Origin of the sequence: Methanoculleus sediminis (assembly GCF_001017125.1) — an archaeon.
Taxonomy (GTDB): domain Archaea; phylum Halobacteriota; class Methanomicrobia; order Methanomicrobiales; family Methanoculleaceae; genus Methanoculleus; species Methanoculleus sediminis.
Map to the genome: position 1 here is coordinate 328670 of NZ_JXOJ01000002.1, position 55294 is coordinate 383963.

The window sequence follows — 55294 nt, forward strand, 5'->3', positions numbered from 1 at the left end:
AAGTCGCGAAGGGAGACAGTCAATACCCATCCAGACTTCGCGTTCTTCGCGCCTTCGCGTGCGTCGGTGAGACATGGATTATCCGGAGATAATTCATCCTCCGGGAGAGGGTTTCAACAAAACCCAAAAAAGGGACCTTATCGGGCAGGCACCGCTGCCATGCCCTTCTCCACCCGGCGGGCCATCTCCTGCTTGACCTGCCTGATATTCCCCACCTGGTCGCGCTCCGCAAGGGTCGGGCCCGCTTTGCCGACGACCTCCTCGCTCGGGACGCCCTTTGCGTTCATGACGCGCTGGTAGCCGAACGTTGCCCAGTCGTCCGGAAGATCGCGCATCCGCACGTATTCCATGTTGTTCGGCGCAAGATCGAGCTGGGCATCGAGGACGCTGTTGACGTAGTCCTTGTTCTGCTCGAAGACGACCAGGGGCTCGACGACGTCGGCCTTCACGAGATCCTGGATGTCGCGGCCCTCGTACTGCTTGATGAGCCTTGCACATTCGTTGAAGTGCGTGACCTCCATCTTCATGAAGTTCTCCCAGATCCCTTTGATCCTCGGGTCGCTCTCCTGCTGTGCAAAGGAGTAGTAGAGGTACGCCTCGTTGAGCTCAATCATCGCCATCTTCTCAAGCATCGTCTCGTTCGGGTCGCCGAGCAGGCCGTACTGGGTGACGTGCTGCTCCTCGATCTCCGCGATCTCGGCATACAGCTGCCGCGCGATATCGTCGGGATACATGAACCCGTGCGCCCGGTAGTAGAGCATCGTCTGCTGCTCTCCGGCGGTGATCGTGATGTAGTTCATCTTCGTCTTGATGTCGGCCGTATCCTTGTCGTAGTGCTTGCGCATCGAGTCGAAGGGATGGCGGTGCTCGATGCTCGTCGGCCGGCCGGGTTTCACTTCGGTGTTGCCCTGGACGATCGCCTCCGGGTCGCCGCCCTCGATGTAGTCGTAGAGGCAGCTGTAGCGGTAGAGGTGGTCGAAGTCCTCGAGCAGGGCAAAGTCCAGCGTCTGCTTCACGTAAGGATCGGGCTCGTTCTGCGCCAGGTTCGCGGTGAGGTCGACCGCTACCTGCTCGTAACCGAGGGTGGTCTCGATGACCGACTGGTCCGCCGGGTTGAGCCAGTTGATCGTCTCCTGCTGCTGGGAGTCGATCCGCCGCATCAGGGCCATCGACTTCTTCACCTGGGGATCGGGATGCATCCGCTCGATCGCGTGCGACATCAGGACGGCGTTGTTCTCGATACCGTTCATGAGGATGATCCGGGTCCGGGTGTAGGCGTCGACCGCCTTTTTGTCGTACGGGGCCGGAACCATATCCTTCCAGTTCATGGGCTGCTCTTCGATAGGCATGCCTTCCATCTCGAATGGTTTGAATTGCGCCATCTCGTCTTCCTCCATAACCCCCGCATATCCATCGGCACGGGCATCTCCGGCATAACGGCGGCACGGGCGGTGAACCCTGCGGTCCCTCCGTACCCCAAAAACCGGGGGTTGCTCCCCATGCCGGTCACGCCACAAAAACCTAACGGCCGGCAAACGAGGGCATAAAGATCGTTTTTTTAGGGCGTATCGGCAGCCGCCCGGGGTACACCCCGGGATTATCCGGCCCGCCACGTCCCGTGCCGCCGGGAAGACCGCAACGTATACATCGCCGGAGGCGTGGCTGCAAGAGAAGGCGACCCCGGTACCCGGGTACAAAATGTTAAGTATGCGGGCTCAAGAGGGGGCGGCGGATGGCGACCGGTCATCCGACGGCAACCGGACTGCAGGAGGCATGGACCATGACAGGGAGAGAAGACGACCCCGCCGGCCCCGGGCGGCGGCAGGATAGGGATCAGAGAGCGGGCAACCGGGAGGCCGGGGAGAGGGGCGGGCTGCCGCCGGTCTCACGTGGCGGCAGCCGCGACTTCCCGGGCCTCACCGCAGACTTTCGGGTCGACATTCTCGACCACGGCGACGAAGTGATCGTCGTTGCGGAACTGCCCGGCGCGGAAGAGGACGAGATCCGGATCAACCTGCTGAACCCCCAGACCCTGCGAATAACGGCTAGGCGCGCCGGGCCGGTCGAGGAGGGGCCGGAGACTTACTACATCCACGAACGCGGAGACGGCACCCTGAGCCGGATGATACGCCTGCCCGCGAGCGTGGTCGAAGAGGGCGCCGGGGCCGGATTCAAGAACGGCGTCCTCGAGGTGCGCCTGAAGAAGATGGGGGCACCGTCCGGACCCGGCGGCAAAAAGATCCCCATCGAGTGACGGGAGGCGGTGCGGGCACGCATCAGTGCCGGGCCGCGCACCCGGCCATCCGGGTCGTCACCACCTGCGGGTGGTAGCAGATGACGCTGTCCCGGGCGGTGATCCTTCCGTTGACCACCTGATCGATGACGGTGAGGTGATCCTGCACGCCCCGGGTGAGAAGATAGTACTCCCGCACGAACTCCTTGCCCCGGGCGCCCATCTCGTGGGCGAGCTCAGGGTTCCGGAGGAGATGGAGGATCCGGTCGGCGGTCTCCCGGATCGTCGAGACCAGGTAGCCGTTCCAGCCGTCGCGGACCTGGAGCGGTATTCCGCCGACGCTCCCGGCGACCACGGGCTTCTCCTTCCAGAGCCCTTCGGTCACCGTCAGCCCGAATCCCTCTTTGATGGACTTCTGGACGATCACGTCCGACGCCCGCTGGAGCGCGTTGATCTCGCGGTGACTGTCCGGCGGGAGGTCGAGGATATGGATATCGGGATCGTCCTCGGCCGTCTCGCGAACCTCACGCAGGACGATGAAACATTCCGGGTCGTCGCACGCCCGCCCGCCGACGAGGACGAGCTGGCAGGGCATCTTCTGGCGGACCATTTTGAACGACTGGATGACGCCGACCGGGTCTTTGAAGGTGTCGTACCGGGAGACCTGGGTGACGATCGGCTTCTCCGGGTCGATACCGTACTTCGCGAGGGTTGCGTCGATCTCGGATGAGGGGAGGTCGCGGTTCTTCTCGGATAAGGGGTCGATGAACGGTGGGATGATGAAACTCGGCACGTTCCAGAGAGGAAGATACTGGAAACTGGAGAATACCCCGGCATGATACTTCTCGACCAGCCTGCGCAGGATGTTGCCGATGCTCCCGACGGTCGTGGTGGGTACCGTCTCCAGCTGGACGTGGCACCGCCAGAGCAGCCTCTTTCGCTCGAGTTCCCGGTTCGTCAGGAACTCGACGAGGCCGAGCGGCTGGGGGTCGTGGATGGTCACGACATCGGAATCGTCCTCGATCAACCCGTCGTTCTGCCGCTGGGCCTCCCAGTAGGTCTCGATCATCGCCGGTGAGAAACCACCCCCCCGGCCCTGGAGGAAGTTATGGAGCGTCTTTGTCACGTCGAAGAACGCCGGTTCGGCCTCCATGATGCTCCAGGTCGTCTCGAGGCCGAGCGCGTTGAGGAACGGAACGTACGAGATCAGGATCTCCGAGACGCCGCCACCGTAGCGGGTCGAGTTGATCTCCTGGAGCCTGACGCCGGAGAGACGCCCGGCAAGTTCCTCGATCGCCGAAAATTGCTTTGTGCCCACGATTCGCTGGTATTCCCTGAATGAGGGATACCCGGGGAGATCCGTAACGATCATGAGAGGAACACTACCCGGTAATACACACCCAACCGATAAAATGCCTTTCGGTGAGAGATGTGCAAACCCACGAGGATGCCGCGGGGATGCGTGCTAAAAGAGGTCACCCGCTTTTCATCGGCAGGGTACGGCGAGCGTCGTCGTCCGTGCGAGAAGAGGCGTCCCGGGGGAGAGCCCTCTCCAGGGCAGCCTTCAACTCGGCAAGAGAGATAGGCTTTTCCAGGACACCGACGATGTCGTCCGCGTATCTCGAATACTCCTCCGGCCAGACGTGTTTTGCGGTGAAGAGCAGGACCGGGATATCCTTGTATTCATCATTCCGTTTTAGTTCTTCCAGAAACTGCCATCCGTCTATAGGAGACATCATCACGTCGAGAATGATGAGCGCGGGCTTCTCTTTCTTGATTGCCCGGAGGGCATCCCATCCGTTGTGAACCAGGAGCGGTTCACGGTTGATCTTTTTGAGCAGCAGCTCCATTACTTCCAGCGTCGGCAGGTCGTCGTCGACGACCATAATCTTGTTTCCCAAAACTCATACCTCCCTTGGTATCCTGATGGTGAAGGTGCTCCCTTCGCCCACCTCACTCGTCACCGTTATATCCCCTCCATGCAGCAGGACATACTTCTTTGCGATCGAGAGCCCAAGGCCGGTACTGCCGCCTTTGCGATCCTGTCTGGCGTCTCCGATGTAGAACGGCTCAAAGATCGATTCGATAATATCCTCGGGGATACCGATGCCATTATCACACACCATAATATAATGGTTCTCATTTGATCTCGTATACCGGATCCATACTTTCTCTGGCGGTTCATTATACTTAACGGCATTCGATACCAGTCCTGCCACCGCCATGGAAAGTCTGTCGGGATCTCCCAGGATATGGACATTATCGGGTATTTCGTTACAAATCCGGGCACTGCGTTCGTACTCGCCTTCCGAGACGACGGCGTCGACGAGGTCGCGGAGCGGTACGTCCTGAACGGTCAGATCGACGTAGTCCATCGTGAGCAGACTGAGCTCGACCACCCTCTCGACCACCGCCTGCTCCTGATCGGCGCACTCAAGGCAGGTCTTGAGGGCCGCCTCCGTATCCTTCGTGAGGCCGTAATAACCGGGATCTTCGACGATCATCCGGAGATAACCGACGAGCGGCTGCAACGGGGTGCGTAATTCGTGGGCAAGCCTGGTGACGAGTTCTTTCCACTGTTCAACCTCCCAGGAGAGCTGCCTGCACGCAAGCCTCTGCCGCCGCGCCTCGGTGGTATCCCGTGCCGACCCCACGATGCCGGTGAACGTGCCGTCCACCCCGTTATACGGGGCGATTGTAATGGAGAAGGTATGCCGGGCGCCCGCTATCTCCAGGTCGAGGTCATAACAGGCGTTCTTCTGTTCTTCGATCACCTTCCGGATCAGTTCCATGTTCTGCGCGGCAAGGTCGGCGGGCAGGAGGGCGTCCACACCCTTCCCGATGATCTCTTCGGGAGAGATCCCGTACTCGGGCGCACGAACCCAGGAGAAGTGCAGGATGCAGCCCACGGCATCCTGCATGAAGAAGATGTCGTTTGTCTGCCGGATGAGTTCCATCAGCCGTCCGTTCGACCGGATGAGTTCGTTGTTCTCACCGAGAAGCCTGCCGGCGTCCACAACCGTGCATTCGAAGAGATTCTCGGGGGCAAGGGCCCTGCAGGAGAGAAGAACTCTCCTTGCATCGCCGTTGTGCGCATAGAAAGTCATCTCCACGTTTCCGACGTAGCCTTCCAGCTTCATCTCCTCGATGAACCGGGCCTTGCCGGAATCGTCCGCCCAGAACGCTTCTGCCGGGATACCGACGAGTTCCCGGGGCGCATAACCGAGCATATCGGCACACTTTCTGCTGACGCAGACAACACGGAGAGTCTCAGGGTCGCAGAGGAACCTTGCATCCCGGGTATCCTCGACGATCCGCCTGCACCGGGAGGCGGCCAGGTGTGATTCCTGCGAAAAGAGAGTCGTGGCCCCGAAGACCCAGAAGAAGAGCATCGTGTGCAGCCCCGTCATCACGGGGTCGACGGCAAAGCCGAGTGCCAACAGGTGCGCCCGGATGATCACGAACCCGGCAACAAGGAGCGCCGTCGCCCTGAATGCCTGCCGGGGGAACCAGAGAGCGGCAAAGATTATCGGGATGCAGTAAATAAGGGGGCAGAAGAACTGGGTGTTCACCGGTGTGGCCGCCGTGAGCATGAGCGACACCGCCGAGAACGATACCACCACAATCATCTTGACGACGTCCGTCCCGGTAAAAAGATCCTGTCGAAAACAGCTCAGAGGGCTCCGGTTCAGGGGCATAGGCAATAGAGAGAATATCCTGGGAAATGTATATAAGCAATTCGGATTCATTCGACCGGTAAACATTGATGTTTCAGAAAAAGAAGTGCAGTTTTTTGATTTCTCAGGGCAGACCTCGAATATTCTTCAATCCGGGTAGAGGGGGCGGCGGAACTTCCGTGAGCTCGATACCTCCCGAAAAGAGAGCATATATGAAGATCGGTGTGTAACCCTAGATTATGCGCCCGTTTGTCTTCGTCAACATCGCCATGAGCGCTGACGGGAAGATCTCAACGAGAGAGCGGCGACAGGTGAGGATCTCGGGTAACGAGGATTACTTGCGGGTCGATCGGATCAAGGCGGAGAGCGATGCCATCATGGTCGGCATCGGTACGGTGCTTGCCGACAACCCTTCCCTCACCGTCAAGTCCCCGGAACTCCGCGAGCAGCGGAGGGCGGCCGGAAAGGATGAGAACCCCATCCGTATCGTGGTGGACGGCAGGGGAAGGACACCCCCGGATGCGGACATTCTCCACAAGGGAAGCGGGAAGCGTATCGTCGCGGTTTCGAAGGAAGCACCCAAAAAAGCCGTGGAGGCCCTCCGGCAGCATGCCGCCGTCGTCGTCGGCGGCGAAGAGACCGTCGACCTTCGCGGCCTGCTCGAAGAACTGCATCGTCAGGGCGTCCGGCGCCTGATGGTCGAGGGAGGGGGGACGCTGATCTGGACACTCTTTGAGCAGGGGCTCGTCGACGAACTCCAGGCGTTCGTCGGCAGCATCGTCATCGGCGGAAAGGACGCTCCCACACCGACCGACGGCGCCGGTTTTCTCCGGGAGAAAGACTTTCCGCGGTTGCGGATCATCGAGGCCGTCCGGCTCGACGACGGCCTGCTCGTGCGGTGGGAAGTGGAGAGAACGTGAGGCGGGAGAAAACCGCTCGATAACTTTTTTAAAATAGAAAAACGAAGCCCGATCGCCTTTCCGAACACGCTTCAGGCCGGGCGATCGGAAAAAAGGTTGTTTTGATCAGGGTACTTCCACGATCTGGTCCTTGACCTTGAAGGTGCCTCCCGTGACGAAGGATACGGTTATCTCGACACGGTTCTCGCCTTTCGCTTGCTGGATGACAATCTCGTCGCCGCGGATCGGCTCCAGGGTGTCGGTGATGACTTCCCCGGTCGACTTGGTCACGCGCACGTCGATATGCGTCACGTAATCCTGCCCCTTACCGCCGCCGAAGGTGATGGTAAGGTCATGCGTGAACCGGGAGGGGTATCCGGGCTCGATTCCGAACGCAACCTCCTTTCCCGGCGGCGCCGTCTGTGTCGGGCCGGGCGCAAGGGAGACCGCGGTCGTCGTGGCCACGGGCGTCTCCCCGACCGTCGCCGTCGCCCTCGGGGTTGTGGGGTCGGCGGGGTCGCCCGAGCCGGTGCAGGCGGCAGAGAGCGAAAATGCGAGCAGGAGCACAATCAGAGTTGACAGCAACCTGAAGTTCATAAAGCATTCATGCACATCAAGGTATTTCACCCTTTCGTCACGCTCGCGGCATGTTGTGGATACGAGGGCATAAATAACCCATGGTGCTGCAGGCCCGGCCGCCTGACCAGGGGAAATCGCATCAGGCCGGACGGAAACGAAGCAGAGGACGACGAGATTTCGATCGGGTTTTGGAACAACAGGTTCGCAAATCAGAAAGTTTTATATCTGTTGGAAGGAACCTTCTATCCACATTTGAGAAGGTGCAAACGATGAATCTGCGAAGACCAAACGCTAACGATGCGACGGGAACGACAAACCGCTCCCGTGACGTCGTTCCGATGTCCGGCATCTGCAGCCGGTGCGTCGACGGGTGCAAAGGATCCTGCGAGATCTGGCTCTCCTCGTTCCGGGGCAGAGAAGTGCTCTACCCCGGCCCGTTCGGCGAGATCACGGCCGGCGCGGATAAAGACTACCCGATCGACTACTCGCACCTGAACATCCAGGGCTACGCCCGGGGCGCAAAAGGAATGGCGGAAGGCGTCGAGGCCAATCCCGACACCGCCGTCTTCCAGGACGTCGATACCCGGACAGAATACGGCTGGAGCATCAAGGTACCGATGCGGGTTCCGATCTTCACCGGGGCGCTCGGGTCGACCGAGATCGCCCGGGCGAACTGGGAGCACTTCGCCATCGGAGCGGCAATATCCGGTATTACGCTCGTCTGCGGGGAGAATGTCTGCGGCGTCGATCCGGAACTGGTGCTCGATCACGACGGCAAGGTCACCAGATCGCCCGAGATGGATCGCCGGATCGAGTCCTACAGGGAGTTCAAAGACCGGTACGGCGAGCTCCTGGTGCAGCTGAACGTGGAGGACACAAGGCTCGGAACCGCGGAGTACGTCTCCTCGAAGCACAACCTGGAGACGATCGAACTGAAGTGGGGCCAGGGAGCAAAGTGCATCGGCGGCGAGATCAAGGTCGGCAGCCTCGACCGGGCGAACCAGCTCAAAGACCGCGGGTATATCGTCCTCCCCGACCCGGGGGTTCACGAGGTGCGGGCGGCCTTCCAGGACGGCGCCATTAAAGAGTTCGAGCGGCACTCCCGCCTCGGCTTCGTCACCCGGGAAGAGTTCCTCGAGGAGGTCGACCGGCTTCGCGACATCGGTTTCAAGCGGGTCACCCTCAAGACCGGCGCCTACTCGGCCGTCGAACTCGCGATGGCAATCCGCTACGGCGCCGAGGCGAAGATCGACCTCCTCACCATCGACGGCGCACCCGGCGGTACGGGGATGAGCCCCTGGCCGATGATGAACGAGTGGGGCATTCCGACCTTCTACATCGAGTCGCTTGCCTACCAGTTCGCCGAGAGGCTCCGGGAACGGGGCATCCGGGTCCCGGACATCGCTATAGCCGGCGGGTTCGCGGACGAGGCCAACGTCTTCAAGGGGATCGCCATGGGAAGCCCCTACGTCAAGGCGGTCTGCATGGGCCGCGCTCTCATGATCCCCGGCATGGTCGGGAAGAACATCGCAAAGTGGCTTGAGACCGGCGAGATCCCCAGGACCGTCTCGAAGTACGGCAGCACCGTCGAGGAGATCTTCGTCTGCTACGAGGAACTCAAAGAGAGATATCCCGGCCGGATAGGCGAGATCCCGCTCGGAGCAATCGGGATCTACACCTACGCCCAGAAGTTCAGAACGGGGCTCCAGCAGATCATGGCCGGAAGTCGGAACTTCAGCCTCAAGACGGTCGGCCGGAGCGATCTGATGGCACTGACCGAGGAGGCGGAAGCGGTCTCCGGCATCCCGTACGTGATGCGGGCTTACCGCGACGCTGCCGAGGCGATCCTCGACTCGTAAGACAGAGCGTATCGATTGCCGAACAGCCTCCCCCGCTGGCCGCACACCATGTCCCTGACGTTGGACCGGGGGAGGTAAACAACCTCGGGGGATACAGATACCCCGAATAACCAATTTTTATTAATATTTTCCATTCACGATAATATTTAATGCGAAGAGTGCATCAGGGATGCCTGATACACCATGCATACGGATACCAGTCCGGCCATTCTCATCACCGGGGGAGCGGGGTTCATCGGGTCGCACCTCGCAACTGAACTGTTGCAGCACGGCTATCAGGTTCGCATTCTCGATAACCTGATGCCACGGGTGCACGGCCCGGAGCGGTGCCGGCCCGACCACCTCGACCGGCGGGCGAAGGTCGTCGTCGGGGATATCCGGGACACGCACCAGCTCGAGGAGGCTCTCGACGGGATCGACGCCGTCATCCACCTGGCGGCGGTCGTCGGGGAGCGGTCGAGCATGTACCGGCTTGAAAAGTACATGAGCGTCAACACCGCCGGAACCGCCGTTCTTCTCGAGGCGCTGCTCGATCAGCCGGTCGAACGGCTGATCGTCGCCTCGAGCAGCGCCGTCTACGGGGAAGGCCTGTACTGCTCCTACAACGGAACCGTCTATCCGAAGGTCCGGCGCTCCCCGGGAGAGACGGCAAGGGGCGGCTGGGAGCCCCGGAGCCCGGACGGAGAGGTGATCTACCCCCTCCCGACCCCGGAGACGAAGGAGGCGTCGCCGCTCTCGGTCTACGCCATCTCCAAGCACGACCAGGAAGAGATGTGCAGACTGATCGGGGAGACCTACGGGATTCCGACGACCATTCTCCGGCTATTTCCCGTCTACGGCCCTCACCAGGGGCATGCAAACCCGTATTCCGGCATGCTGGTCGAGTACGCGTCCCGCCTGCTCCAGGATCTCCCCGTGCACCTCTTCGAAGACGGTTACCAGCAGCGCGACTTCGTGAGCGTCCACGACGCGGTGCGCGCCTTCCGCCTTGCCCTCGAGTCGCCCGGTGCCGCGGGCGGGACGTTCAACATCGCAAGCGGCCGCCCCTGTACGTTTAGAACCGTCGCCGGCCTTCTTGCAACGATGACCGGGCGGCAAAACCTTTCCCCGGAGATCATGGGGATCAGCCGGGTCGGCGATATCCGCCACTGCTTTGCAGATATCGGCCGTGCACGGGAAGTCCTCGGCTACGAGCCGGAAGTCACCCTCGAAGCGGGCCTGCTTGATCTGGCCGCCTGGGTCGAGGCCGAGATCGCAGAGCGGCGAAAGGTTCCTGCACCCGTCAGGACGCCCGGATCGTCACGCCTGCGGGTCTGAGGGGCACCCGGTGCCCAACCTTTATTTCTCCGCCGGAAGTACGTGATCGTATCATGCGCATCAGCCTCCGGACCTGGGAAGTACGGCTCGGGATTGTCCTCGTTGCTTCATCGATCGCCATCTACAGCGTGAAACACCTCCTGCTCGGCGACGCCGAGAACACCTACCAGTACATCTTCAACGCTCTCGGGTTCCTCCCGATAAACGTCCTCCTGGTGACCCTCATCTTAAACCAGCTTCTGAGCGTCCGGGCAAAGCGCGACCGGCTGGACAAACTGAACATGGTCATCGGCACCTTCTTCTCGGAGGTCGGCACCGAACTCCTCACCATCCTCTCGGACCGCGACCCGAGCCTTCCGGAGATCCGGCACGATCTCGTCGTGACGAACGCCTGGACACCGGAGAAGTTCTCGGAGGTGCGCGACCGTCTCCGGCACCACACCTGCCGGGTCACCGCCGGTGCCGCGGACCTGCAGGAACTCTGCCGGTACCTGAAGGAGCAGCGGGGATTCCTCCTCCGCCTGCTCGAAAACCCCGTCCTCCTGGAGCACGAATCGTTCACCGACCTTCTGCGGGCGGTCTTCCACCTGACCGAGGAACTCGAGCGGCGGGGGGACTTCGCCGGACTCCCGGCAAGCGACGTCGAACACCTCGCGGGGGACGTCGAGCGGGTATACGGCCGGCTCATCGGGGAATGGCTCGCCTACATGGAGTACCTCCAGAGGAACTACCCCTACCTCTTCTCGCTTGCGATGCGGAGCAACCCCTTCGACGAGACGGCGTCGCCGGTGGTACGGTGAGGGGTTCGGGCAAGACTGTAGCGTAATCTATCCGCTACTTTGACTCACGCGAAGCCGCGAAGAACGCGAAGATCGGTTATCCGAGAGCAACTCCCCTTCGCGGCTTCGCGCTCTTCGCGTGGGGCCATATCATCGCATATAAACCGTTAACTCAAGCGAAGCCGCGAAGAACGCGAAGATCGGTTATCCGAGAGCAACTCCCCTTCGCGGCTTCGCGTTCTTCGCGTGAGACCGTAATCATGACCTTCCAGGAATGTGCATTCTCCACGCCCCCTTCCAGCACAACCTATATACCGCCACGCAATCTACGCCACGCCCGATCACCATGGCCGAATACTCCGTACTGATCGGCGGGAAGGCCGGCGAGGGCATCAACACGGCGGGTCTCTCCATCGCCGGCCTCTTCTCCCGCCTCGGCTACCGCACCTACATGTACTTCGACTACCCCTCGCTCATCCGCGGCGGGCACAACTTCGCAATCGTCAGGGCTGCCGACAGGACGGTCGGGGCGCACCGTACCCCGGTCGACGTCCTCCTCGCCTTCGACCGGAACAGCATCGAGAACCACCGCCGGAGGATCCAAGACGGCACGACGGTCATCCACGACGCTTCAACGGTGGTGAGGGGCGAGGGGTACGGCCTCCCGCTCGATGTGATCGTCAAGGAGGAGAAGGCCCCCCCGATCACCAAAAATTCAGCGATGCTCGGGGCGCTTGCCCGGGTGGCGGGCATCGGGCGGGAGGTGCTCGAGGATGTCCTCCGTGCAACCGTCCCGGAAAAGCACCTGGAGGCGAACCTCCGGGTCGCCGGCCGGGGCTACGACGCCGTGGAGGAGGTCTTCACCGTCGAACCCCTCGATGCTCCGGCGCTCCCGGTCCTGACCGGAAACGAAGCAGCAGGGCTCGGGCTCGTTTACGGCGGGCTGGACTCCTACGTCGCCTACCCGATGACGCCGTCATCGAGCCTCCTTCACTTCCTCGCGAATCGCGCCGAAGACCTCGCAATCAGGGTCACTCACCCCGAAAACGAGATCGGCGTCATCCTGATGGCGCTCGGGCATGCCTACGCCGGGGAGAAGACGGCAGTCGGCACCTCGGGCGGCGGATTCTGCCTGATGACCGAAGGCCTCTCGCTTGCCGGGATGTCGGAGATCCCCGTGACGATCGTGATGGGGCAGCGGCCCGGTCCGAGCACCGGCATGCCGACCTACACCTCCCAGACCGACCTTCACTTCGTCCTGAACGCAGGCCAGGGCGAATTCCCCCGGCTCGTCGTCGCCCCGGGCGACCTCGAGGAGACCTACGCCTGGTCGGCGGCCGCGCTGATGCTCTCCTGGCGGTACCAGGTTCCCGCGATCGTCCTGACCGACAAGACGCTCGCGGAAGGGGCGTATTCCTTCGACATCGGGGCGGTCATCCCGCCCCCGGATCGCGAACCGGTGCTCTGGGACGGGGCGGGGGAGTACCGCCGCTACGTCCGGACAGAGGACGGGGTATCGCCGCTCGCCTTCCCGGGGAGGGAGGGGGCGATAGTCAAGGCAACCAGCTACGCCCACGACGAGGCCGGGTTCACGACGGAAGATCCGGTTGAGGCAAGGGAACTGCAGGAGAAGATGATCCGGAAAGGGGAGAGCCTGAAGGCGGAACTGGCCACCTACCCGGCGGTGAAGACCTACGGCGCACGGGATGCCGGGACGACGATCGTCTGCTGGGGTTCGCAGAAGTGGGCGTGCATCGAGGCCGCCGAACAACTCGGAGCACGGGTCGTCCAGCCGCTCGTCCTTTCGCCGTTTCCCACCCGCGCCTGGAAGGAGGCGATGATCGGGGCGGGGAAGGTTGCCTGCGTCGAGAACAACGCCACCGGGCAACTTGCCCGCCTCCTCCGGCAGCACGGCTTCGATCCGGGCCGCCCGGTCCTGAAGTACGACGGGCGGCCGTTCGCGGTCGACGAACTCGCGGCACGGCTCGCGGAGGTCCTCGCATGACCCCGGATCAATCTCCCGGCCGGCCGGCCGGCGATCTCATCAGCCCGGCAGAGAACACCTGGTGTCCCGGCTGCGGCAACTTCTCGATCCAGCACATGATGAAGTCGGCCGTCGCCGAGCTCTCGGAGGAGGAGGGGATACCTCTTCGAAACTTCGTCTTCCTCGGCGGGATCGGGTGCCACGGGAAACTGGCCGATTACCTGAACGTCAACAGCCTCTACGCCATCCACGGCCGTTCGGTTCCGGCGGCCACCGGGATCCGGCTCGCAAATCCGGACCTGAAGGTGATCTGCCACGTCGGGGACGGGGACATCTACGCCGAGGGGCTCGACCACCTCATCTTCGCGGCCAAGCGCAACAGCGACATCACCGTCATCGTTCACGACAACCGGGTCTACGGGCTGACGACGGGGCAGTACACCCCGACGTCGCCCACCGGGTTTCGCGGCCGCTCCACCCCGGGCGGGATAACGGAGCATCCCCTAAACCCGCTCGAAGTCATGCTCGCCGCCGGGGCCACGCATATTGCGCGGGGCTACACGAAGAAGATCCGGCACTTAAAAGACCTCTTCAAGGAGGCGATCATGCACCGGGGGTTCTCGTTCGTCGATGTCCTCCAGATCTGCGCGACCTACTTCAACCTGACCGACTACTACAACGAGCACGCCTACGAGATGAAGGAGGGCGAGACCGATACCGGCCGGTACGAGAGCGCTCTAGGAAAGATCCGGGAGTGGGACTACGACCGGGAGGCGCCGATCCCGCTCGGGACGTTCTACTCGGTCGAGAAACCGATATACGAGGAGAAGTTCCGGGCGCTCACGGCAGGGAGGCCGGAGAGGCGGGCGCTTGTCCGGAAGGTTATCGAGGAGTGGCGGTAGACTCTCACGGCGACGCCATCCGGTGGTGCTTGCGGAGATACTCCCGGATCGACGTCGACTCGAGGGCCCCGAGATCGAGCTGCCGGACAGTCTCGTCGATCATCTCCACCTGGAGCAGGATCTTCTCGCGGACGTCGTCGTCCATGAATCCGGCCAGTGCGGCGATCACCTGGAGCGGGTTGCGGATCCGGTCGTTGAGGGTCATGAGTTGCTCGACATTCTCCTCGAGCTGCCGTAGCATTCTGTTCCGGGAATCGATGTCCGGGAGGAGCGCTCCGTTTTCTTCGGTGCCGAAACAGATCCAGCCGGCACAACGCTCCCCGGGGCCCTGTGCCGGGTGGCAGGTCCACCGGACGGGCACCCGGCATCCGCCGGCAGAGATGCGGTCAACGATAAATTCAACTTCCCGTCTCTCTTCGAATCGTTTCCGGAGGCAGCCGCCGTCCCGATCGGACTGCGGCAGAATCGTCCCGATGGCGTCCTGTCCGGTGAGTGCCGCGCGGGAACGTCCGGCAAGGATCGCCCCGGAGAGGTTGACGAACCGGATGCGGCGATCGGCATCCAGGATCATGACGAAACAGGAGATACAATCGGCAGCGCGCCTGAATGCCTCGTCCCATGTCCCGCCCGGGCACCCGGACAGGTGGCGTGCGGCCACGGCTTCCATCGCGGCGGCGCGATCTTCCGCCATGCCGGTCAGGCGGTGCATGCATCCTCCTCCGGCCCGCCGGCACCGTCGGAGACGATGAGCTCAACGACCGTCCCGGCCACCCCCGGCCGGAACGTGATGGTCCCTTCGAGTTGTGCCGCGAGGATCCGGACGAGTTGCAGCCCCAGGGTCGCCGGTGGCCGGTTAATAACGTCCGGGGGCATCCCGACACCGTCGTCCCGGTATTCGATGGCGAGCCGGTCATCCGGCAGCCGGGAAATCCGGATCACGATCGCTCCGTTATCCCTGCCGGCAAACCCGTGCCTGAGAGAGTTGGAGATGAGTTCGTTAAGGATGAGCCCGAGCGGGATCGCTGCATCCCCGGAGAAGGTGATCATCTCCGCCGTCTCGACGGTGACGGATACGTAGGCCTGCAGGGCGTAGGACTGGACCAGGTCGTCTGCGAGCCTGTGCGCGTAGGCACCGATGTCAACGGCGGCGAGTGACTCCGATCGGTAGAGGCTCTCGTGGACGAGCGCGAGCGACTTCACCCGGTTCACGCTCTCCCGGATGCTCTCTCGTGCTTCGGGATTATCTATCAGGCGGCCCTGCAGGGAGAGAAGACTCGAGATAACCTGCATATTGTTCTTCACCCTGTGATGAACCTCCTTTAAGAGCGCCGTCTTCTCATCAAGCGACATCTGCAGCCGGCGCTCGTACGCCTTCCTCTCCTCGAAGTGCCGGGCGTTGACGATGGCAAGCGCGGCCTGGTCAGCGATCCCTTTCAGGAACGCGAGATCTCCCGGGGAGAACGTGCGCGGCGCATCAAACATCACCACGTCCAGAGCCCCGATCAGGACACCTTCGTAGAGAATTGCCGCGGACGCAACCGCCCGGGGAGGCCGCTCCGGGATGCTCTTCCGGGACATCTCATCCACCCGGAGCATCAGGTCGGGAACGGTGATGATCGGACCCTGTTTGTGCAGTTCACGCTCGTAAATCGAGAGTGGGATGCACGGCAGGCAACCCTGTGCTCCCTCAGGCACCCCGAACGACCGGGCGGGCACGAGCATACCCCGGTGGCGATCCGAGAGGAAGACGACCGCTGCCGGAACCTGGAGCGCCCGGGCTGTCTCCTCACAGAGCGCATCGAGCACGGCATCCTGTGCGATGCTGCAGTTCAGTCGCGCAGCAATCCGCAGAAGCGTATCAGTCCGATCTCTCTCCTCACGGAGCGCCTGCTCCCGTGTTCTCTGCACGGTAGTATCGCGGACGATCCCGACGCAGTACCATCCGCCCCCGACCCGCACGGCGGCTATCGAGAGCTCCCCCAGGAAGACCGAACCCCCTTTCCGGGCGAACGTGACGTCTGGAAACCTCAGGCGGACGGCACCCTGCAGCGCGCCCGCAACGGCATGCCTGATGTCCTTAACATACGGAAGATGGGAATACCCGGGCGGAAAGAGCTGGCCGGGGTCATCCCCGATGATCTCGCCCGCTGCGTATCCGAAGAGGTCTTCGGCGCTGTGGTTCCAGTAAGTGATCCTGGCGGAACCGTCCATGACGACGATCGCGTCGGATGCGGCATCGGCCAGAAGAGCCAGTTTCTGATCGTTCATCCAGGTGTTCCGGGCCTCCCGACGCTTGCGTTCGGTGATGTCATGGCCGACCACCTGGTATTCGCAGACGGCACCCCCGGTGTCGAAGATCGCCCGGCATACGCTGCGGTACCAGCGTTCCTCGCCGTCCGCCCCGCCGACCCTGAACTCCCGGGTGAGGGTAGGGGTGAAGGCGTCTGGTGGGCCCGCCCTGACGGGCAGTTCTCCTGCGATCTCAGCCGGGAGGATCTCGTGAGCGCGCATACCGAGCACGTCTTTGCGCTCACGCCGGCAGAAGGCACAGAACGCCTCATTTGCGTAGATTATCGTCCCGTCCGGCAGGAGTCTGCAGAGGGGATCGGTCAGGTCTTCGACGATGGCGTGGTAGTAGGCCTCGGCGGCATGCAGCGCTTCGCACGAACAGGGGCATATCGCGACCGACCCGAGAGTCGCCGCGACCGCCTCCAGGGCACCGGTCTCGAGCCGCCGCCACCTCCTTCGCCCCGTGTGACCCTTTAATCCCAGGATGCCCTGGAGTTCCGGCCCGCAGAAGATGGGGATCACGATGACCGGCGTAGAGATACCCCGGACAGGCTGACCCGCCCGGAGCTGATCCTCCCACCCGGGCGGCAGATCCCGGCAGGAGAGACACCCCACTTTACCCTTCGGAACGGCCGCGCCATCGGCCCATTCGTAACGAAGACGCAGACAGATCCCACCCGTGCCCGGCTTACGGGCGACCTCGGCAAGGCAGACCCGGTTCGCCCGCACCGTCCTCCCGAGGCGCCGGAGAAAGGCGTACATCCGGGCGTCCCGGGTGACGCTCCCGGAGGAGAGAGACCCCGCACGGTCCAGGGCCGCCACCTGCCTCCGGAGGAGGGGCGCGGTTCTTCTCCGCCCATTTCTATTACGCATCTCTTCTGGTCACCAGATCCTTGACGGCCTTCTGGATATCGATCCAGATGATGAGATCTTTGTCACCCTTCTTCTCCCTGTCAAGTCCGTCGCTGCCGTGTAACTTGATGATTCCCTTCATGTAGGCCTGGTTTGAGATGGCCTCGTCCATCCGCTCGACATCGGTCTCCGCGACCTGGATGACGCTATGAACATCGTCGACGACGATCCCGATATTCGACCCGCCGGAGGCTTCGGGGGCCAGCACGATGATCTTCTGGCTCTCGGTGTCTTCCTGTCCGGAGAGACCCAGCATCTGGTAGAGGTTGATGATGTTGGTGATCTCCCCCCGGAGGTTCATGATCCCTTCGAGGTAGGGCGGTGCTCTCGGCACCGGCGTGATCGGCATCATCTCGACGATCTCCTGCGCAAGGTGGATGTCGAGGGCATACAGCGATCCCCCGACCTGGAACTCAACAACGCCTATGGTTGCCATACTCCACACCCCGCTCTAGAACGAGAACCGCTGCATGGTCGCCTTGAGGTCGCCTGCCATGTTGTTGAGTTCGTGCGCGGCGCTGCCGATCTCTTCGGTCGACGCGCTCGTCTCCTCGGAGAGCGACGCCAGGTTCTCCACCTCCGCCTGGGTATCCTTGGTCAGACGGGTTCCTTCGCCCATCGCCTCGACCACGCGGTTCGCGACGTTGGCCTGGCCCTCGATTGCCCGTGCGATCTCGCCCATGTCGCCGCTGACCAGCTCTGCCCCGGAGACGATCTTCTTCAGTTCGGCGATGGTGCGGTTGACGCTCTCGACACCCTCCTCGATCTCCGCATAGACCTGTTCCATATTCGTCGCGGTCTTGTTGCTGTTTGCGACGATCGAAGCGATGAGATCCTCGATGTTGTGGCTTGCCTTCTTGGATTCTCCGGCAAGGTTCCTGATCTCGCCCGCGACAACCGCGAACCCGCGGCCGTGCTCTCCGGCGCGGGCGGCCTCGATCGCGGCGTTGAGCGCGAGGAGGTTGGTCTGGTTGGCGATGTCGTTGATGAGCTTCACGATCTTTCCGATCTCGTCCATCTGCTCGTTGAGCTGGATGATCTCGTTCATGCTCTGTTGCGAGATCTTCTCGACGACCGCCATCTTCTGCTTGGCGGCTTCACCGAGTTCCAGACTCTCCCTTCCGGTTCGAACCGCCTCGTTGGTGGTGCCGAGCACTTCCTGCGCCGTGCCGGCGATCTCTTCGTTGGAGGCGGAGAGATCCGCCATCTGGCCCTCGACACTCTCGATCTGATCGAGAACCCTCTTTGCCAGGTCGGCGCACTTCTGGCTCGTCACCGCCACCTGTTCGGTTGCCTTCGCGATCTCGTCGGAACTCTTGCTCGTATCCTGGGTGCTGCTCTCGAGCTGGACGATGGCATCCTGCATCTTCTTGAAGGGAACGACGATGGTATCCAGGGTCTCGTTGATGCCTTCCATGATCGTGCGGTACTCTCCTTCGTGCTTCGCTGCGTCGGCGCGCACGCCGAGCTGTCCCTTCCGGGCCGCCCGGGTCAGCGTATCGGTATCTTTGACCAGAGCCTGGAGTGTCTCCAGGGTGCGGATGAACGCCGGGACAAGCCGGTCCTGTTCGGAACGACCACCGAGCTGACGGTAGTGGTCGAGCCGGGAGAGGTCGCCGTGGCTGATCATCTCGACGGTATCTGCGACGTAATTGACCCGATCCTGGACATCATTGACGGCTGTCGCGACTTCAGCGAAGACGCCCCGGTACTGTCCGGTCACCCGCACCGTGTGGTCGTTGACGGCCATCCGCTGCAGGGCATGGTTTGCCTCGACAAGCCCGGCGAGGCCGTCGATGCACTGGTTCAGGCTCTCCTTGATCTTGTTGAAGTCGCCCCGGTACTCGGCCGTGATCTTTTCCGGGATCTCTCCGCGGCCGATCTGGTTGATGTAGTTCGCCGTGACCTCTATCGGGTCCATGAACGCATCGAGGACTTCGTTCACGCCCTCGAGGATCGAGCGGTAGTCCCCCTGGTGTTTGGCGAGGTCGGCACGGGCGTCAAGTTTCCCGGCGGCGGCGCCCCGGGTGAGCCGCTCCGTATCGGCGATCACGAGCCCGATGGCCTCTTTCACCCTTCCCAGGTTCCCGGTAATCTTGGTGAAGTCCCTGCGCAGATCCTCGGTATACTCGTCGGCGTCGGCGACCGCGAGATCGAAGTTAAGGTCACCCCGGGCGAGCAGTTCCAGGTTTCCGGCAAGCCGGTCGACCTCGTGTTCCATGTATTCCGAGACTCTGGCCCTATCGGTGATCTCTTCGATAATCTCGACGTGGCCCATCGGCTCGCCGTCCGCGTCCTTCACGTAGAAGGTGTCGACCTGGAATTTGCCGCCGTTCATCTCGAAGAGTGTCTGGGTCTCGCCCTGCCGCAGACGGGCTATGGCGCACTGGCCGGTGCTGCAGATCCCGGTATTCCAGGTGCTGCACGGTTTCCCGATGATGTCGGCGCGCTTCCTGCCGATCAGCTTCTCCGCCGCTGCATTGACGAGCGTCCAGTTCATATCGAGGTCGGTGACCGCGATCGGGAACTGTACTGCATCGAGGATCGACTCGTACCAGGCGGCGACGTTTGCGGCCGCCTTCTTCTCCCGGGTGACGTCCACTAATTCCATATGCGCCCCCCTGACGTTGCCGACGGCGTCAAGCAGCGGCGCCGCCCATTCCTTGAGGAGGAGGACGCCCTTCGGGCACCGGATCTTCACCTCGGCAGCGGTGAGGCGTCTCTCGCTCATGGAGATAGCAATGCTGTCGCCTTTCAATTCCAGGATATCGAGGGCCTTGACGTTCAGGCGCAGGCCCTCTTCACGACTCCATCCAAAGAGCTCAAGCGCCGCGTCGTTGAGGTCGATGAAGTTGAGGTCGCTGTCCACGGTGATCATGGGCAGGGGGTTCCTGTCAATCGCCGTCCGGGTATCGGCAATCTTTGTGAGAGTTTCTGCCAGACCGCTCTCTTTAAGGCTGGCAGGGAGGTTTTGAGGATCAAACTTTCCGTCAGCGGCATTTTTGAGGAGCGTTATGAATTCAGCGTTTATTCCACAATTGTTACCGGCATTGAAGGCATCGCTACCTGATGATGGTTCCAGTGTACTCTCCACGTAGATCATCCCCTTTTATCGGTTTCTCCCGGAGACGATGCTTCCGCCTTACGGCGGAACGGGTCAGGAAGATCTCGTGCGGCAACGGGAAAGGGGCTCTCTGCCCCCGGTGTGTATGGTGATTCGGATGTGCTCTGCCGTCGGTGGGTCTTGGCTGGTATGTAGAGAACCTGGCCTGTCCTCACGGGATGTCGGGGAGAAACTCCGGGTGAGAGATCTGCCCCGCGCATATGCACACTCATATGCATGCATATACTAAATGCAGATTTCACCGATGTAACAATAAAGGTTGTGAAACGATATTCGAATTATAGAAACGAATTTCAATTATTTGAAAAAAAATTCACAATTTTTTATCCCCAGCCCGGTTTTCCAGTGAGTTGGGAATATCAACTATTATGCTGGGTGGCTGGCATAAATAACTCCCATGGCTGCGGAGAAGGTACAGAGGAGACGAGATCTGTATGGCTGACGGGACACCGGAACTCAAAGAGATCAAGGAACTCCTCCGCCAGGAGCCTCACGGGCTCAGCATCCTTGATATATCCCGGAAACTCGGCATCGGCAGAAACGTGGCGGCAAAGTACATGAGCATGCTCCATGCCGCAGGCCAGGTCGAGGTGCGCAGGGTTGCAGCGGCGAAACTCTACACCCTCGCGCACCGGGTGCCGGTCTCCGCGCTCCTCGGGCTGACATCCGACCTGATCGTCGTCATCGACCGGAACCTGTGCATTGTATTCGCCAACGCCACATTCAGGACCGAGCTCTGTCCCGACAGAGACGAGATCACCGGCTGTTCGTTCGAGATGTTCTTCCCGGAGCGTTCCATACCATTTAAGCTCGCCGAGATGACGCGCGCCGCGCTCCGGGGGCAGGAGGGGAGGTGCGAACACCCCTGGGAGATGGGTGACCGCACGGTGCAGTTCCGCGCAACGTTCATCCCGATAGTCTTCGAGGACGGCGCACCGGGCGTGACCGTCATCCTGGAAGACGTCACCCGCGAGGTCGAAGCGGTGCGGGACCTTGAGAAGGCGCTCGAGGAGAAGGAGGCGCTGATCCATGCCATCCACTACCGGATGCGCAACGCGCTCCAGGTTGTATCGAGCATCATGTACCTGCAGACCTCACGCCTCACCGAACCCGCTGCACGAAGAGCCGTCCGGGCAACCGAGCAGCAGATCCTCTCGCTCGCCCTCGCCCACGAAGAACTCCACCTCTCGCAGAATTTCGACCGTGTCTGCATGGCGGATTACCTTGCCCGCCTTGCCGGCACCCTCTTCGGAACCTACGGCGTGCCCCCGGAAAAGATCACCTGGGAAGTGCATGCCGCGGGGATCGAGATGCCGCTCGAACTCGCCCAGTTTACCGGGTTCATCCTCATCGAGCTGATCATCAACGTCATCCAGCACGCGTTCCCCGACGGAATGACCGGATCGATGGAACTTGCGGTCGATCGCGACCATACAGGCAGATACACCATCGTCGTCCGGGATACCGGAGTGGGCATCCCGGAGGGGATGAAGATTGTCGCGGGCACCACTCCCGGCCTCCCCACGGTCCGGTACTTCGTCGAGCGGTACCTGTGCGGCGAGGTTTCGATACGAGGAGACGGCGGCACGACGGTGACGGTCATCTTCGAAGGAGAGGAACCGTTCGTGCTCCCTCCCGGGGCTACTCCGGCCGGAGAGCGCGCCTGATTGCGCAGACCAGGTCCGCAGTTGTATACGGTTTCAGGATATACCCGGCAGGCGACGTTGCCATCGCCCGGTTCCTGACGGACGGGTCGGAGTGCGCGGTGACGTAAACGATGCGGCTGCCGAAGCGATCACGGATGATCTCCGCCGCTTCGACACCGTCTATGTCCCCTTTGAGCGTGATATCCATGAAGACCAGATGCGGCCGCATACGCTCCGCCTGGCGAATCGCATCCGCCCCCGTCACCGCCACCGAAACATCCCCGTAACCGAACTCCTCTAGCCGGGTCACCATATCGAACGCAATAAGACCGTCGTCCTCGACGACAAGTATCCGCGTATTCCCATCACCGGTTCCGATCATCATGTGCATCTCCTGCCCCCTGCCTGCCACCGATAACGGTTCGGGTGTATGAACAGAAGGTTCCAGTTGTAGTGATATCACGCAGAGGGTATTTACGGTTTTTCGGTCGTCAGCCGGGTTTTGTACCCCCGCCCGAGACCTTCATAACCCACCCGCTCCATCGTGGGCCGGGACGGGCGTAGTGCCCGGACCACCCGGAAGGTGAGGCGATATGAAACGGCTGGAAGGAAAGAACGCTCTCGTCACCGGCGGCTCGACCGGAATCGGGCGGGCAACGGCGATCCGGTTCGCAGACGAGGGCGCAAACGTCGCCATAAACTATCACTCGAGCGAGACGGAGGCGGAGATAACGCTCGAGGAGATCCAGACGACCTGCAGCAGCATCCGCGAGAAAGGGTGCCGGGAGATGCTGGTCCAGGGGGACATCGCGAACGAAGAGGACGTCGAGCGTATATTCCGGGAGATCCTCAAGGCATGGAGAAGGCTCGATGTCCTGATCAACAACGCGGGCATCCAGACCGCGAGCCCGACCCACGAGATGGCCATGGACGCCTACGACCGGGTTCTCGCGGTGAACCTCCGGGGCGCGTTCCTCTGCTCCCGCGAGGCGGTGCGGCACTTCCTCGATCGCGGGGGAGGGGGCGTCATCCTCAACAACACCTCGGTTCACGAAACCGTCCCGAAACCGCAGTACGCTCCCTACGCCGCGAGCAAAGCGGGACTCGGGGCTCTTGCGAGGACGCTCGCACTCGAGTATGCCGGGCAGGGCATCCGGGTCAACACGGTCGCCCCCGGCGCTATCGCAACCCCGATCAACCGGGAGTGGACGGACGACCCCGAGAAGAGGGCGGCCGTAGAAGATCACATACCGATGGGGCGCGCCGGAGAGCCCGAGGAGATCGCCGCGGTCTTTGCCTTCCTCGCCTCCGACGAGGCCGCCTACATCACCGGGCAGACCATCTACGTGGACGGCGGGCTGACCCTCTACCCCGACTTCAGGACACCGTGGTCGTCGGGAAGTTGAGGGGCGGCAGGCCCCCACAACGGGCATACCCACCGTGCCGCTGCCGGAAAGCCATGCGATTCATTCAAGCAGATTAATATAATCCCATTTTTATAAGATCAGGCTCGAAAAATTGCCCGCCGCAGGATCTGCTACGGCGGCCCCGGCACCGGGCCCCCACCTGCCGCCGGGCGATCCATCGAGGTGAACGGTGTCGTGAACATACGAAGAGGACGCAGGCGACGCACGGTTTTCGAGACAAAAGAGAACCTGACGACCGAAGAGGTCGACCACGGCTTAAAACTCGTCATCCGGGACGGGCTTGCCACCCAGGCGATGGTGACGCTGACCGGCGGCATCTTCCTCGTGGCCTTCGCCCTGCAGCTCGGGGCGTCCAACACCGTCATCGGTCTGCTCGCCGCAATCCCGCCGCTCGCAGAACTCCTGCAGATACCGGCGATCTACATCGTCGACCGGGTGCAGAAACGGAGACTCGTAGTCGTGGCGGCATCGTTCGCCGCACGCCTCTGCTGGATACCCATCATCCTGATACCGTTCCTCTTCTCGCCGGGGCAGGGAATAATCGCGCTCATCGTCTCGATTGCCCTTTACGCGTCGTTTTCGGCGATCTCCCACTGCGGCTGGAACTCCTGGATGCGCGACCTGATACCGCAGGACCGGCTCGGGGACTTCTTCTCCCGCCGGCTGACCCTCTCTACAGGGATCGCGCTCGTCATCAGCCTCGTCGCCGGGTTCTTCATCGACTCATGGGAGATCGCCTTCCCCGACCTTGCCGCCTACGGCTACTCCGTCCTCTTCCTTCTCGGGCTCATCGCCGGGCTCGTCGGGATCACGTTCCTCGCCCGCACCCCCGAGCCCCGGATGATCGCTGAAAACGGTGAGGACGGCCTGTTTGCCGCGATCAAGAAACCTTTTGCGGACCTCAACTTCAAGAACCTCATCGTCTTCCTCGGATCGTGGAACTTCGCCGTCAACCTCGCATCGCCGTTCTTCACGGTCTATATGCTGCAGAGGATAGGCCTCGACATCTCGGTCGTCGTTGCCCTCAGTGTCGGGAGCCAGGTCATGAACATCGTCTTCTACCGGTCGTGGGGCCGTGTCTCCGACCGCTACTCCAACAAATCGGTGCTCGCGGTGAGCGGCCCGCTTTTCATGCTCGCGATCTTCGCCTGGATGTTCGTCACGCTCCCGGACGTCTACATCCTGACCTACCCGCTGCTCGTTCTCATCCACATCCTGATGGGGATCTCCCTTGCCGGGGTTTCGCTCGCTTCGGGAAACATCAGCCTGAAGATGGCGCCGCAGGGCCAGGCGACCAGTTACCTTGCGGCGAGCACCTTCGCCAACTCCGTCGCCGCCGGCGTCGCCCCGATCCTCGGCGGGCTCCTGGTTGACTTCTTCGCCGAACGGGAGCTGATCTGGACTCTTATCTGGAAGGATCCGGTGCAGGAACTCGTCTTCGTCACCCTTGACATCCAGCAGTGGGAGTTCTTCTTCCTCTTCGCCTTCATCCTCGGGCTCTACTCTCTCCACCGCCTGTCGGTGGTGCAGGAGGAAGGGGAGGCGAAGGAGCAGGAAGTCGTCGACGAACTCATCGCGGGGGTCAGGCGGGATATGCGCAACTTCTCTCCCGCAGGCGGCCTCAGGGACTTCGTGAAGTTCCCCTTCTCGGCCGCCGGGAGCCGCCGCGGCAAGAAGAAGCGATAGGCCGGAAGTGCTCCGATACCATCATGAACCCGGAGACGAAGTCCGGTCTATGAACCGGAGGAACTCCTGCTTTGTCCTCGCCATCGCCGCAACGCTTGCGGCGGTGCTCGCCGCCGGATGCGCGGGCATCCCCACGGCGCCGGACGGCAACAGCACGCCGGAACCGCCGGAAGACGCGATCACCCTCCCGGAACCGCGCGAGAAGGGGAATGTCTCCGTTGAAGAGGCGCTATGGGGACGGCGATCGGTCAGGGTCTACGCCGACGTGCCGTTCGCACTCGCCGACGCCGGGCAGGTCCTCTGGGCGGCGCAGGGGATCACGGACGACCGGGGCTACCGGACCGCTCCCTCCGCCGGGGGCCTCTATCCACTGGAGGTCTACCTCGTCGCGGGCGGCGTCATGGGCCTTGAGCCGGGGGTCTACCACTACCGGCCGGGAGAACACCTGCTCGTCCGGGTCGGCGCAGGCGACCGACGGGCGGTGCTGCAGGCGGCGGCCGTCAACCAGACCTCCGTCGGCGACGCCCCGGCAACCATCGTCATCGCCGCGATCCCGGAACGGACGACCGCGAAATACGGTGAACGCGGGACGCGCTACGTGTACATGGAGGCCGGGCACGCCGCAGAGAACGTCTACCTCCAGGCAGAGGCACTCGATCATGCCACCGTCGTCATCGGGGCGTTCGATGAGGACAGGGTCCGGGAGACCCTCGCACTCCCGGAGAACACGACACCGCTCTACCTCATGCCGGTGGGGAGACCGGTTCCGGGGGGTGATTGAGGGGACGGGGGCCGAAGAGGCGGCTTCGCGTTAGCCGGCGGCACGATGGAGATTTCCGGAGCCGTCACGACACGGCGGAGCATGCGGGAGTGCGCCGCCTTCCCGGATGCAAATGCTCATTCCTTATCAGGCCGGCACTCCAAACAGAGATTGTTAACAATGGAGCAGAGAGACGACGCCAGAGAGGCGGGAGTACCCCCGGGTTATCCGAAGAACAGGGCGGAGGCGCTCACCGACGGCATATTCGCCTTCGCCATGACCCTCCTGGTACTCAGCCTCGACGTCCCGGAAGGCCTGCGCGACCCCTCCGACGCCGCCATCGCCGCGACGCTTGTCGGCCAGGTCCCCGCTCTCTTCCATTATTTCCTCGCGTTCTTCATCCTCGCTTCCTTCTGGATAGCGCATCACGCCCAGGTCGACCGGCTCCGGCAGATCGACCGCACATTCCTCTGGATCAACATCGCGGCGCTCATGTTCGTTGCACTCGTTCCGTTCTCCGTCTCCCTCGTCGGGGACTATCCGGGCGGAACCTTCGCGGTAGTCACCTTCGAGGCGAACCTGCTGGTCATCGGCCTGCTCTTTGCCGCGCAGTGGGGGTATGCCGCACATAACCGCCGGCTCGTCCGCCCCGGCACCGATATCCGCCGCGGAAACCAGCGGGTGTTGGTGGTTCCGGCCGTTTCTGCTATCGCGATCCTGCTCGCCCTCGCCGGCTGGACCTGGAGCACGGCGATCTACGCCGTCATTCCTCTCGTGATGCGCGCCCTTCCCCCGGGCAGGTGACCTCCGGCAGAGCGGACGGCTGCTGCTGGCTGATGCAGTGAATCGCGCCGAAGCCCGCGACCATCGCCGTGCAGTCGATTCCGACGACCTCCCGGTCGGGGAAGGCCTGCTGGATCCGGGCTACGGCGATCCTGTCGTTCGGGTGCTTAAAAACCGGCACCAGCACGACGGTGTTTCCTATGTAGAAGTTCGCGTAACTTGCCGGCAGCCTCTCCGCGCCGCCGACCCTCCCCGGCATCGGAAGGGGGATGACCGTCAGGGGGTTGCCGTTCTGGCCGGTCGATGACCGGAGGATCTCGTAGTTCTCCTGCAGGATAGCGTAGTTCTCGTCGTCCTCGTTCTCCTCGAGCACACAGAGGACCGTCGTCGGATTCACGAACCGGGCAATATCGTCGACATGGCCGTCGGTGTCGTCGCCGGCGATCCCCTGTTTTAGCCAGATGACATGGCCGGCGCCGAGATAAGCCTCCAGGTACGCCTCGACCTCCTCCCGGGAGAGGTGCGGGTTCCGGTTGGGGTTCAAGAGGCACGCCTCCGTCGTGATCACCGTGCCGCACCCGTTCACCTCGATCGAACCGCCCTCGAGGACGATCCCAGGGGTGAAGAGGGGAAGTTCCATCTCGCGGTTCATGGCGAGCGGGATCCGGGTATCTCCCATGAGCTCCGTGTACTTCTCCCCCCAGGCGTTGAACGTCCAGTTCACCATCGCGAGGTTCCCGGTCCTGCGGTTGACCAGAAACGTCGGTCCGTAGTCCCGGAACCAGACGTCGGCGTAATCGGCGAGATGGAACCTGATTCCAGCCGTATCGACGCCTTCCTCCTCGAGCATCGCCTTCACCCGGACACGCATCTTCTCATCGGTGACGAGCAGGTCGACGGTCTCGGATCCAAGGAGCGCCGCGATGATCTCGACGTAGATCCCTTCCACCGCCGCAAGGTCGGGGAACGTCTCGCGATCGTGGGGCCAGGAGAGCCAGACGGCGTCGTGCGGCTCCCACTCCGCAGGCATCCGGTAGCCGGACACCGCAGGGGCCATGCCCGGCGGGAGCCTCCGGGCGAGCAGACCGTAGGTCTCCGGCCGCCGGTTCCGGAAGAATCCCCAGCCTTCCCGGACGGCCTCGTTCTCCGCGAGGTCGACCTCCACGACGAGGACCTCTTCGTCGGTCTCGCTCGCACGGGCAACGACGTTCCCGAACGCGTCGGCGACGAACGAGCTCCCGAAGAACCGGATCTCGCCCTCGTCACCCACCCGGTTGACGGCGGCGACGTGGACGCTGTTTGCGATCGCGTGTCCCCGCTGCACCGTCTCCCATGCCTCACGCCAGTCGCCCTCGGGCGGCTCTTCCCCGGCAATCCGGCCGATGGCGGTCGGGTAGAAGATGATCTCCGCACCCGCGAGCGCAACCGCCCTCGCGGCTTCCGGGAACCACTGGTCGTAGCAGATGAGCACGGCGATCCGGCCGTACCGGGTATCGTAGACGCGGTAGCGGCCTCCGGGCAGAAAATAGGTCTTCTCGTAAAAGAGCGGGTCGTAAGGGACGTGCACCTTCCGGTAGACGGGGAGCAGCCGGCCGTCGGCGTCGATCACCACGGCGGTGTTGTAGTGCTCGCCCGATTCGGTCCGCTCGTAGACCGGCACGACGATCACGACACCGTGTTCCCGGGCAAGCGCCGAGAACGCTTCGGTCGACGGTCCGGGGATCGTCTCGGCGTAACGGGAAGCGTCCGTATCCTCGTACTGCGGGAAGTAGGGGACACGGTAGAGTTCCTGCAGGCAGAGAACCCGCGCACCTTTCGCGATCGCCGTTCTCGCCATACCGAGGATGCGTTCCAGGTTGCGGTCGGGATCCTCGCTCACCGCCGCCTGGATGAGGCCGATCGTTTGCGTGCTCATCTCCATCATCTCTCCGTATCGGTAGGACGCTCCAGCGTTTTATATCAACCGCCGGGCCATACCGTTATCCCGCACCGTGCCGAAGATCTCCGGTAGCAATGGAGTTCGCGACGACTCTCCTCATCGCCGTCGGGCTTGCGATGGATGCATTTGCGGTCTCGATCAGCGGAGGCGCCGGCCTGCGGGAGGAGCGGCTCCGGTGGGCCGTCATCGCCGGAGCGCTCTTCGGCGGGTTCCAGGCGGGGATGCCGGTGCTCGGGTGGCTCGGGGGGATGGGGCTCGCCTCGTTCACCGGGACATACGGCCCCTGGATCGCCTTCCTGCTGCTTGCCCTGATCGGCGGGAAAATGATCGCCGAGGCATTGCGGGGAGACGGCGGGAACGCACCGTTTGCCGCCGGGAGCGCGGCAACCCTCCTCCTGCTTGCCGTCGCAACGAGCATCGACGCTCTCGCCGTCGGCGTCTCGTTTGCCGTGCTGGACACCCCGATCGTTTTGCCCGCACTCACGATCGGCATCGTGACCTTCGCCTTCTCCGCCGCCGGCGTGCTTCTCGGGAGTGCGTTCGGCAGGATCATCGGGCGAAAAGCCGGGATCGTCGGCGGTATAATCCTTGCGGGGATCGGTCTACGGATCCTGCTCGAGCACCTCTTCTTCTGACCCTCAGGCGGTTTCGTCCAGGATCCGCCGCATCTCGATGACGAGCTCTTTGCTCTCGGAGTCGAGCGCCACGAGCCGGAGATCCTCCGCCGACTTAACTCCGACCCCGAGTTGTGCAGCCCGGGCAATGGTATCCATTGCAAATATCCGGCCCCGCATCACCTCCGGCGTCGAGCCGTAGTGCCGGAGGAGCGCGATACCGGCGGCGTCCAGGGCGACCCGGTCGGTGCTCGCGAGGATGGCGTTCGGGGCGATACGGCTGCCCCGCTCGGGCCCCCCGGTCGAGAACCCCTCCGTCGCGTCCATGACGGCGACGTCGCAGGGAACGAACCGGTTGATCTCGGCGACCATCCTCCTCTGGTGCGGCGACGAATGCAGCTCCGCCATGTAGTTGTAGCCGTTCCCCGGGTTCCTCGCCGCCACCGCTCCTACCGTATTCTTCAGGGAGAGGGAGACCAGGCCGCCGAACCGGTGCGTCTTCAGGCAGCAGGTCTGGACCACCGCATCTGCCTCCCGGAAGAGCCGGGCGACCAGGAACCCGCGCTCCCAGTGAAGATCGTCCGGGGGGATCGCCTCCCACCCCTCCAATGGGAGCGAGTCGAGCACCGCCACCTCCGCACCCATCCGGGCCGCGACATCGGCGGCACCCCGGTTCTTCAGCACCAGGGCGGTCTCTCCCATCCCGCTCCGCTCGCCGAGCACGATCGACCGGGCACCGGCATCGCGGACCCGTGCGAGGATCGTCTCCAGCATATCGGGATGCGTCGTCGCGGGGAACGGATCGTCGCTGTTGAAGTTCGCCTTGACCGCAACGGCCTTTCCATCGAGGGAGGAAAGGCCAATCTCGCGCCAGAGCGCCTCGACGGCATGGGTGCGATCGGATGCATCGATGACGTAGACTTCGGATGCCGCTGGAGATGCCATGCGCGCAGAGTGCCACGGCAACCTATAAAAATTCTATGCCGACGGCCCGGATCGTGATAAGACGACCTATTTGCCGGCATTCTAGTTTGCAGGGGAGGGGGATCGCGGCCGGGGCGGCCGCCGGATCCCGCGGGGATGAGCACGGGGGACCGGCGGCGACGGGGGCCGACGCCGTGGGCGGGCAGATCCCCCGGCCTCATTCGACACGTATAAGAGCACCCCAAGCGCAATACGTAGTAAACCTCACGACAATCGTAGAGATCGCGCATCTCGCGTGGAATGCTTCCGGAAGGCACGAAGCCCCGCGCCCGGTGTCCCTGGAAGAGTTAGAGGTATGAGGCCAGTATAATCATGACTTCCAGAATGCATACCCCCCACACCACCTGTCCCAGCTGCCATGAAGAGGTCTACCTGGACGAACTCGTGGGCGGGCGCTGCCCCCTCTGCGGGTATTCCCTCGACGAAGACGACGGAACGTGCAGCGAATACGAGGAGACCATAGAGCGCTCCGACCTTGGGTGGATGATCTTCCAATTTTACGTCTTCAAACGGTTCTGCAGCGAGGGAGCAAACCCGCTCCAGGTCATGCAGATCCTCTCCCGGTACGAGGAGCTCACCCAGTGCAATCCCGCCGACGCGGAGAAGATGCAGTTCTCTCTGGAAGTTCCGATGAGCCGCTGGGAACGGCTGCTCCCGAAGAGATGCGAAAAGTGCGGGAGAATATTCTTCCTGGGCGGAAAATCCGTGATCTCGGGAGACCTCGCGTCCCCCGAACACGTAAAAACGTATACCTGCCCGTCCTGCTGATCAGTAGGTCCGGGCAACCAGGGCGGACGTGCCTTCGCCGCCGCAGGCGACGCACGGGCCGTCCGAGACGGCGATCAGGTCCGACCGGATGTCGGACCCGATGATGCTCGCATCCACCGCCGCCTCAATCTTTTCTGCACACTCCTGCGATCCGCACCAGTGAACGACCGCAACCCCGCTCTTCACCGCCTCGGCGGTCTCCTCGAGCGTGCTGGCCGCGGTTATCCGGTCGGCCATCGCCTGCTTCCCCGCCTGCGAGAGATCTTCCCCGAACCCTGCAAGGACGGAGGTGATCCCTTCGACGACGCCCCGGCGGTCGAGCGTGGTCTTTTTGCCCGTGCGGGTGACGGCGACGACCGTGTTCGCGTCGATATCCCGCGGCCCGATCTCGATCCGCAGCGGGATGCCGCGCATCTCCCAGTGGTAGTATTTCGCGCCCGGACGCATATCCCGCGCATCGAGTTTCACGGCGAACCCGGCGTTCCGGAGTTCCGTCTCAAGCGCCGTGGCCGCCGCAAGCACCTCGTCGCGCCGCTTCCCAACGATGATCGGCACGATGACGATCTCGACCGGTGCAACCTCCGGCGGCAGCACGAGCCCCTTATCGTCGCCGTGGATGCCGATCGTGGCCGCAATCGACCGCTCGGAGATCCCGTAGCAGGTCTGGTAGGCGTACTGCTGCTCGCCGTTCGCGTCCTCGTAGGTGATGGCGTAGGTGCGGGAGAAGTGGTCGCCGAGCATGTGCACCGTCCCTATCTGGAGCGTCTTGCCGTCGGGCATGATGGTATCGACCGCGATGGTGTAGTCGGCGCCCGGGAACTTGTCCCACTCGGGACGGCGGGATATGATCACCGGGACGCGGAGGCTGTCGTAGAACTCCCGGTAGAGGCCGAGCGCGGTCTCGACCTGCGCCGCTGCCTCCTCCCGCGTCGCGTGGACGGTGTGCGCCTCCTTAAACGACGTGATCTCCCGGAGACGGATGAGCGGGCGGGTGTGCTTCGTCTCGTAGCGGAACGTATTGACGATCTGGTAGAGTTTTAAGGGCAGATCCGTGTGCGACCGGATCCAGAGGGCGTACATCGGGTAGATGGCGGTCTCGCTCGTCGGCCGGAGAGCGAGCGGCACGTCGAGCTCGTTCCTGCCGCCGTGAGTGACCCAGTAAACCTCGTCCTCGAAGCCCTTGATGTGCTCGGCCTCCTTCATGAACTCGGTCTTCGGGATGAGGAGCGGAAACATCGTCTCAGCGTGGTCGCGGTCCATCAGGTCCCGGAGTATCCCGTATGCACGCTTCCGGATGCCGAACCCGTGGGGATACCAGACGTACAGCCCCTTGACCGGGTAGCGGACGTCCATGATCTCGGCTCGCCAGAGAATCTCATTGTACCACTCGGAAAAGTTCTCTTTCCGGGGAAGTGCTCCTGTATCTTCTTCCATCCGTCTCGTACCTCAAAAATTATTGATCTGCCTCTCTTAAGCTACCATACTTAGGATTGCCGGCGTAATAAATGCCTCTACGACCGCGGCAACCGCGAGGAGCGGGACGACCAGCCGGAGAAAGAGCCGGGCGAGAGACAGGGCTTCTGCGGCGGCATCGCCCGTGCCGTGCCATTCGGCGATGAGTTCCCGCCCGAGGAGGAGGCCGAGGCCCCCCGCGATGAGGAAGGCGGGGATCTCGAAGATGCCGTGGGGGACGAGCGCCGCCGCAATGAAGAGCATACCCTGCTGCTGCCGCACGAGTTCCGTCAACGCACCGATCAACAGTCCGTTGACCGAGAGAATCAGCATCGTGACCACGCCGAGGGAGGCTCCCCCGAGGAAGAGGAGGAGGCAGGTGGCCAGGTTGTTCAGGAAGAGTTTCCCCGCAAGGACGGGCGGGGAATCGGAGAGGAGCTGGCTCACCACCTGCTCGTTGAAGAGAGTCGCGGCCTGTGCACCTACGCCCGGGTCGCGAGCCACGGCAACAACGCCGATGCCGATCGAGACGGCGAAGAAGACGGCCGCGAAGATCGTGGCCCGGGCAAACGAGGGTTCAGACATAGAGCACCATCCGGGCGAGATCGCGTATCCCCGGCGCCATACCGACGACGATCATGGCGAGCAGGATGAGGTGCCAGAGGCCGGAGTCGCCCTCACGCCGGTACATCTCGAGGACGTAGACGGCGGGGACGAGCACCGCAACCTTCAGCAGGAACATCGAGAAGGCGGTTCCGGTCGCATCTATCAGGGCCGCACCCACGACGTGCTGCTCGACGTAGTGGACGGGATGAATGTCGATCCCGTAACTCGTGGCGCTCGCGTCCAGCATGTGGCCGAAGATGAGGAGTTTGTAAAGGATGTTCGAGGCGTAGTCCCACTTCAGCACGTAAACGAGAAACGCCCAGAGGGCGAGCGACGTAACAGAGGCAAGCACCAGGATGACGGCGAGGACGTCGAGCGCGATCGTCGCTTCAGTAAGACCGAACCAGACGAGCGCTGAAGCGGCCACGAGACAGGCGGCGACCCCGACGCTCCCGTAGAAGCGGCTGTAGCGGGCGACGAGTCCGGCGTTCTCCGCGAGTTTCCCGGCAAAGAGAGCGATCGCCGCAACCGCAAAGATCGTAAAGAAGATCAGGGGCGTGATCAGGAGAAACCGGAGATCGGAGGTGATCATCCCGGTATCCTCGACGACCCGGAGAAGCCCCCCGAGGACGACGAAGGGCAGGGTCGCAAGCACCAGCTCGTCATCGACGGCAATCCGATACCGTCGGAGTCCCCGATAGACGAGATAGACCGCTGCGATGAGGATCAGGGCGTAGGTCAACGTATCGACGAGCGTATACGCTTCGCCGTAACGGATTGGATCGATGTAGTATTTGTAGAGGAACTCCCTAATCATTGTTGATCTAAATGAGCGCAGACCGCATAAACCTACTCAGAACCAAGGTCTTCGACAAGTCGAAATGGATGCAGCTCCCCCGTGACGTCGTCATCGGCCACGATGTCATCGAGCAGATCCCGGCTGTCTGCGAAGACCTTGCCCTCGGCGACTCTGTGCTCATCGTATCGGGTGGTCAAACAAGGGACATCGCCGGGAAAAAGGTCGAGGCGCTCCTTGCCGGCTCCTACGACGTCGCGACGTTCGCCGCGAACGATGGCGATCCTCTCGAGACGATCCGGAAAGCCGAGGCGGCGGCGGCAGAGGCGGGGTTCGTCATCGGCGTCGGCGGGGGCCGGGTCATCGACACGGCGAAGATCGCCTCCTACAACACCGACCGCCACTTCATCAGCGTTCCCACCGCCGCATCGCACGACGGGATCGCCTCGTCGCGTGCCTCGGTGCCGACCGCCGAGGGGAACGTCTCGCTCGCGGCCGAACCCCCCATCGCCGTCGTGGCCGACACCGCCGTCATCGCGTCGGCACCCCACCGGCTGCTGGCGTCCGGGTGTGCGGACATCATCGCGAACTACACCGCAATCCTCGACTGGGAACTCTCCCACCGTCTCCGGGGCGAACCGCTCTCGGAGTACGCGCTGACGCTCTCCCGGATGACCGCCGAGATCCTCTTTAAGAACGCAGACCTCATCAAACCCCACTCCGAGGAGAGCGCCTGGCTGGTGACGAAAGCGCTGGTCTCTTCAGGTGTCGCGATGAGTATCGCGGGGTCGTCCCGGCCCGGGAGCGGCGGCGAGCACAAGTTCTCCCACGCTCTGGAGAAACTCGCGCCGGGGAAGGGGCTCCACGGGGAGAAGTGCGGGATCGGGGCGATCATCACGATGTACCTCCACGGTGGGGACTGGGAGGGGATCCGGGACTCGCTAAAGAAGATCGGCGCACCGACCACCCCCGCCGGGATCGGTGTCGACGACGAGACGGCCGTTGCGGCGCTGCTCGCCGCGAGGACAATCCGGCCGGAACGGTTCACCATACTGGATATGGGATTGACCGAGGAGTCGGCGCGGGATCTGGTGAAGATGCTCTACCGGGAGTGAGGAGAGATGGTGAAAGGGAAGACCAAAGTGACGCTGATCGGCGCCGCGCTCGCGAAGCCGGGGCTCGATTTCGTCTACGAAGGCAACTCATGCCCGGAGTGTGAAACCTGCAAGGTCCGCAAGACCTGCCACAACCTGCAGCCGGGCAGGAGGTACCGCGTCGCTACCGTCCGCACGAATACCCGGCACGACTGCCCGGTTCACCACGAGGCGGTGATTGCAGTCGACGTCGTGGAAGCGCCGCTCGTCGCCCTGATCGGTGCCGACATGGCGATCGCGAACTCGAAAGTCAGCTACGAGTTCTCCTGCCCGAAGATCGAGTGCCGGAGTTACCGTCTCTGCCGTCCCGACGGCATCATCGAGGGGGAGAAGTACATCGTCGAGGAGGTTCTCGGCAACGCTCCCGACGTCTGCGAGCGCGGCCGGGCGCTGAAACTCGTGGAACTCCGGCCGGTGTGAGGCCGGCGCATCGGCCTTCCCCACGGAGCAGTCTCACTATTCTTTTACGCCCGGCTCACCCCTGCGAGCCTGCGGGCGAGATCGATGATCTCCTCCCGGTCGCGGAGCGCGGCGAGCCACGACGAGGGGATCGCCTCGAACCCGTACCGCGCTCCGGCGAGCCCGCCGACGATCGCGCCGACGGTATCGGCGTCGCCCCCGAGGTTGACCGCCGCGACCACCGCTTCGCGGAAGGAGACGGCATCCATGAAGACCCTGACGGCGCAGTGGGTGCAGAGGACGGCGTCGAGCGAGGGGTCCGGCGGATACGCCCGGTAGTCCTCGAGGAACCCGCGGAGTTCCGGGTCCTCGCAGGCGGCAAGCGCCCGGCCGAAGGCTACGGGAGCCTCTTCCCCCCGGCACATCCCGCTGACCATCCGGTTGACGAACGCCGAGGCTTCGCCGGCGGCGGGATCGAAGTGCGTGACGCGGGACGCGGCGAGGCTCGCCTCCCGCACCTCCCCGGGCGGGTAGAAGATCCCGACCGGGATGCCGCGCATGACGCTCCCGTTACTCCGGCTCCCGCCCCGCGCCTCGTGCGTCATCCCTGCGGCGATGGTGGGCGCGACGCCCCCTTCGATGAGATCGAGGACGGTACGGGACGTCGGCCCGAAGAACTCCGGGCGGGCACGGTAGACCCGAACCAGACGGCGAGCGAAGTCTTCCGGGTCGAGCCCCCCGCACTCGAGAAGGGTCTGCGCCAGGGCTGACGCCTGCAGGGTGTCGTCGGTGTACTGGCCGATAGCGACGTCGTGAATCCCGCCTCCCACCATCTCCGTTACGGCCAACGGAGCCGGCGGAAGGCCTTCCAGGGGCGCGCCCAGAGCATCGCCGATTGCAAGCCCTACGAGCGCTCCGACCGCCCGCATCTTGTGCATATAAAAAGATCACCAACAAATTATATCTACCCGCGGACAGTAGTATTCTTCGAGGAAAGGTGATATCGTGCAAAAGGAAGAGCTGCTCCACTTATATATGCTGTTAGTCCACATCAGGAAATACTACGAAAGCACGACGGGGGAGGATGTCCCGACCGACCAGTACAACACTCTCCACATCTCACCCGTCCATATCCACAAGAATAAGGTCACTCACAAAAAAGCCATCCTGACGCTCGGGAGCGAGATCGTCCACCACATCCGGGCCAACCACAATCCTTACATCGAATACCACGCCGATTTTCAGTCCGAACGTATTGCAACCGAACACTAAACGATGAACGATACCGATACTCTCCGGGAGATCATCTCCCGCATCCTTTCTACCGGGCCGGTCCCTGCCGACGTACAGAAGATCAAACTCGAGGTCTGCCGTGAACACGGTGCGAACATGCCCAAAAACTCCGCGATCCTCGCCGCCGCCACACCCGATGAGCGCGAGCGGCTCCGGCCGATCCTCCAGGTGAAACCCACGCGGACCCTCTCCGGGGTGGCGCCCGTTGCGGTGATGACCTCGCCCCACCCCTGCCCCCACGGAAAATGCCTCCCCTGCCCCGGCGGGCCGGAGCACCCCTTTGCATCCCCCCAGAGTTACACGGGAGAGGAGCCCGCGGCACTCCGGGCGAGAGAGCACGCCTTCGATCCCTACGCCCAGGTGCAGGCCCGCCTCGGGCAGTTCGAGGCCCTCGGCCACCACGTCGACAAGGCGGAACTGATCGTGATGGGCGGGACGATGACCGCCCGCCCGCTCGAGTACCAGGAGTGGTTCGTCGGGGCCGCCGTGCAGGCGATGAACGACTATCCCCGGGCGGGAACTCCCCAGGAGAGACCCGATCTCGAGGCGATCTTCGCCGCGAACGAGTCGGCACGGGTCCGGTGCGTCGCCGCAACCTTCGAGACGCGGCCGGACTGGTGCCGGGAGGAGCATATCGACCGGATGCTCTCGATGGGCGTGACCAAGGTGGAACTCGGCGTCCAGCACCTGGACGACCGGATCCTCGACCACAACCGCCGGGGCCACGCGGTCGCCGACTCGGTCGCGGCGAACTGCCTCCTGCGCGACGCCGGACTGAAGGTCGGGTTCCACATGATGCCGAACCTCCCGGGAGCAAGCATGGAGGACGACCGGCGGATGTTTCGAGAACTCTTCGCCGACGAGAGGTTCCGGCCGGATTTCCTGAAGGTCTACCCGACCCTGGTGACGCCGGGCTCCGAGATCGAGGCACTCTGGGAGCGGGGGGACTACCGGCCCTACTCCGAGGAGGAACTGATCGATCTCGTCGCCTACGCGAAGTCCCTCCTCCCGGAGTACGTCCGGCTCCAGCGGATCCAGCGCGACATCCCGGCAAAACTGATCGTCGCGGGTTCAAAGCACAGCAACTTCCGGCAGCTTGCCGAGGCGCGGCTTCATTCGCAGGGGGGGCGGTGCCGGTGCATCCGGTGCCGCGAGGTGGGGAGAGCGCCCGAACCCGGAGAGGTTGCAATCTCGACCCTGGTTTACCGGGCGTGCGGCGGAGAGGAGCGGTTCATCCAGGCAGGTTCAAAAGACGCCCTCGTCGGGTTCGCCCGGCTCCGGTTCCCGCACCGGCCCTTTCGCGAGGAACTCGCGGGCGCCGCACTCCTGCGCGAGCTCCACGTCTACGGGAGCGTGGTCCCGATCAGCACCCCCGCATCCGCCGACGAGTGGCAGCACCGCAGTTTCGGTAGCGAGCTCCTCTCCGTGGCCGAAGAGGGGGCACGCGATCACGGCTACCGCCGCCTCGCGGTGATGAGCGGGGTAGGGGTGCGGCCCTACTACAGGAAACAGGGATATGAACGAGTGGGCCCATATATGATCAAGACGTTCCCATGAAACCCGCAACGCTCGAGTTTGTGAAGCAGAGGTTCGCCGAGTACTACCAGAGGCAGAATCTCACCGTTCCGTCCTCCCTCGAGCAGCGCGAATGGGGATTCATCTTCTTCGACGCCGCGGCCGAAGTCCGGATGCGGCGGCACATGGCGTTTGCCGACCCCGAGGAACTCGGCGCGTATGTCAAAAGCCTGGTCCCCGCTCACGTCTACTACTCGACGGCCTACTACCAGACGCCGTCGGCGCCGACGATGAACGAGAAGCACTGGGCCGGCGCCGACCTCATCTTCGATCTCGACGCCGACCATATCGTCCGCGGCCCCTACGCGATGATGCTTGCGCGGGTCAAGGAGGAGACCGAGAAACTGCTCGCGATGCTGACCGACGAACTCGGTTTTGCCCGCAGCCAGATCAGAATCGCCTTCTCCGGGGGGCGCGGCTACCATATCCACGTCACCGACATCGCCGTCCGCGGATGGGGCAGCCAGGAACGGCGCGAGATCGTCGATTACGTCTGCGGCATCGGGCTCGACCCGGCCGCGATGCTCGCTCCGGGTGGCGGCGAGACCGAGTCGGACCTTCGGTCTGACCGGGCGGGCGCCGAAGGTGCCCGCACCGGGTGGCGGCGACGCTACGTGGAAACGCTCCGCGCCCATCTCCTGGATCTTGCCGCTCGCGACCCGGCGGAGGCGACGGCCTACCTTGCGGGGCTCGACGGTATCGGGAAACGAACGGCCGCGGAGTTCCTCGCGGATATCGGCAGCCTCGCCGCCGGAGCCCCGGAAGATCTCCTCAAGAACCGGGTCGTCCGCGCGCTCACGGCCGCACCCGGCTTCGAGGAGAGGCTCCGGGACGCCGGGGCGCGTGCGGACGAACCGGTCACGACCGATATCAAGCGGCTGATCCGGACGCCGGGATCGCTGCACGGCGGCAGCGGCATGCGAGTCGTGCCGCTCGATATCCGGGACTTCGCGGACTTCGATCCGCTCGTGGACGCGGTGGTCTTCGGTGACCGGGACGTACGGGTCGATCTGAAGGCAAATTTCGCCACGTCCCTGCTCGGGAACACCTACTCGCTCGATGCAGGGATCCGGAACGTCCCCGAAGCGCTCGCGATCTTCCTCTGCTGCCGGGGTGTGGCGGAGATAGCCGGGGGTGCATGATGGCCGCCGATCTTTTAGAGAAACTGCGGCAGATGCTGCTTGATATGCAGCACTCGGGACGGCTCTCGCATATCGAGCCCGGCCTCTACGACGACGCCCGGGCGTACATCGAGAAGCGCAAGACGGACTACTACGATCTCAAAAACCCCCTGGAGAGCCGGATGGGGAGCCTGCTCATCGAGGAGATCGGCAGCGTCACCGAGACCGTCCAGGAGATCTTCTCGGTCCGGACGAGGCAGATCCTCGACCTTGCCTTCCAGCAGATGGAGGGGCATTACGTCGATAAGGATGAGGCCCGCAAGATGCTCCCGGAGGAGCGGGCGATGTACGAGCGGATCATCACCGCCATCGGGGAGTGCCGGGAGGCACTCGTCCACGGCGAGGCAACTCCGTTCGGCGGCGACGGTGCGGCCGTCGTAGGCAGTGCCGAGGAAGCCGACGGCATCCCGGAACCCCGCGGAACGCCTGCGGCTCCCGCTCCCCGCCCCATCCGGTCTCCCTACGCCCTCGTGCATATCCGCTCCGATGTGGAGTCGTTCATGGGGATGGACGGCAGGACCTATGTCTTAAAAATAGGGGATATCGTCACCCTGCCGGAAAACAATGCAGACGTGCTCTGCGAGCACGACATAGCCTTAAATATTAGGCTTAACAAGTAATATAGGTACTCGAATCTATTGAATAGAGGTTACTATCATGAAAATGCCGTCAAAATTCAAGACGTACTGCCCGTTCTGCAGGAACCACCAGGTTCACGAAGTCGTGAAGGTAAAGAGGGGCAAGGTGCGCCACTTCAACTGGATCGACCGCCAGAAGGCGCGCAGGAGCACGGTGGGCAACATGGGCAAATTCAACAAGGTGCCCGGCGGCGACAAGCCGACGAAGAAGATCAACGTCAGATACCGGTGCACGGTCTGCGGCAAGGCACATCTCAGGCCGGGATTCCGGATCGGTAAATTCGAGCTTACGGAGTGAGTTGGTATGGTCCGGGTAAACAGAGAGAACAGGAGCACATTCCTCCGGGTAAAGTGCCCCGACTGTGAAAATGAGCAAGTGGTCTTTGAGAGAGCGAGTACCGTCGTGGAGTGCAACGTCTGCGGACGTATCCTTGCGGAGCCCCATGGCGGGAAAGCTGATATAAAGGCTGAGATCATGGCAGTACTTGAGTGATAATTCCATGAATGAGAGAGAGTGGCCCGAGGAAGGAGAACTCGTTGTCTGCACGGTCGCGGACGTCAAGGACTTTGCGGCGTTCGTGACCCTGGACGAGTACAACGAGCGGCGAGGGCTCATACCGATATCCGAGATAGCGCGGGGCTGGATTAAGTACATCCGGGACTTCGTAAGAGAAGGACAGAAGGTCGTCTGCAAAGTCCTGAATGTGGACCCCGATCGCGGCCACATCGATCTCTCGTTAAAAGACGTAAACGAGCACCAGCGGCGCGAAAAGATTCACGAGTGGAAGAACGAGCAGAAGGCCGTGAAGTGGATCGGGTTCGCCTCCGAGGCGTCGGGAGCGGACAGGAAGATCATCGAGGAGGCAATTTTCCGCGAATACGGCCAGTTATACCCGGCCTTCGAGGATATCGTCACCACCGCCGGCGAGGCAGCGGATAAGCTGAACCTCGACGAGAAGATAAAAAAAGCGCTTATCACCGTCGCGAACGAAAACGTGAAGGTCTCGAGGGTGACGATCACCGGGCACCTCATCCTGACGTCGGCCCGGCCCGACGGCGTCAACGTGATCCGCCGGGCGCTCCGGAGTGCGCAGCCGAAGGTCGAGAACGTGGATATCGACCTGATCTACGTCGGAGCCCCGAAATACCGGATAAAAGTGACCGCACCCGATTATAAGGAAGCCGAGAAGGCAATCGAGAAGGCGGCAAGCGCCGCCGTCGGCGTGGTCGAGCGGGCCGGCGGCTCCGGCAAGTTTATCCGGAAGCAGAAGGCCGGATAGAACCATATGAGCAGCCGCATCCGCCGCTGTCCGCACGACCGGAGATATACGCTCTCCGAGATCTGCCCGGTCTGCGGCCGGCCGTGCCGGCCGGCCCATCCGGCACGTTTTTCACCCGAGGACAGGTACGGTAACTACAGGAGGGCCGCACGCGGATGGAACACGTCACAGTAACCTTTCTACGGGACGACAATATCGATGCCCCGGTCCTGATCGAGGGCCTGCCCGGCATAGGGCACGTCGGGAAACTCGTTGCCGACCACCTGATCCACGAACTCGGGGCCGAGAAGGTAGGGAAGATCTCTTCGCTCCACTTCCCGCCGCAGGTGATTGTCGACGAGCAGGGCATCACCCATCTCGTCAACAACGAGATCTACCGCTACGAGAAGGACGGAACGTCGGTCCTCTTTCTGGTGGGAGATTTCCAGAGCAACTCGGCCGAAGGCCACTACATCCTCGCGGAGCGCTACCTCGATATCGCCGAAGAACTTGGCGTTAAGCGGATCTACGCGCTCGGGGGCTACGGTGTCGGTCGCCTGGTCGAGAACCCGAGGGTACTCTCGGCGGTCAACATGGAGCACCTCCGCTCCGAGGTGGAGGCGGCCGGCGGGTCGTTTGAGAACGCCGGGAGCGGCGGGATGATCGTGGGGGCCTCGGGGCTCCTGCTCGGCCTCGGCGAGGAGCGGGGCATCGAGGGAATCTGCCTGATGGGCGAGACGAGCGGCTACATCGTCGACCCGAAGAGTGCCGACGGCCTTCTTACGGTGCTCTCCCGCCTGACCGGGATCGAGGTCGACCATACCTCGCTGCAGCAGCGTGCCGAGGATATGGAGCAGATCATAGCAAAGATCCAGGAAGCCGAAGAAGCCAAGGGCCGGGAAGAACTGAGTTATATCGGATAATCTCCCCCATTTTCTCCAGCCCCGGAGAGCGGGCCGTCATGATTGCCCGTGGCGCCCTTCGGCGGCCCGTCAATCACCGACCCATCCGAACCGTTAAGAACAACGGAGATCGACAGATTATCGATATGGTCACCCTCTACCTCGCCAGGTGGGAGACCCGGTTCTGGGCCTGGCTCATCGACATCATCCTGATCGGGCTTCCCCTCTGGGCGCTCTCCGACCGGCTGCCGCCATCCTGGGAATTCACGGTATCTCCCGGACTCCTCTCGATCAGCCTCTCCTCGATCGTCCTCTTCCTCTACTGGACGCTGCTCGAGGGTTACCGCGGCCAGTCCATCGGCAAGATGGCGCTGAAGATCCGGGTCGCCGGCCGCGCCGGAGAGGATATCGGGTTCTCCGCAGCAGCAATCCAGGGTTTCGGCAAAGCGTTTCTTCTCATCCCCGACTGCCTTATCGGCTGGCTCGCTATGCCGGGTTCGAAACAGCGGCTCTTCAACCGGATCTCGGAAACCGTCGTGATAGAGACCCGCGAAACGGAGGAGCCGGAGGGCGTCACCTACGTGAAGCAGGAGGAGTGAGGGGAGCCCGCCCCCGCCTTTCACCCCTCGATGCCGAACGACCGGTCGAGCTCTGCAGCCGTGGCCTCGATATCGTCGAGAACCCGGAGCGCATCTTTGCGCAGTTCCTGCACCATCGACTGGAGGGAGTTGCCCCGGAGATGGATCTGCCGCTTGTGGCGGTACACGACACCAGCATCGACAAGGTTCCTGATGTGGTGGTTGATACGGGAACTGGAGACATCCAGGTCGCGCGAGATCCTCTCCACGGGCACGCCGTTCCCGGAGACCTGGTGCGAAAGAAGGACGACGAGAATCCGCTGGGCGACCTGATCGACGTCCCTTCCTTCTCCGATACCGAGGCTGTTGAAGAACCAGTCGAGATTCTCCTCCGCCCTTTTGCCTCTCGGCCTCTCGACCTGTCGAAAGACTATCTGCCTTGCCGCCGGTGTCATCGATTATTCATGCGTATGAGCCGATCAGGTATAAAGATATCCAATATATCGAAATCATTTCGATAATTTTGATAAGGTTTAAATATTTAGGATGCCTTACGATCTTGTTGCAAAAACTCTCTGAAGGTGATAGACTCATGGAGATTATCCCAATCGGAGAACGGGTTCTCATCAGACCCATACGAAGAGAAGAAGTTACGAAAAGCGGCATTTACATCCCCGAATCCGCACGGGAGGGCAGAAAGGAAGGATCCGTCGTTGCGGTAGGAGAGCGCGACGACGGCTCCAGTCTCCCCTTAAGCCCCGGGGACCGTGTTTTGTACGGAGGCTACACCTCGGATATGTTCGAGATCGACTCCGAGACGTACGTGTTCGTCCCATACAAGGACATCCTGGCAAAGATCAGGTAACGGAGGAAGCCCATGGTATCATCAAAACAGCTGATGTTCGACGAAGGCGCACGCAGATCGCTCCTTGCCGGCGTCAATAAGGTCGCCGACACTGTCAAGATAACGCTCGGCCCCAGAGGCAGGTACGTCGTGATCGACAGGTCGACAAGCCCCGTCGTGACGAACGACGGCGTGACGATTGCAAAAGAGATCTCGCTCCACGACAAGTTCGAGAACATCGGGGCGAAACTCGTCAAGGAGGTCGCCCAGAAGACCCAGGACAAGACCGGCGACGGGACGACAACCGCAACGCTTCTCGCCCAGGCCATCCTCGCCGAAGGTCTCAAGAACATCTCCTCCGGGGCGAACCCGAACGAAGTCAGGCGGGGCGTCGACGCCGCGGTTGCGGCCGCCGTGGAGTACATCCAATCAACGAGCGTCCCGATCAGGGAGCGGGACAGGATCCTGCAGGTCGCCGCCATCTCGGCCAACAACGACGAAGAGATCGGTGAACTCATCGCCGACGCGATGGACAGGGTCGGCTACGGCGGGCTCATCACGGTCGAGGACGCAAAGAGCCTCGATACCAGCCTTGAGGTGGTCAAGGGGATGCAGTTCGACCGGGGCTACATCTCGCCCTACATGATCACGGACACCGAGAAGATGGTCTGCGAGCACGAAGACCCCTACATCCTGATCACCGACCGGAGGATCACCTCGCTCAAACAGATAGTTCCTATCCTTGAAGCGGCCGCACAGGAGGCGAGACCGCTCCTGATCATTGCCGAGGACGTCGAGGGCGAGGCGCAGGCAGCCCTCATCCTGAACATCATACGCGGCTCACTTAAGGTCTGTGCGGTCAAGGCACCCGGGTTCGGCGACGAACGCAAGGCAATCCTCGAGGACATCGCGATCCTCACGGGCGCGACGGTGATCTCGGAAGACCGGGGGATGAAACTGGAGAATGTCTCCAGGCAGGTCTTCGGCTCGGCCCGCACCGTCAAGGTCGACGGAGAGAGCACCCTGATCGTCGGAGGAAAAGGCGACCGCAAGGCCCTTGAAGAGCGGATGCACCTGATCGAGTCCCAGATCAACATAGCGGACTCCGAGTGGAAGAAGGACGAACTCAGAAAGAGGCTTGGAAACCTCGGAGGCGGCGTCGCCGTCATCAAGGTCGGCGCGGCGACCGAGACGGAGTTAAAAGAGAAGAAGATGCGGATCGACGACGCCCTGAACGCCACCAAGGCGGCGGTCGAGGAAGGCGTGGTTTCCGGGGGCGGGGTCACCCTGTTTAGGGCGATCGAAACCCTGGATAAACTGCAGTTCGATGACGACCGGAAGGTGGGTGTCGCCATAGTCCGGCGGGCGCTGGAGGAGCCCATCCGTCAGATTGCAAAGAACGCCGGTGTCGAAGGCGCCGAGGTCGTCGCCACCGTAAAGAGGAGCGACGAGCCAGGGTTCGGCTACAACGCAAAGACCGGCACCTACGTGAACCTGATGGAGCACGGCGTCATCGATCCCGCAAAGGTGGTGCGGCTCGGGCTCCAGAACGCGGCGTCCATCGCAGGCATGATCCTCTCAACGGAGGTCGTCATCACCGACTTCGACGACGAGAAAGACACGAAGACTGCAGCCATCATCATCTGAGGGCGATCCGTTTCCCCCTTCTCCTCCACTCATCCGGGCTCGATGCAGCAACCGCGTCGAGCCCACCCATAAGGAACAATACGGTTTAACCGGTCACCGGGAGCCCGGCTGCCTTCCAGGCATTGATGCCGCCCTCGATCTCGTAGACCTCGCAAAATCCGGCCTCCCGCATCAACTCCCGGACGCCGGCGCTCCGCCCGGCCCGCTGGCAGTATATGAGGTAGGCCGCCTCCGCGTCGAGACTGTTGAGCTGCTCTGAAAATTCCGCCGAGTCGATGTTGATTGCACCCGGGATATGCCCGGCGGCGAACTCGTCCGGTCTCCGGACATCGATGATGACAAAACCCGGATCTCCTCCCCTCTCTTCGATCAGGGCGGATGCTTCGGACGGCGTGATCGTCCGGACGACCTGGTCGTCGGGCGCCGGGCTGCCTTCGAGACATCCACCGGCGAGCACAAGCGCGACGACGGACAGGAACGCGAGCAGGGGATGGAGATGAACGGCCATGCATCCATGTCACGGCCGCAACGATAAAGCGGTTTCGATCGCACCCGCCGCTCGTCCACCGGTGCAAAAGCCGGGACGATCAGGTGGGGTTGTCGAATTCGAGCGGCGTGTCGTCGAGGGCCATCACCGCACGGAAGGTCTCCGGCGCATCCAGGGCAACGACCTCGCCGCGGTCCACCACCGCAACCCGGGTGCAGATTGCTTCCGCTTCCTCAACATCGTGCGTCGTAAAGATGATCGTTGCCTTCCGCTCACGGTTCAGCCGCCTGAGCAGGTCCCAGATCTCCCGGCGCCCGGCTTCGTCCAGGCCGGCCGTCGGTTCGGCAAGAAAGAGGGCCGACGGGTGCGTGAGGTATGCCCGGGCGATCTCCAACTGCTGCACCATGACGGGAGAGTAGGTCTCGACACGGGCATCGGCACTTCCGGCGATGTCAAAGAGGTCTACGACCTCGGGGATCCTTCTCTTCCGGATATCGTCGCCCAGGCCGTGCAGCCGGGCGTGGAAGTCCAGGTTCTCCCTGCCGGTCAGCGCAGGGTCGAGCACCGACTCCCGGAGAACGATGCCCATGCTTCTGCGCACGTCCCCGAGGTTGCCGAGAACCGCGAGCGGTGAATGCTCGGCAAATCCGGGAACCGGAAAGAGCATCGTCATGAGGATGGCAAGCAGGGTCCGCCGGTCCTGACCGCAGGGGCAGAGAACCCCAAAGATCTCTCCGCTCTTCACATCGAACGGTATCGGGCCCCTCGCCTGGAGCCGCTCCAGATGTCGGATCAGATCTTCAACGGTAAAGGCGGTCATACTCCTCTGCGCAGATGCAACCGGTCGGCGAGAACGGAGTTGTTCCCGGCCGCTCGCCATCCCCGAAGCGTGCACCGGATTCGCGGAAACCTCCATGAGCGACGGCTCCCGGGGGTTGTTTTCCGGTGTCCGTTATCCGATTCGAGGAAGAAATTATTGGATTAACACTATTTTTGATTACCCATATATGAAGATATCTATTTACAAAGGGATATAAAATGCGCAATTAGAGATTTCTGTTTTCTATTGTTACCCCCTTTTACGTTATCATCGGTGATATTCATCCTTCATCAGACGGGGGATACGGGCCAGGTTGGGCGGCGCCGACCCGCCCGAAAGACCGTCAGGTCGAAGCCGTACGGGGACCGCCCCCCGAAGCACTCCCGATACCTCGCCGGGGACGACCCGTGACTATTTATGGCATGAACCCCCCGGTATATCCGGCCTATGGAGACCGAGCTGTCCACGATCGCGATTCTACCGGTTCCCTTCAGCCCGGATCAGATCCTCGTTGCGTTCGCGGTTCTCATACCGGCCCTGGTTATATTCAACCTGCTCCTCATCAGCGAGGGGGTCTTCGAATCGATCGGGCTCCGGTTCTATCAGGCGGTGCTGGTGACCGTTGGGGCGCTGCTCGGGAGCCTGATCGACATCCCGCTTCTCCCGATAGGGGAGGACGTCATCGCGGTCAACGTGGGCGGGGCCGTCATCCCCTTCTTCGTAACGCTCGAGATGATCGGGCGGGGCCGGGTCTCGCGGTTGAAGTCCCTCGCCGCCATCGTTATGGTATCGCTCGTCGCCTACGCCTTTGCAACGCCCGTCCCCGGCCTCGGGATCACGATGCCGTTCTACGTCGCGCCCCTCGCGGGTGCCGTAGCGGGGCTCCTTCTCGCCCGCGGCTGCCGTGCCGCCCCCGGGCTCGCCTACGCCGGCGGGACCATGGGCACCCTGCTCGGCGCCGACATCCTCAACCTCGCGAATCCCGAGGTGTTTTCAGCGCTCGTCGGAGGCGGGTCGACCGTCCTCTCCATCGGGGGTGCGGGGATCTTCGACGGCATCTTCGTCACCGGTGTCCTCTCCGTCCTGCTCGCGGTGTATGCGGGGAGGAGTCTTCGGGAGAAGGGGGGCGTCTGCCCGCAGGAGGGAGGGGAGTGAGGGGCACGGGGGATACTCGTAATGCACTTCCTTTCGGAAACCCCCACTCCACCCGCGCCTTCGGCGCTCCTCATTCGCACCTGCGGTGCTCAAACTCCTGCTGTTCCAGCAGTCGTTCCCCGCCCCGGAGGCAGGGGCAGTCATGGCGATATGCGACGTTCTGATAGGAACGGAGCACGAGCACCGCCAGGTGCGTAGCCGGTGGAAAGCCGTATCCGGGGAAGCAAGTCAGGGAACCGCCCTTCTTCAGCATGTTCCCATGCAGTGGACCGTGGGGACATCGCCATCGGGGGTGGGGCCGACGGGGAGTGCGATGTTCCGATAGGAACGGAGCTCGAGCACCCGAAGGGTGCGGAGTGCGAGCGAAGCGAGCTTGAGCACCGATAGGTGCGAGGGGGAGCATCCCCCCTCCCCTGTCTCTATCGTGCAAAACTCCTCCTGAAACCCCCGCCCGCGCTGAAAGGAAGCAATCATCACACTATCCTCTGGGCAGCCGTGTACGCCTCTTCTCCAGAATCCCCCCATGCTTCCGGCACAAGACCACCACCAGCGGACACTACGTGTTCTGTAAACAGCGGAAGAGATTGCAGGAGACGCTTACGAAAAAGTTGGTAGAGGAAACTACGCATCAAACTGCCGCAGCCACATCTCCGCGCAGGCTATCCGCCAGAACTCGGTAGAATAAGGACTTTTTCCATCGAGGAACTCCCGGTAGTTCCGGAGCACCGACTCCGCGTCCCAGTAGGGCCGCTCTGCGAATTCGGGCGCCGAGAAGAGTTCGAGGATACGCGGTGCAAGTTCGCCCTTCATCCAGACCTCTTCGGGGGTGACGAAACCCATCTTGTCCGTCCTGCACCGGACGGCATCCGGGACCAGACCCCGGATTGCCCGCCGGAGGACATACTTCGTGACGCCGCCGCGGATCTTCTGGTCGAGCGGGAGGGATGCGAGGTACTCCACGAGCCGGTAGTCGAGGAACGGAACCCGGGCCTCGATCGAGAAGGCCATCGAGTTCCTGTCCTCCCAGTGCAACAGGAGGGGGAGGTTCGAGGCCGTGATCTCCCGTTTCAGCACCTCGTCAAGCGATCCCGCATACCGGAGGACCTCCGGCGGAGAACCCCGGAGAAGTTCCCGCCGCTCCGACCGGACCCGGGATTGAGCAGCCGCCCACGAGAAGAACGACCGGTGCAGCCTTGCACTCGCGGCTCCCTCCCGGAGAGCGGCGAGGATCTCCCGCCGCCGCAGGAGCCCGCGGATGTAGGGCGCCTGGTAGGCGATGTAGCCGGCGAGCTGCTCGTCGGCGCCCTGCCCGTCGAGGACCACCTTCACCTCGTCCTGTGCGAGGCGCATCACGCAGTACTGGGCATATATCGAGAGGGACGCGAACGGCTCGTCCTGCATGTAGAGCAGCCTCTCGATATCCTCCCAGAGCCCGTCCGTGCCCGGCGTCGTCCGGCGGTTCGCGACACCCGTCGCTGCGACCACCGTATCGATATACCGGCTCTCGTCGAATCTCGGATCGTCGAAACAGACCGAGAACGTCTTCTGCCGCTCACCGACGCTCTCCGGGCTCTCCTCCCGCAGGAGAACGTTGATCAGGGCGGCGACCGTCGAGGAGTCGATGCCGCCCGAGAGGCAGGTTCCGACCGGGACGTCGCTCCGGAGCCGGAGCCGGACGGCATCGGTCAGGAGGTCTCTCGCCCTCCTTGCGGCGGTTCCGTCGTCAGTGCCGGCCTCTCGCGAGGCGGGGTTCATCGCAAAATCCCAGTAGCGTTCCGGCTCCCCGACGTCCTCCTCCGAGACGACGACCGCGTGAGCCGGCGGGACCTGGAAGACGCCGTCGTACATCGTCTCGGCGGTGTGGTCCGCGACCCCCCAGGCAAGGAAGGTCAGGAGCATCCGGTCGTTTGGTCGCCGGCCGACCAGCGGATGCACCCGGAGCGCCTTGATCTCCGAGGCGAAGAGGAACGACCCCCCGGCCACGGCGTAATAGAACGGCTTGACGCCCAGGCGGTCGCGGGCGCAGAAGAGTTCTCGCCGGCGCCCGTCCCAGAGGGCAAACGCCCACATGCCGTTGAACCGGGCGAGGCAGTCCCTCCCCCACTCCTCGTAGGCGTGCAGGATCACCTCCGTATCCGTTGCGGAAGCGAAACGGTGTCCGAGGGCGGCAAGTTCCTCACGGAGTTCGCGGTAGTTGTAGATCTCGCCGTTGAAGACGACCTGAAGCGACCCGTCCTCGTTTCCCATCGGCTGGCGGCCTTCGTCGGAGAGGTCGATGATCGCGAGGCGGCGGTGGGCGAGGCCGACCGGCCCGGAGAAGAAACTCCCCTCGCCGTCGGGCCCGCGATGAGCCAGGCGCTGTGCCATCGCCCCGACGAGGGCCGCGTCCGCCTCCTCCCCGTTCAGGGCAAACTGCCCGGCAATACCGCACATACTCCGGAGACCAGAAACAGGTTATTTGTCCGAACAGGTCTTATCCAGGCCCGTTCCGTTGATGTCGCAGGAGGGACAGGGGGCCGAGCCGTTCACCACCCGGTACGCATCCGCGAGCACGGCGGAGTTCGCGAGCATCCCCGCGATCAGGATCACCTCGAGGATCTCGGCCCGGGTTGCGCCCTTCGCCATCGCAGACTGCATGTGGTACTCCACGCAGTGACTGCACTTGAGCGCGGCGCCCACCGCGAGGCTGATGAGCTCGATCGTCTTCGGCTCGAGCTGGCTGGTCTCGACGACGGCACCCTTGTAGAGGAGGTGCGAGATGAGGATCTCGGGGCGTTCCGCCATCCGCTCAAAGATCAGCGGAACCCTGCCGTACTCGCTCTCGATCTCCCGGAGGAGATCCTCCGCGAAGACGTCCGACCCCCGTTCCACGATCCTCGTGAGTACCTTCTCGAAGTCCATCGCAACTACACCAGTATCCTCGTTTCCGAGAAAGGTTTAATCCGGATCAATATGTAGTTGCGCATCCGTGACGGCGTGACGTCGGCGATATCACCGACCGTCACCCCTTCGGCGACCTCAAGCGACCGCACGTCATCGGCGTACGAATCGTAGGGGAGTTTCACCCGGAGCCCCTCCATCTGGGCGGTCACCGGCGTCGGGTGCGTCAGCAGGCTGACCTCGTGGATCTGCTCTTCGATGATCGCCATCAGGCGGGGCGGAAAGACGGAGAGCGGGTCTTTCGCGAGAGCATCCCGTCGCGCATCCAGGACGCGGGAGACCTCGTCCACCAGTTCGTCGAGTTTTCCGAGTTCCTCGGGGCGCTTGAACCGGTGCATGATCCTGCCGACTCCCCCCACGTATCCTTCGGCGGGCGGGTCGATCGCCCGTATCAGGGTCTCGCGGTCGGGCGCGCCGGTCACCACGATCGGCACACGGATCTCCCGGCGAATCGCCGGAAACTTCTGCCGGATGCACTCCTCGAAGTTGCCGAGCACGTAGACGGCGAGATCGTGCTCGTTGATGACGTCACGCTCCTCGTCGTTCAAGTTTGCAATCCGTTTCCCGAATCCTCTCGCAAGCCCGACCATATTGGTCTTCGCGCCCGACCGCCTGAGGTACTCGGCGATATCGCAGGAGATGTGGGGAAGATGATGGATCTCGAGACTCGGGCTCACGACGGCGATCTCCGTCCCGACGAGGGGCGCCTCGATCACCTCGCCGGCGAGCGGTTTTGCGATCCGGCGTATCATCTCGATATCGTCACGCGGCACGAACGACTGGAGCACGACATCCTGGGCCATGACGTGCTTCTGGACGATGTAGCCCCCGAGGTCGTCGATCAGATCCATGATCTCGTCGTGCCGGTAGACGCCTCCCTTGTAGGTCACCGGCACCAGTGTCGTCACAGCGTCACCCCCATCTTCTCAAAGAGCGGCACGACCGCCGTCTCCACGATATCGGTCGGCAGGGTATCCTCGCTCGCCACGTAGTAAAACTTCCCATCCCGGATGTACTGGCGGCGGACCTTGAACCCCTCGGGGGCGATGTACTGGAGCGCGTAGATGATGTCCTTATAAAGGGTCTCGCTCGGATCGGCTACCACCAGCTGGTCGAGATCGTCCTCCCCGGCCACTCCCGCCGGGAGGACGACGGTGAACCGGTCGGGCTGATCGACGTTCTCCTTGCCGTAGATCGTCCAGAGTTTCTGGAGAAGCGGCGCAAGGTAGGTTTCGTCGCCGATATCGAGGACGATCTCGTTCTCGCCGCGGTTGACGTTGGCAAAGTCGGCGATGCGGATCGCGCGCGGCATATGGCGCAGGAGCCCGGCGGCGACGAAGATCGGCACCTTCGGGTCGACGTAAATGTGCAGCCGGTCGACCACCTTGATGAGATCGAGGTCCTGGAGGACGTCGGCTGCGACCCGCTCGTAGGCCACTCTCCCGACCTCGTCCGGGGACTCGACCACGAAGTAGTTCAACGGGGGCATCTACTCTCCCTTGATGAATCCGGACGCGAGCAGGGCGGACCCGACCGCGCCGATGTACTGCGAATGGGGCGGGACGACGATCTCGGTCTGCAGGAGCTGGCCCATCGCGTAGACCAGACCCTCGATCAGCGAGGTGCCGCCGACCATGATCACCGGCTCCTTGATGTCGATCTCCTGCAGCTGCTGCTCAAAGACCTGTTCCGCAACGCTGTGACAGGCCGCGGCCGCGACGTCCTCGCGCGAGGACCCGGCGGCGAGCGCGTTCACCAGGCTCTGCGTCCCGAAGACGATGCAGTAACTGTTCATCGGGACGTTCGCGCCCATGCCCTTCATGGCGAGGGGGCCGAGCTCGGTGATGTCCACGCCGAGCCGCTTTGCGGTCATCTCCAGGAACCGGCCGCTCGCCCCGGCGCAGATCCCGCCCATCGTGAAGGTTCCGGGGATGCCGTCGATGACGCTGATCGCTTTGTTGTCCATCCCGCCGATATCGATGACGGTCGCGGAGCCCCGCTGGTGGTCGGCGAGGTAGACGGCGCCCTTGGAGTTCACCGTCAGTTCTTCCTGGATGAGATCCGCCCCGAGATGCTTGCCGATCAGGAACCTGCCGTATCCGGTGGTGCCGATCGCCTGGATATCCTCGCGCGAGAGTCCGGCCATCTCGAGCGCGTCCGCGACGGCGCTCTCGGCGCTCTTGATCACCTCGGTCGTCGGGTGCCACCCGGTGCCGACGATCTCGTTCTCCTTCATCACGACGGCCTTCGTCGTGCTCGATCCCGAGTCGACGCCCATCGTGATCCCGGTCTGCTCCTCACGGGCAAGGAGCGCTCTCCGGCGGGCGATGGTGGTCAGGGCCTCCATCCGGGTGAGGAGGGTTCCCGCGGTCGTCCGCTCGGTGAAGGAGTAACTCACCACCGGCAGCCGGGAGTTCTCGTGGATGTAGCGCCGGAGTTCGTTCCGGACGATCGCCGCCTCGGCGCACCTGAAGCAGGTGCCGATGAAGACCCCGTCGGCATCCACCTTCCCCTCCACGAGGGCCATCGCCCGGGCGATCATCAGTTTCAGGTCGGCGCTCCGGACGTCGAGGCCGAACGCGTCGACCCCCCGCTCGACATCGGCGAGCGCGATGTCGGGGAAGAAGACTTCCGCATCCACGGACCCGGCGGCCTCGTAGATCTCTTTCTGGACGCCGCTGTATTCCGGCCCGCAGGAGAGCTGGGCGATCCGCACCTTCCGGCTCATGCTTCGCCCTCCTCCTTTGGAAGACCGTCGAGGAACTTCCTGACGGCGGCGACGAACTGTATCCCCTCCTCTTCGTCAGAAGGATACTTCAGTTCCAGGATAGGTATGCCGCTCTGGCGGAGAGTGAAGAGGATCAACTCGTCGGTGCGGGCGCAGCCCATACACCCGAACGCAAGGTCGGCGTCCGTGACGATGATCGCCGCCTCGGCCTCCTCGATGAGGGGGCCGTAGATCGCCATCCGCCCCCGAACACCGGACGGCACCTCGACGGCCGCGTACTTCAGGCCGCGTTTGGGCTCTTCGGGAGTGATCTGCAGGGGCGGGGAGTCTACCCCGGCGGTCTGTATCCTCTCCCGGATACCGAGGGCTGCACCGAGCGGCTTATGGCCGAACCGGGCCACCAGGTCGGAGAGGATGAGGCTCGTTGCAGGGTAGATAAACACCTTTGCCATTGTATTCAGGACTCCTCTGTCTCTATCAGTTCTTGCAGTCGCTTGATATCGAGTTTCGGTTTCGTTTCGAGTGCGGGCGGTGCCGGTTCCGCCTTGTCTCCTTCACGCCGGTCGAGCTCCTCGAGCCCGCGGGTGATGTAGCGCAGGATACGGAACTCCCGTTCGTGGCCGAGGTAGCCCGGCCTCGCTCCGCCGAGATTCGCCCGGCAGCGTCTCGGGTCACCGGGAGGAAAACCCCGGTCCTTGACGAAGATGTGGGTCGGGTCGAACGCGCGGATCACTTCGATGAGGCGGTCAACGGGCTCCGGTTCGCCCGTCACCTGCAGCCCGAAGCACGTCTCCTTGATGAGGACGCCCTCGGAGGCCTCGTAGGCCCTGAGCGCGAGCTCCCCGGGGGTCATGGACGGGGACTCGACGAAGACGTATTTGGTCACCGTGCCCACGTACTCGGGAATATATTCGGCCATCACTTCACCTCCTTTACGTATACCGTGGCTCCTTCGCGCATCCCGGCAAGGTTGCCCGCATCGAGCACCTTCCCGATGACGTTCGTGCCCGTGAGCGGCTCGGACGTCGGGCCGAACTCGGCGTTCGGTGTCGTACGGAGCCCGACCATGCCCGCACCGCGCCGGGAGTCGTTCGTCATCGCAAGGGTGTAGGCCGGCACCTCGCCCCCGGGAGTGTTCTCCGGGATGATCCCGACGCCTTTGCCGATCTTCGGCTTGAAGAGGAAGACGTCCTCGAAGATGAAGACGAGCGGCATCTTCCCGACGCTGTGGTGCTTGAGCCCGGTCACTTCGCGGAATATCGTGACCGACCGGGGCGCGGCCGCCTCGTCGAGGGTGATGCTGACGACGTGGTCGGCAGGCACCGTCTCGACCCGGGCCTCGCCGCCGGCCAGCACTTCGAGCGTCGTTGCCGGGATCTGGCTTACCACGACGCGATCGCCCTCGGCCGCGTCGGCGGTGAGGGCGACCCCACGCCGGGCGGCGACCGCTTCCGCATCGGCGAGCGAAAGACCGACGAGATCGAACTGCTCCGGTTCCGCACGGATGGCGAGGAGGTCGCCCTCACCGGCAAACCTGACGAGTTCGATGCCGTGGACGACCCGTCCTACGACGGTGTGCGCCGGGCTCGCCGAGACGCCCTGGGTGTAGATGTAGATTCCCCCGGAGGATTTTCCGGAGGTCCTGACCGTGACGGTGCCCTCAAGCCTCGGACCGGAGA

General features: G+C 63.0%; 57 protein-coding genes (1 of these 57 only partly in view). 29 read left to right on the forward strand and 28 right to left on the reverse strand.

Features of this window, described 5'->3' with window-relative positions:
- Positions 1-137: 137 nt before the first annotated feature.
- Positions 138-1382 carry a ferritin-like domain-containing protein gene (locus SZ63_RS04465; RefSeq protein WP_048183598.1) on the reverse strand — a complete coding sequence of 415 codons (1245 nt, stop codon included), beginning with the start codon at positions 1380-1382 and terminating at the stop codon, positions 138-140.
- A gap of 398 nt (positions 1383-1780) precedes the next feature.
- On the opposite strand from SZ63_RS04465, the gene SZ63_RS04470 reads away from it, so the two are divergent.
- On the forward strand, positions 1781-2254 hold the full coding sequence (locus SZ63_RS04470; RefSeq protein ID WP_048181803.1) for an Hsp20/alpha crystallin family protein: 474 nt from the start codon (positions 1781-1783) through the stop codon (positions 2252-2254).
- Positions 2255-2276: 22 nt separating this feature from the next.
- Here SZ63_RS04470 and SZ63_RS04475 read toward each other — a convergent pair whose 3' ends face one another.
- The 3 genes from SZ63_RS04475 to SZ63_RS04485 all read right to left on the reverse strand — a co-directional run bounded on the left by SZ63_RS04475 (position 2277) and on the right by SZ63_RS04485 (position 5931).
- Positions 2277-3605, reverse strand: a complete 1329-nt coding sequence (locus tag SZ63_RS04475) for a glycosyltransferase (protein ID WP_048181807.1) — start codon at positions 3603-3605, stop codon at positions 2277-2279.
- Between the two features lie 103 nt (positions 3606-3708).
- A complete protein-coding gene (locus tag SZ63_RS04480) occupies positions 3709-4119 on the reverse strand; it encodes a response regulator (RefSeq protein WP_048181813.1) in 411 nt (136 codons plus the stop codon).
- An 18-nt stretch (positions 4120-4137) separates the two neighbouring features.
- Positions 4138-5931, reverse strand: a complete 1794-nt coding sequence (locus tag SZ63_RS04485; RefSeq protein ID WP_241481241.1) for a PAS domain-containing sensor histidine kinase — start codon at positions 5929-5931, stop codon at positions 4138-4140.
- 218 nt (positions 5932-6149) lie between these two features.
- On the opposite strand from SZ63_RS04485, the gene SZ63_RS04490 reads away from it, so the two are divergent.
- On the forward strand, positions 6150-6830 hold the full coding sequence (locus SZ63_RS04490; protein WP_048181819.1) for a 2,5-diamino-6-(ribosylamino)-4(3H)-pyrimidinone 5'-phosphate reductase: 681 nt from the start codon (positions 6150-6152) through the stop codon (positions 6828-6830).
- A gap of 105 nt (positions 6831-6935) precedes the next feature.
- On the opposite strand, the gene SZ63_RS04495 is transcribed toward SZ63_RS04490, so the two are convergent.
- Positions 6936-7376 carry a hypothetical protein gene (locus SZ63_RS04495; protein WP_241481242.1) on the reverse strand — a complete coding sequence of 147 codons (441 nt, stop codon included), beginning with the start codon at positions 7374-7376 and terminating at the stop codon, positions 6936-6938.
- Positions 7377-7657: 281 nt separating this feature from the next.
- On the opposite strand from SZ63_RS04495, the gene SZ63_RS04500 reads away from it, so the two are divergent.
- From SZ63_RS04500 to SZ63_RS04520, 5 genes are all read left to right on the forward strand, one after another.
- A complete protein-coding gene (locus tag SZ63_RS04500; RefSeq protein WP_048181828.1) occupies positions 7658-9247 on the forward strand; it encodes an FMN-binding glutamate synthase family protein in 1590 nt (529 codons plus the stop codon).
- 183 nt (positions 9248-9430) lie between these two features.
- Positions 9431-10564 carry an NAD-dependent epimerase/dehydratase family protein gene (locus tag SZ63_RS04505; protein ID WP_048181831.1) on the forward strand — a complete coding sequence of 378 codons (1134 nt, stop codon included), beginning with the start codon at positions 9431-9433 and terminating at the stop codon, positions 10562-10564.
- A 53-nt stretch (positions 10565-10617) separates the two neighbouring features.
- Positions 10618-11364, forward strand: a complete 747-nt coding sequence (locus tag SZ63_RS04510) for a hypothetical protein (protein ID WP_082122645.1) — start codon at positions 10618-10620, stop codon at positions 11362-11364.
- A gap of 325 nt (positions 11365-11689) precedes the next feature.
- Entirely contained in the window at positions 11690-13348 is a 1659-nt protein-coding gene (locus SZ63_RS04515; RefSeq protein WP_048181836.1) for a 2-oxoacid:acceptor oxidoreductase subunit alpha, read from the forward strand.
- Entirely contained in the window at positions 13345-14229 is an 885-nt protein-coding gene (locus SZ63_RS04520) for a thiamine pyrophosphate-dependent enzyme (protein ID WP_048181838.1), read from the forward strand. Before SZ63_RS04515 ends, SZ63_RS04520 begins: the two co-directional genes overlap by 4 nt.
- Before the next feature lie 4 nt (positions 14230-14233).
- Here the strand turns inward: SZ63_RS04520 and SZ63_RS04525 are convergent, their stop codons facing one another.
- The 4 genes from SZ63_RS04525 to SZ63_RS04540 are packed head-to-tail and all read right to left on the reverse strand — an operon-like array spanning position 14234 to position 20533.
- Positions 14234-14938 (reverse strand): PAS domain-containing protein, encoded by a 705-nt coding sequence (locus tag SZ63_RS04525; RefSeq protein WP_048181841.1) that lies wholly within the window; start codon positions 14936-14938, stop codon positions 14234-14236.
- Complete coding sequence (locus SZ63_RS12370; protein ID WP_082122646.1) at positions 14926-17391, reverse strand: PAS domain-containing sensor histidine kinase; 2466 nt, start codon at positions 17389-17391, stop codon at positions 14926-14928. The genes SZ63_RS04525 and SZ63_RS12370 overlap by 13 nt, the downstream gene beginning before the upstream one ends.
- The gene (locus SZ63_RS04535) at positions 17384-17866 is read right to left on the reverse strand and encodes a chemotaxis protein CheW (protein WP_048181844.1); all 483 of its coding nucleotides are present in this window, start codon (positions 17864-17866) and stop codon (positions 17384-17386) included. Before SZ63_RS04535 ends, SZ63_RS12370 begins: the two co-directional genes overlap by 8 nt.
- Before the next feature lie 15 nt (positions 17867-17881).
- A complete protein-coding gene (locus SZ63_RS04540; protein WP_082122647.1) occupies positions 17882-20533 on the reverse strand; it encodes a methyl-accepting chemotaxis protein in 2652 nt (883 codons plus the stop codon).
- Positions 20534-20988: 455 nt separating this feature from the next.
- Here SZ63_RS04540 and SZ63_RS04545 point away from each other — a divergent pair, with 455 nt between their 5' ends.
- Complete coding sequence (locus tag SZ63_RS04545; protein WP_048181847.1) at positions 20989-22221, forward strand: sensor histidine kinase; 1233 nt, start codon at positions 20989-20991, stop codon at positions 22219-22221.
- On the opposite strand, the gene SZ63_RS04550 is transcribed toward SZ63_RS04545, so the two are convergent.
- A complete protein-coding gene (locus SZ63_RS04550; RefSeq protein ID WP_206539407.1) occupies positions 22196-22585 on the reverse strand; it encodes a response regulator in 390 nt (129 codons plus the stop codon). The two genes, SZ63_RS04545 and SZ63_RS04550, sit on opposite strands and share 26 nt — an antisense overlap.
- Positions 22586-22793: 208 nt before the next feature.
- Between SZ63_RS04550 and SZ63_RS04555 the strand changes: the two genes are divergently transcribed.
- From SZ63_RS04555 to SZ63_RS04570, 4 genes are all read left to right on the forward strand, one after another.
- Positions 22794-23606, forward strand: coding sequence for a glucose 1-dehydrogenase (locus SZ63_RS04555; protein ID WP_048181850.1), 813 nt, complete (start codon positions 22794-22796; stop codon positions 23604-23606).
- Positions 23607-23801: 195 nt separating this feature from the next.
- Positions 23802-25313, forward strand: coding sequence for an MFS transporter (locus SZ63_RS04560; protein ID WP_048183617.1), 1512 nt, complete (start codon positions 23802-23804; stop codon positions 25311-25313).
- Between the two features lie 49 nt (positions 25314-25362).
- A complete protein-coding gene (locus SZ63_RS04565) occupies positions 25363-26094 on the forward strand; it encodes a SagB/ThcOx family dehydrogenase (protein WP_052959058.1) in 732 nt (243 codons plus the stop codon).
- A 159-nt stretch (positions 26095-26253) separates the two neighbouring features.
- Positions 26254-26877, forward strand: a complete 624-nt coding sequence (locus SZ63_RS04570) for a TMEM175 family protein (protein WP_048181853.1) — start codon at positions 26254-26256, stop codon at positions 26875-26877.
- Here the strand turns inward: SZ63_RS04570 and SZ63_RS04575 are convergent.
- Complete coding sequence (locus SZ63_RS04575) at positions 26837-28777, reverse strand: agmatine deiminase family protein (RefSeq protein WP_048183622.1); 1941 nt, start codon at positions 28775-28777, stop codon at positions 26837-26839. The genes SZ63_RS04570 and SZ63_RS04575 overlap by 41 nt on opposite strands.
- A gap of 92 nt (positions 28778-28869) precedes the next feature.
- On the opposite strand from SZ63_RS04575, the gene SZ63_RS04580 reads away from it, so the two are divergent.
- Positions 28870-29430: a manganese efflux pump MntP gene (locus SZ63_RS04580; protein WP_048181855.1), complete on the forward strand. Its 561-nt coding sequence runs from the start codon at positions 28870-28872 to the stop codon at positions 29428-29430.
- Positions 29431-29433: 3 nt separating this feature from the next.
- On the opposite strand, the gene SZ63_RS04585 is transcribed toward SZ63_RS04580, so the two are convergent.
- Positions 29434-30354: a DUF362 domain-containing protein gene (locus SZ63_RS04585; protein ID WP_048181857.1), complete on the reverse strand. Its 921-nt coding sequence runs from the start codon at positions 30352-30354 to the stop codon at positions 29434-29436.
- Positions 30355-30705: 351 nt separating this feature from the next.
- Between SZ63_RS04585 and SZ63_RS04590 the strand changes: the two genes are divergently transcribed.
- Complete coding sequence (locus SZ63_RS04590; protein WP_048181860.1) at positions 30706-31161, forward strand: hypothetical protein; 456 nt, start codon at positions 30706-30708, stop codon at positions 31159-31161.
- Here SZ63_RS04590 and proS read toward each other — a convergent pair whose 3' ends face one another.
- The 3 genes from proS to SZ63_RS04605 are packed head-to-tail and all read right to left on the reverse strand — an operon-like array spanning position 31162 to position 34036.
- Positions 31162-32595, reverse strand: a complete 1434-nt coding sequence (gene proS / locus SZ63_RS04595) for a proline--tRNA ligase (protein ID WP_048181863.1) — start codon at positions 32593-32595, stop codon at positions 31162-31164.
- Between the two features lie 36 nt (positions 32596-32631).
- On the reverse strand, positions 32632-33198 hold the full coding sequence (locus SZ63_RS04600; protein WP_048181865.1) for a stage II sporulation protein M: 567 nt from the start codon (positions 33196-33198) through the stop codon (positions 32632-32634).
- Positions 33191-34036 (reverse strand): DUF63 family protein, encoded by an 846-nt coding sequence (locus tag SZ63_RS04605; protein WP_048181868.1) that lies wholly within the window; start codon positions 34034-34036, stop codon positions 33191-33193. The genes SZ63_RS04600 and SZ63_RS04605 overlap by 8 nt, the downstream gene beginning before the upstream one ends.
- An 11-nt stretch (positions 34037-34047) precedes the next feature.
- On the opposite strand from SZ63_RS04605, the gene SZ63_RS04610 reads away from it, so the two are divergent.
- Positions 34048-35130 (forward strand): NAD(P)-dependent glycerol-1-phosphate dehydrogenase, encoded by a 1083-nt coding sequence (locus SZ63_RS04610; RefSeq protein WP_048181871.1) that lies wholly within the window; start codon positions 34048-34050, stop codon positions 35128-35130.
- Between the two features lie 6 nt (positions 35131-35136).
- Positions 35137-35589: a UPF0179 family protein gene (locus SZ63_RS04615; protein WP_048181874.1), complete on the forward strand. Its 453-nt coding sequence runs from the start codon at positions 35137-35139 to the stop codon at positions 35587-35589.
- Between the two features lie 44 nt (positions 35590-35633).
- Here the strand turns inward: SZ63_RS04615 and SZ63_RS04620 are convergent, their stop codons facing one another.
- Positions 35634-36506, reverse strand: coding sequence for an ADP-ribosylglycohydrolase family protein (locus SZ63_RS04620; RefSeq protein ID WP_048181877.1), 873 nt, complete (start codon positions 36504-36506; stop codon positions 35634-35636).
- A 67-nt stretch (positions 36507-36573) separates the two neighbouring features.
- Between SZ63_RS04620 and SZ63_RS04625 the strand changes: the two genes are divergently transcribed.
- The 10 genes from SZ63_RS04625 (at position 36574) to SZ63_RS04665 (ending at position 43015) form a co-directional block, all read left to right on the forward strand.
- On the forward strand, positions 36574-36840 hold the full coding sequence (locus tag SZ63_RS04625; protein ID WP_082122649.1) for a UPF0058 family protein: 267 nt from the start codon (positions 36574-36576) through the stop codon (positions 36838-36840).
- A 3-nt stretch (positions 36841-36843) separates the two neighbouring features.
- Positions 36844-38418, forward strand: a complete 1575-nt coding sequence (locus tag SZ63_RS04630) for a tRNA uridine(34) 5-carboxymethylaminomethyl modification radical SAM/GNAT enzyme Elp3 (RefSeq protein ID WP_048181882.1) — start codon at positions 36844-36846, stop codon at positions 38416-38418.
- On the forward strand, positions 38415-39578 hold the full coding sequence (locus SZ63_RS04635; RefSeq protein WP_048181883.1) for a DNA primase small subunit domain-containing protein: 1164 nt from the start codon (positions 38415-38417) through the stop codon (positions 39576-39578). The genes SZ63_RS04630 and SZ63_RS04635 overlap by 4 nt, the downstream gene beginning before the upstream one ends.
- The gene (locus SZ63_RS04640; RefSeq protein ID WP_241481243.1) at positions 39575-40237 is read left to right on the forward strand and encodes a hypothetical protein; all 663 of its coding nucleotides are present in this window, start codon (positions 39575-39577) and stop codon (positions 40235-40237) included. Before SZ63_RS04635 ends, SZ63_RS04640 begins: the two co-directional genes overlap by 4 nt.
- Positions 40238-40274: 37 nt before the next feature.
- Positions 40275-40553 (forward strand): 50S ribosomal protein L44e, encoded by a 279-nt coding sequence (locus SZ63_RS04645; RefSeq protein WP_048181892.1) that lies wholly within the window; start codon positions 40275-40277, stop codon positions 40551-40553.
- Between the two features lie 6 nt (positions 40554-40559).
- Entirely contained in the window at positions 40560-40748 is a 189-nt protein-coding gene (locus SZ63_RS04650) for a 30S ribosomal protein S27e (RefSeq protein WP_048181895.1), read from the forward strand.
- Between the two features lie 7 nt (positions 40749-40755).
- On the forward strand, positions 40756-41535 hold the full coding sequence (locus SZ63_RS04655) for a translation initiation factor IF-2 subunit alpha (protein ID WP_048181897.1): 780 nt from the start codon (positions 40756-40758) through the stop codon (positions 41533-41535).
- 6 nt (positions 41536-41541) lie between these two features.
- A complete protein-coding gene (locus SZ63_RS12620; RefSeq protein ID WP_082122650.1) occupies positions 41542-41709 on the forward strand; it encodes an RNA-protein complex protein Nop10 in 168 nt (55 codons plus the stop codon).
- A complete protein-coding gene (locus SZ63_RS04660; RefSeq protein ID WP_048181900.1) occupies positions 41691-42437 on the forward strand; it encodes a proteasome assembly chaperone family protein in 747 nt (248 codons plus the stop codon). The genes SZ63_RS12620 and SZ63_RS04660 overlap by 19 nt, the downstream gene beginning before the upstream one ends.
- A 125-nt stretch (positions 42438-42562) precedes the next feature.
- Positions 42563-43015, forward strand: a complete 453-nt coding sequence (locus SZ63_RS04665; RefSeq protein ID WP_048181903.1) for an RDD family protein — start codon at positions 42563-42565, stop codon at positions 43013-43015.
- A 20-nt stretch (positions 43016-43035) separates the two neighbouring features.
- On the opposite strand, the gene SZ63_RS04670 is transcribed toward SZ63_RS04665, so the two are convergent.
- Positions 43036-43449, reverse strand: coding sequence for a helix-turn-helix domain-containing protein (locus SZ63_RS04670; RefSeq protein ID WP_048181905.1), 414 nt, complete (start codon positions 43447-43449; stop codon positions 43036-43038).
- 107 nt (positions 43450-43556) lie between these two features.
- Here SZ63_RS04670 and groES point away from each other — a divergent pair, with 107 nt between their 5' ends.
- Together groES and groL are read left to right on the forward strand one after the other, a co-directional pair.
- Positions 43557-43859 carry a co-chaperone GroES gene (groES, locus tag SZ63_RS04675; protein ID WP_241481244.1) on the forward strand — a complete coding sequence of 101 codons (303 nt, stop codon included), beginning with the start codon at positions 43557-43559 and terminating at the stop codon, positions 43857-43859.
- Positions 43860-43871: 12 nt separating this feature from the next.
- Positions 43872-45485, forward strand: a complete 1614-nt coding sequence (gene groL / locus SZ63_RS04680; protein WP_048181910.1) for a chaperonin GroEL — start codon at positions 43872-43874, stop codon at positions 45483-45485.
- An 85-nt stretch (positions 45486-45570) separates the two neighbouring features.
- Here groL and SZ63_RS04685 read toward each other — a convergent pair whose 3' ends face one another.
- Both SZ63_RS04685 and SZ63_RS04690 read right to left on the reverse strand, forming a co-directional pair.
- Entirely contained in the window at positions 45571-45993 is a 423-nt protein-coding gene (locus SZ63_RS04685; RefSeq protein ID WP_048181913.1) for a rhodanese-like domain-containing protein, read from the reverse strand.
- Between the two features lie 79 nt (positions 45994-46072).
- The gene (locus SZ63_RS04690; protein WP_048181916.1) at positions 46073-46792 is read right to left on the reverse strand and encodes an ATP-binding cassette domain-containing protein; all 720 of its coding nucleotides are present in this window, start codon (positions 46790-46792) and stop codon (positions 46073-46075) included.
- Positions 46793-47239: 447 nt separating this feature from the next.
- On the opposite strand from SZ63_RS04690, the gene SZ63_RS04695 reads away from it, so the two are divergent.
- Entirely contained in the window at positions 47240-47947 is a 708-nt protein-coding gene (locus tag SZ63_RS04695; RefSeq protein WP_048181919.1) for a DUF1614 domain-containing protein, read from the forward strand.
- Between the two features lie 246 nt (positions 47948-48193).
- Here the strand turns inward: SZ63_RS04695 and SZ63_RS04700 are convergent, their stop codons facing one another.
- From SZ63_RS04700 to mmp3, 9 genes are all read right to left on the reverse strand, one after another.
- Positions 48194-48421, reverse strand: a complete 228-nt coding sequence (locus SZ63_RS04700) for a hypothetical protein (protein ID WP_156168363.1) — start codon at positions 48419-48421, stop codon at positions 48194-48196.
- A gap of 147 nt (positions 48422-48568) precedes the next feature.
- Entirely contained in the window at positions 48569-50380 is a 1812-nt protein-coding gene (asnB, locus tag SZ63_RS04705; protein WP_048181925.1) for an asparagine synthase (glutamine-hydrolyzing), read from the reverse strand.
- 21 nt (positions 50381-50401) lie between these two features.
- Positions 50402-50848 (reverse strand): carboxymuconolactone decarboxylase family protein, encoded by a 447-nt coding sequence (locus SZ63_RS04710; protein ID WP_048181928.1) that lies wholly within the window; start codon positions 50846-50848, stop codon positions 50402-50404.
- Positions 50849-50853: 5 nt separating this feature from the next.
- On the reverse strand, positions 50854-51795 hold the full coding sequence (locus SZ63_RS04715; RefSeq protein ID WP_082122651.1) for a methanogenesis marker 7 protein: 942 nt from the start codon (positions 51793-51795) through the stop codon (positions 50854-50856).
- Positions 51792-52376 carry a methanogenesis marker 17 protein gene (locus tag SZ63_RS04720; RefSeq protein WP_048181931.1) on the reverse strand — a complete coding sequence of 195 codons (585 nt, stop codon included), beginning with the start codon at positions 52374-52376 and terminating at the stop codon, positions 51792-51794. The genes SZ63_RS04715 and SZ63_RS04720 overlap by 4 nt, the downstream gene beginning before the upstream one ends.
- Entirely contained in the window at positions 52377-53615 is a 1239-nt protein-coding gene (locus SZ63_RS04725; RefSeq protein ID WP_048181935.1) for a methanogenesis marker 15 protein, read from the reverse strand.
- Entirely contained in the window at positions 53612-54067 is a 456-nt protein-coding gene (locus SZ63_RS04730) for a methanogenesis marker 5 protein (RefSeq protein WP_048181938.1), read from the reverse strand. Before SZ63_RS04730 ends, SZ63_RS04725 begins: the two co-directional genes overlap by 4 nt.
- A 5-nt stretch (positions 54068-54072) precedes the next feature.
- The gene (locus SZ63_RS04735) at positions 54073-54534 is read right to left on the reverse strand and encodes a methanogenesis marker 6 protein (RefSeq protein WP_048181941.1); all 462 of its coding nucleotides are present in this window, start codon (positions 54532-54534) and stop codon (positions 54073-54075) included.
- A protein-coding gene (mmp3, locus tag SZ63_RS04740) for a methyl-coenzyme M reductase-associated protein Mmp3 (RefSeq protein WP_048181944.1) crosses the window boundary here: on the reverse strand, positions 54534-55294 show its 3' end. 766 nt of this gene lie beyond the right edge of the window; only the last 761 of its 1527 coding nucleotides appear in the window; its start codon lies beyond the right edge, outside the window; its stop codon occupies positions 54534-54536. The genes SZ63_RS04735 and mmp3 overlap by 1 nt, the downstream gene beginning before the upstream one ends.

Excerpts from the sequence above, each read along its gene's own strand:
- SZ63_RS04475 (WP_048181807.1), bottom strand. The coding sequence starts at position 3,605 with ATGATCGTTACGGATCTCCCCGGGTATCCCTCATTCAGGGAATACCAG.
- SZ63_RS04520 (WP_048181838.1), top strand. The coding sequence starts at position 13,345 with ATGACCCCGGATCAATCTCCCGGCCGGCCGGCCGGCGATCTCATCAGC.
- SZ63_RS04725 (WP_048181935.1), bottom strand. The coding sequence starts at position 53,615 with ATGAGCCGGAAGGTGCGGATCGCCCAGCTCTCCTGCGGGCCGGAATAC.
- SZ63_RS04650 (WP_048181895.1), top strand. The coding sequence starts at position 40,560 with ATGGTCCGGGTAAACAGAGAGAACAGGAGCACATTCCTCCGGGTAAAG.
- SZ63_RS04505 (WP_048181831.1), top strand. The coding sequence starts at position 9,431 with ATGCATACGGATACCAGTCCGGCCATTCTCATCACCGGGGGAGCGGGG.
- SZ63_RS04555 (WP_048181850.1), top strand. The coding sequence starts at position 22,794 with ATGAAACGGCTGGAAGGAAAGAACGCTCTCGTCACCGGCGGCTCGACC.
- SZ63_RS04575 (WP_048183622.1), bottom strand. The coding sequence starts at position 28,777 with ATGGAGATGAGCACGCAAACGATCGGCCTCATCCAGGCGGCGGTGAGC.
- SZ63_RS04710 (WP_048181928.1), bottom strand. The coding sequence starts at position 50,848 with ATGGACTTCGAGAAGGTACTCACGAGGATCGTGGAACGGGGGTCGGAC.
- SZ63_RS12620 (WP_082122650.1), top strand. The coding sequence starts at position 41,542 with ATGAGCAGCCGCATCCGCCGCTGTCCGCACGACCGGAGATATACGCTC.
- SZ63_RS04480 (WP_048181813.1), bottom strand. The coding sequence starts at position 4,119 with ATGGTCGTCGACGACGACCTGCCGACGCTGGAAGTAATGGAGCTGCTG.
- SZ63_RS04465 (WP_048183598.1), bottom strand. The coding sequence starts at position 1,382 with ATGGCGCAATTCAAACCATTCGAGATGGAAGGCATGCCTATCGAAGAG.
- SZ63_RS04610 (WP_048181871.1), top strand. The coding sequence starts at position 34,048 with ATGAGCGCAGACCGCATAAACCTACTCAGAACCAAGGTCTTCGACAAG.
- SZ63_RS04485 (WP_241481241.1), bottom strand. The coding sequence starts at position 5,931 with ATGCCCCTGAACCGGAGCCCTCTGAGCTGTTTTCGACAGGATCTTTTT.
- SZ63_RS04665 (WP_048181903.1), top strand. The coding sequence starts at position 42,563 with ATGGTCACCCTCTACCTCGCCAGGTGGGAGACCCGGTTCTGGGCCTGG.
- SZ63_RS04545 (WP_048181847.1), top strand. The coding sequence starts at position 20,989 with ATGGCTGACGGGACACCGGAACTCAAAGAGATCAAGGAACTCCTCCGC.
- SZ63_RS04535 (WP_048181844.1), bottom strand. The coding sequence starts at position 17,866 with ATGGCAACCATAGGCGTTGTTGAGTTCCAGGTCGGGGGATCGCTGTAT.
- SZ63_RS04570 (WP_048181853.1), top strand. The coding sequence starts at position 26,254 with ATGGAGCAGAGAGACGACGCCAGAGAGGCGGGAGTACCCCCGGGTTAT.
- SZ63_RS04660 (WP_048181900.1), top strand. The coding sequence starts at position 41,691 with ATGGAACACGTCACAGTAACCTTTCTACGGGACGACAATATCGATGCC.
- SZ63_RS04640 (WP_241481243.1), top strand. The coding sequence starts at position 39,575 with ATGATGGCCGCCGATCTTTTAGAGAAACTGCGGCAGATGCTGCTTGAT.
- SZ63_RS04565 (WP_052959058.1), top strand. The coding sequence starts at position 25,363 with ATGAACCGGAGGAACTCCTGCTTTGTCCTCGCCATCGCCGCAACGCTT.
- SZ63_RS04620 (WP_048181877.1), bottom strand. The coding sequence starts at position 36,506 with ATGCACAAGATGCGGGCGGTCGGAGCGCTCGTAGGGCTTGCAATCGGC.
- SZ63_RS04685 (WP_048181913.1), bottom strand. The coding sequence starts at position 45,993 with ATGGCCGTTCATCTCCATCCCCTGCTCGCGTTCCTGTCCGTCGTCGCG.
- SZ63_RS04690 (WP_048181916.1), bottom strand. The coding sequence starts at position 46,792 with ATGACCGCCTTTACCGTTGAAGATCTGATCCGACATCTGGAGCGGCTC.
- asnB (WP_048181925.1), bottom strand. The coding sequence starts at position 50,380 with ATGTGCGGTATTGCCGGGCAGTTTGCCCTGAACGGGGAGGAGGCGGAC.
- SZ63_RS04550 (WP_206539407.1), bottom strand. The coding sequence starts at position 22,585 with ATGATGATCGGAACCGGTGATGGGAATACGCGGATACTTGTCGTCGAG.
- SZ63_RS04470 (WP_048181803.1), top strand. The coding sequence starts at position 1,781 with ATGACAGGGAGAGAAGACGACCCCGCCGGCCCCGGGCGGCGGCAGGAT.
- SZ63_RS04525 (WP_048181841.1), bottom strand. The coding sequence starts at position 14,938 with ATGCACCGCCTGACCGGCATGGCGGAAGATCGCGCCGCCGCGATGGAA.
- SZ63_RS04645 (WP_048181892.1), top strand. The coding sequence starts at position 40,275 with ATGAAAATGCCGTCAAAATTCAAGACGTACTGCCCGTTCTGCAGGAAC.
- SZ63_RS04605 (WP_048181868.1), bottom strand. The coding sequence starts at position 34,036 with ATGATTAGGGAGTTCCTCTACAAATACTACATCGATCCAATCCGTTAC.
- SZ63_RS04720 (WP_048181931.1), bottom strand. The coding sequence starts at position 52,376 with ATGCCCCCGTTGAACTACTTCGTGGTCGAGTCCCCGGACGAGGTCGGG.
- SZ63_RS04615 (WP_048181874.1), top strand. The coding sequence starts at position 35,137 with ATGGTGAAAGGGAAGACCAAAGTGACGCTGATCGGCGCCGCGCTCGCG.
- SZ63_RS04600 (WP_048181865.1), bottom strand. The coding sequence starts at position 33,198 with ATGTCTGAACCCTCGTTTGCCCGGGCCACGATCTTCGCGGCCGTCTTC.
- SZ63_RS04490 (WP_048181819.1), top strand. The coding sequence starts at position 6,150 with ATGCGCCCGTTTGTCTTCGTCAACATCGCCATGAGCGCTGACGGGAAG.
- SZ63_RS04635 (WP_048181883.1), top strand. The coding sequence starts at position 38,415 with ATGAAACCCGCAACGCTCGAGTTTGTGAAGCAGAGGTTCGCCGAGTAC.
- SZ63_RS04580 (WP_048181855.1), top strand. The coding sequence starts at position 28,870 with ATGGAGTTCGCGACGACTCTCCTCATCGCCGTCGGGCTTGCGATGGAT.
- SZ63_RS12370 (WP_082122646.1), bottom strand. The coding sequence starts at position 17,391 with ATGCGTAATAGAAATGGGCGGAGAAGAACCGCGCCCCTCCTCCGGAGG.
- SZ63_RS04540 (WP_082122647.1), bottom strand. The coding sequence starts at position 20,533 with ATGATCTACGTGGAGAGTACACTGGAACCATCATCAGGTAGCGATGCC.
- SZ63_RS04695 (WP_048181919.1), top strand. The coding sequence starts at position 47,240 with ATGGAGACCGAGCTGTCCACGATCGCGATTCTACCGGTTCCCTTCAGC.
- groL (WP_048181910.1), top strand. The coding sequence starts at position 43,872 with ATGGTATCATCAAAACAGCTGATGTTCGACGAAGGCGCACGCAGATCG.
- SZ63_RS04730 (WP_048181938.1), bottom strand. The coding sequence starts at position 54,067 with ATGGCAAAGGTGTTTATCTACCCTGCAACGAGCCTCATCCTCTCCGAC.
- SZ63_RS04510 (WP_082122645.1), top strand. The coding sequence starts at position 10,618 with ATGCGCATCAGCCTCCGGACCTGGGAAGTACGGCTCGGGATTGTCCTC.
- SZ63_RS04700 (WP_156168363.1), bottom strand. The coding sequence starts at position 48,421 with ATGATTGCTTCCTTTCAGCGCGGGCGGGGGTTTCAGGAGGAGTTTTGC.
- SZ63_RS04515 (WP_048181836.1), top strand. The coding sequence starts at position 11,690 with ATGGCCGAATACTCCGTACTGATCGGCGGGAAGGCCGGCGAGGGCATC.
- SZ63_RS04590 (WP_048181860.1), top strand. The coding sequence starts at position 30,706 with ATGACTTCCAGAATGCATACCCCCCACACCACCTGTCCCAGCTGCCAT.
- SZ63_RS04630 (WP_048181882.1), top strand. The coding sequence starts at position 36,844 with ATGAACGATACCGATACTCTCCGGGAGATCATCTCCCGCATCCTTTCT.
- SZ63_RS04655 (WP_048181897.1), top strand. The coding sequence starts at position 40,756 with ATGAATGAGAGAGAGTGGCCCGAGGAAGGAGAACTCGTTGTCTGCACG.
- SZ63_RS04670 (WP_048181905.1), bottom strand. The coding sequence starts at position 43,449 with ATGACACCGGCGGCAAGGCAGATAGTCTTTCGACAGGTCGAGAGGCCG.
- proS (WP_048181863.1), bottom strand. The coding sequence starts at position 32,595 with ATGGAAGAAGATACAGGAGCACTTCCCCGGAAAGAGAACTTTTCCGAG.
- SZ63_RS04500 (WP_048181828.1), top strand. The coding sequence starts at position 7,658 with ATGAATCTGCGAAGACCAAACGCTAACGATGCGACGGGAACGACAAAC.
- SZ63_RS04585 (WP_048181857.1), bottom strand. The coding sequence starts at position 30,354 with ATGGCATCTCCAGCGGCATCCGAAGTCTACGTCATCGATGCATCCGAT.
- SZ63_RS04735 (WP_048181941.1), bottom strand. The coding sequence starts at position 54,534 with ATGGCCGAATATATTCCCGAGTACGTGGGCACGGTGACCAAATACGTC.